The organism is Anabaena sp. 4-3 (assembly GCF_001597745.1).
Classification (GTDB): domain Bacteria; phylum Cyanobacteriota; class Cyanobacteriia; order Cyanobacteriales; family Nostocaceae; genus Trichormus.
The window spans coordinates 102,465-160,135 of the sequence record NZ_LUHJ01000072.1 but is presented as its reverse complement, the minus strand read 5'-3'; the positions used below and the strand labels follow the sequence as shown (position 1 = coordinate 160,135).

Annotated in this window: 43 protein-coding genes and 1 tRNA gene (1 of these 44 only partly in view); 9 read left to right on the top strand and 35 right to left on the bottom strand. The window is 42.0% G+C overall.

Features of this window, described 5'->3' with window-relative positions:
- From A3775_RS21115 to A3775_RS24480, 5 genes are all read left to right on the top strand, one after another.
- Nucleotides 1-349 carry the 3' portion of an AraC family transcriptional regulator gene (locus tag A3775_RS21115; protein ID WP_066382782.1) on the top strand. The gene continues 695 nt to the left of window position 1, outside the view, so 349 of the gene's 1,044 nt are visible here — the last part of the coding sequence; its start codon lies beyond the left edge, outside the window; its stop codon occupies nucleotides 347-349.
- A 292-nt stretch (nucleotides 350-641) separates the two neighbouring features.
- Nucleotides 642-3,248, top strand: a complete 2,607-nt coding sequence (locus A3775_RS21110; RefSeq protein WP_066426628.1) for a TonB-dependent siderophore receptor — start codon at nucleotides 642-644, stop codon at nucleotides 3,246-3,248.
- 38 nt (nucleotides 3,249-3,286) lie between these two features.
- A complete protein-coding gene (locus tag A3775_RS21105) occupies nucleotides 3,287-4,294 on the top strand; it encodes an iron-siderophore ABC transporter substrate-binding protein (protein ID WP_066426626.1) in 1,008 nt (335 codons plus the stop codon).
- A 216-nt stretch (nucleotides 4,295-4,510) separates the two neighbouring features.
- A complete protein-coding gene (locus A3775_RS21100; RefSeq protein ID WP_066382787.1) occupies nucleotides 4,511-5,500 on the top strand; it encodes a sucrase ferredoxin in 990 nt (329 codons plus the stop codon).
- 304 nt (nucleotides 5,501-5,804) lie between these two features.
- Nucleotides 5,805-5,996, top strand: coding sequence for a hypothetical protein (locus A3775_RS24480; protein WP_066426623.1), 192 nt, complete (start codon nucleotides 5,805-5,807; stop codon nucleotides 5,994-5,996).
- A 229-nt stretch (nucleotides 5,997-6,225) separates the two neighbouring features.
- On the opposite strand, the gene A3775_RS21090 is transcribed toward A3775_RS24480, so the two are convergent.
- The 19 genes from A3775_RS21090 to A3775_RS21005 form a co-directional block, all read right to left on the bottom strand.
- Nucleotides 6,226-8,538: a tail fiber domain-containing protein gene (locus A3775_RS21090; RefSeq protein WP_066426621.1), complete on the bottom strand. Its 2,313-nt coding sequence runs from the start codon at nucleotides 8,536-8,538 to the stop codon at nucleotides 6,226-6,228.
- Nucleotides 8,539-8,641: 103 nt separating this feature from the next.
- Nucleotides 8,642-10,456 carry a phage tail protein gene (locus A3775_RS21085; RefSeq protein WP_066382790.1) on the bottom strand — a complete coding sequence of 605 codons (1,815 nt, stop codon included), beginning with the start codon at nucleotides 10,454-10,456 and terminating at the stop codon, nucleotides 8,642-8,644.
- A 12-nt stretch (nucleotides 10,457-10,468) separates the two neighbouring features.
- Entirely contained in the window at nucleotides 10,469-12,589 is a 2,121-nt protein-coding gene (locus A3775_RS21080; RefSeq protein ID WP_066382791.1) for a baseplate J/gp47 family protein, read from the bottom strand.
- 14 nt (nucleotides 12,590-12,603) lie between these two features.
- Nucleotides 12,604-12,993: a GPW/gp25 family protein gene (locus tag A3775_RS21075; protein WP_066382793.1), complete on the bottom strand. Its 390-nt coding sequence runs from the start codon at nucleotides 12,991-12,993 to the stop codon at nucleotides 12,604-12,606.
- A 9-nt stretch (nucleotides 12,994-13,002) separates the two neighbouring features.
- Nucleotides 13,003-13,398, bottom strand: coding sequence for a hypothetical protein (locus A3775_RS21070; protein WP_066382795.1), 396 nt, complete (start codon nucleotides 13,396-13,398; stop codon nucleotides 13,003-13,005).
- A 9-nt stretch (nucleotides 13,399-13,407) separates the two neighbouring features.
- Entirely contained in the window at nucleotides 13,408-15,075 is a 1,668-nt protein-coding gene (locus A3775_RS21065; RefSeq protein ID WP_066382796.1) for a phage baseplate assembly protein V, read from the bottom strand.
- 54 nt (nucleotides 15,076-15,129) lie between these two features.
- The gene (locus A3775_RS21060) at nucleotides 15,130-15,876 is read right to left on the bottom strand and encodes a LysM peptidoglycan-binding domain-containing protein (protein ID WP_066382797.1); all 747 of its coding nucleotides are present in this window, start codon (nucleotides 15,874-15,876) and stop codon (nucleotides 15,130-15,132) included.
- Between the two features lie 5 nt (nucleotides 15,877-15,881).
- Nucleotides 15,882-16,847, bottom strand: coding sequence for a DUF4157 domain-containing protein (locus A3775_RS21055; RefSeq protein WP_231867046.1), 966 nt, complete (start codon nucleotides 16,845-16,847; stop codon nucleotides 15,882-15,884).
- Nucleotides 16,848-17,106: 259 nt separating this feature from the next.
- Nucleotides 17,107-17,295, bottom strand: coding sequence for a DUF6760 family protein (locus A3775_RS25435; protein ID WP_339373723.1), 189 nt, complete (start codon nucleotides 17,293-17,295; stop codon nucleotides 17,107-17,109).
- A 14-nt stretch (nucleotides 17,296-17,309) separates the two neighbouring features.
- Nucleotides 17,310-17,675 carry a hypothetical protein gene (locus tag A3775_RS21050; protein WP_066382802.1) on the bottom strand — a complete coding sequence of 122 codons (366 nt, stop codon included), beginning with the start codon at nucleotides 17,673-17,675 and terminating at the stop codon, nucleotides 17,310-17,312.
- Nucleotides 17,676-17,910: 235 nt separating this feature from the next.
- A complete protein-coding gene (locus A3775_RS21045) occupies nucleotides 17,911-18,339 on the bottom strand; it encodes a phage tail protein (protein WP_066382911.1) in 429 nt (142 codons plus the stop codon).
- Between the two features lie 50 nt (nucleotides 18,340-18,389).
- Nucleotides 18,390-19,565 (bottom strand): phage tail sheath subtilisin-like domain-containing protein, encoded by a 1,176-nt coding sequence (locus A3775_RS21040; protein ID WP_066382804.1) that lies wholly within the window; start codon nucleotides 19,563-19,565, stop codon nucleotides 18,390-18,392.
- Between the two features lie 166 nt (nucleotides 19,566-19,731).
- Entirely contained in the window at nucleotides 19,732-20,280 is a 549-nt protein-coding gene (locus A3775_RS21035; protein WP_066382806.1) for a carboxypeptidase regulatory-like domain-containing protein, read from the bottom strand.
- Between the two features lie 80 nt (nucleotides 20,281-20,360).
- Nucleotides 20,361-20,540: a hypothetical protein gene (locus tag A3775_RS24475; protein ID WP_066382808.1), complete on the bottom strand. Its 180-nt coding sequence runs from the start codon at nucleotides 20,538-20,540 to the stop codon at nucleotides 20,361-20,363.
- A 44-nt stretch (nucleotides 20,541-20,584) separates the two neighbouring features.
- On the bottom strand, nucleotides 20,585-22,387 hold the full coding sequence (locus A3775_RS23895) for a DUF4157 domain-containing protein (RefSeq protein ID WP_231867045.1): 1,803 nt from the start codon (nucleotides 22,385-22,387) through the stop codon (nucleotides 20,585-20,587).
- A 68-nt stretch (nucleotides 22,388-22,455) separates the two neighbouring features.
- Nucleotides 22,456-24,270: a TcdA/TcdB catalytic glycosyltransferase domain-containing protein gene (locus A3775_RS24790; RefSeq protein WP_084386940.1), complete on the bottom strand. Its 1,815-nt coding sequence runs from the start codon at nucleotides 24,268-24,270 to the stop codon at nucleotides 22,456-22,458.
- Between the two features lie 103 nt (nucleotides 24,271-24,373).
- Nucleotides 24,374-24,949 carry a DUF4255 domain-containing protein gene (locus A3775_RS21020; RefSeq protein ID WP_066382810.1) on the bottom strand — a complete coding sequence of 192 codons (576 nt, stop codon included), beginning with the start codon at nucleotides 24,947-24,949 and terminating at the stop codon, nucleotides 24,374-24,376.
- 154 nt (nucleotides 24,950-25,103) lie between these two features.
- Nucleotides 25,104-27,227 carry an AAA family ATPase gene (locus A3775_RS21015; RefSeq protein WP_066382812.1) on the bottom strand — a complete coding sequence of 708 codons (2,124 nt, stop codon included), beginning with the start codon at nucleotides 27,225-27,227 and terminating at the stop codon, nucleotides 25,104-25,106.
- Between the two features lie 574 nt (nucleotides 27,228-27,801).
- Nucleotides 27,802-27,874, bottom strand: a tRNA-Val gene (locus A3775_RS21005).
- A gap of 107 nt (nucleotides 27,875-27,981) precedes the next feature.
- Here A3775_RS21005 and A3775_RS21000 point away from each other — a divergent pair.
- Together A3775_RS21000 and mazG are read left to right on the top strand one after the other, a co-directional pair.
- Nucleotides 27,982-28,584, top strand: a complete 603-nt coding sequence (locus A3775_RS21000; protein ID WP_066382816.1) for a metal-binding protein — start codon at nucleotides 27,982-27,984, stop codon at nucleotides 28,582-28,584.
- A gap of 49 nt (nucleotides 28,585-28,633) precedes the next feature.
- The gene (gene mazG / locus A3775_RS20995; RefSeq protein ID WP_066382817.1) at nucleotides 28,634-29,455 is read left to right on the top strand and encodes a nucleoside triphosphate pyrophosphohydrolase; all 822 of its coding nucleotides are present in this window, start codon (nucleotides 28,634-28,636) and stop codon (nucleotides 29,453-29,455) included.
- Nucleotides 29,456-29,468: 13 nt separating this feature from the next.
- On the opposite strand, the gene A3775_RS20990 is transcribed toward mazG, so the two are convergent.
- The 8 genes from A3775_RS20990 to nrdJ form a co-directional block, all read right to left on the bottom strand.
- Nucleotides 29,469-30,938 carry an aldehyde dehydrogenase family protein gene (locus A3775_RS20990; protein WP_066382818.1) on the bottom strand — a complete coding sequence of 490 codons (1,470 nt, stop codon included), beginning with the start codon at nucleotides 30,936-30,938 and terminating at the stop codon, nucleotides 29,469-29,471.
- 351 nt (nucleotides 30,939-31,289) lie between these two features.
- Nucleotides 31,290-32,666, bottom strand: a complete 1,377-nt coding sequence (gene opcA, locus A3775_RS20985; RefSeq protein WP_066426617.1) for a glucose-6-phosphate dehydrogenase assembly protein OpcA — start codon at nucleotides 32,664-32,666, stop codon at nucleotides 31,290-31,292.
- Nucleotides 32,667-32,737: 71 nt separating this feature from the next.
- Entirely contained in the window at nucleotides 32,738-34,267 is a 1,530-nt protein-coding gene (zwf, locus tag A3775_RS20980; protein WP_066382820.1) for a glucose-6-phosphate dehydrogenase, read from the bottom strand.
- A 150-nt stretch (nucleotides 34,268-34,417) separates the two neighbouring features.
- A complete protein-coding gene (gene tal, locus A3775_RS20975; RefSeq protein WP_066382822.1) occupies nucleotides 34,418-35,563 on the bottom strand; it encodes a transaldolase in 1,146 nt (381 codons plus the stop codon).
- Between the two features lie 213 nt (nucleotides 35,564-35,776).
- Nucleotides 35,777-36,832 carry a class 1 fructose-bisphosphatase gene (gene fbp, locus A3775_RS20970; protein WP_066382823.1) on the bottom strand — a complete coding sequence of 352 codons (1,056 nt, stop codon included), beginning with the start codon at nucleotides 36,830-36,832 and terminating at the stop codon, nucleotides 35,777-35,779.
- Between the two features lie 507 nt (nucleotides 36,833-37,339).
- Nucleotides 37,340-37,624: an RNA-binding protein gene (locus tag A3775_RS20965; protein WP_066382825.1), complete on the bottom strand. Its 285-nt coding sequence runs from the start codon at nucleotides 37,622-37,624 to the stop codon at nucleotides 37,340-37,342.
- A gap of 415 nt (nucleotides 37,625-38,039) precedes the next feature.
- Nucleotides 38,040-38,258, bottom strand: coding sequence for a hypothetical protein (locus A3775_RS20960; RefSeq protein ID WP_066382828.1), 219 nt, complete (start codon nucleotides 38,256-38,258; stop codon nucleotides 38,040-38,042).
- Between the two features lie 172 nt (nucleotides 38,259-38,430).
- Nucleotides 38,431-43,056 (bottom strand): ribonucleoside-triphosphate reductase, adenosylcobalamin-dependent, encoded by a 4,626-nt coding sequence (gene nrdJ, locus A3775_RS20955; protein WP_066426616.1) that lies wholly within the window; start codon nucleotides 43,054-43,056, stop codon nucleotides 38,431-38,433.
- Nucleotides 43,057-43,404: 348 nt separating this feature from the next.
- Between nrdJ and A3775_RS20950 the strand changes: the two genes are divergently transcribed.
- The gene (locus A3775_RS20950; protein ID WP_066426613.1) at nucleotides 43,405-43,986 is read left to right on the top strand and encodes an Npun_F5749 family FMN-dependent PPOX-type flavoprotein; all 582 of its coding nucleotides are present in this window, start codon (nucleotides 43,405-43,407) and stop codon (nucleotides 43,984-43,986) included.
- 132 nt (nucleotides 43,987-44,118) lie between these two features.
- On the opposite strand, the gene cysE is transcribed toward A3775_RS20950, so the two are convergent.
- The 8 genes from cysE to A3775_RS20910 form a co-directional block, all read right to left on the bottom strand.
- Nucleotides 44,119-44,880 (bottom strand): serine O-acetyltransferase, encoded by a 762-nt coding sequence (cysE, locus tag A3775_RS20945; protein ID WP_066382845.1) that lies wholly within the window; start codon nucleotides 44,878-44,880, stop codon nucleotides 44,119-44,121.
- A 91-nt stretch (nucleotides 44,881-44,971) separates the two neighbouring features.
- Entirely contained in the window at nucleotides 44,972-45,463 is a 492-nt protein-coding gene (locus A3775_RS20940; RefSeq protein ID WP_066382846.1) for a hypothetical protein, read from the bottom strand.
- A 348-nt stretch (nucleotides 45,464-45,811) separates the two neighbouring features.
- Entirely contained in the window at nucleotides 45,812-47,467 is a 1,656-nt protein-coding gene (locus A3775_RS20935; protein ID WP_066382847.1) for a DUF3352 domain-containing protein, read from the bottom strand.
- Between the two features lie 67 nt (nucleotides 47,468-47,534).
- Nucleotides 47,535-47,918: a response regulator gene (locus tag A3775_RS20930; protein ID WP_066426610.1), complete on the bottom strand. Its 384-nt coding sequence runs from the start codon at nucleotides 47,916-47,918 to the stop codon at nucleotides 47,535-47,537.
- A gap of 494 nt (nucleotides 47,919-48,412) precedes the next feature.
- Nucleotides 48,413-48,829: a response regulator gene (locus A3775_RS20925; protein WP_066382850.1), complete on the bottom strand. Its 417-nt coding sequence runs from the start codon at nucleotides 48,827-48,829 to the stop codon at nucleotides 48,413-48,415.
- Between the two features lie 108 nt (nucleotides 48,830-48,937).
- Entirely contained in the window at nucleotides 48,938-49,318 is a 381-nt protein-coding gene (locus A3775_RS20920) for a response regulator (protein WP_066382852.1), read from the bottom strand.
- 43 nt (nucleotides 49,319-49,361) lie between these two features.
- Nucleotides 49,362-52,952, bottom strand: a complete 3,591-nt coding sequence (locus A3775_RS20915; RefSeq protein ID WP_066426608.1) for a PAS domain S-box protein — start codon at nucleotides 52,950-52,952, stop codon at nucleotides 49,362-49,364.
- Between the two features lie 20 nt (nucleotides 52,953-52,972).
- Nucleotides 52,973-54,838, bottom strand: coding sequence for a response regulator (locus A3775_RS20910; RefSeq protein WP_066426606.1), 1,866 nt, complete (start codon nucleotides 54,836-54,838; stop codon nucleotides 52,973-52,975).
- A 721-nt stretch (nucleotides 54,839-55,559) separates the two neighbouring features.
- Between A3775_RS20910 and A3775_RS20905 the strand changes: the two genes are divergently transcribed.
- A partial coding sequence (locus A3775_RS20905; RefSeq protein WP_197480207.1) for a PAS domain S-box protein occupies nucleotides 55,560-57,671 on the top strand: 2,112 nt, incomplete at its 3' end.

The following is a 57,671-nucleotide window of genomic DNA, read 5'->3' as shown; positions in this document are numbered from 1 at the left end:
GGAACGTATTCACTATGCCAAAGAAATTTTATTAAATAATTTAGACAATCCTCCTTCTTTAATGGAATTAGCAAGACAAGTAGGCTTAAATGACTGTACTCTCAAACGTGGTTTTCGTCTGGTGTTTGGGACGACTGTATTTGGCTATTTACATCATCATAGATTAGAACAGGCACGGAAACTGTTAGCAGCAGGAGAGATAAGTATTTCTAAAGCAGCCCGTAGCGTTGGTTTTTCTAGCCGCAGTTACTTTGCTACTGCTTTTAGAAAAAAATTTGGCATCAATCCCAAAGAATTTTTGACTGCTAATTCACAGTTAGGTATAACAGTTGATGAATTGATAGGATAAAAACATTAAGGATGGAAAATTGATGCTGTCATTCTAGGATTTAAAAGTAATAATAACCTGATGCAATAACTAGAACAAGGGAAAATTCCGCCTAGCGTTCAAAAAATTCCGTCTAGCGTTCAAATCACTCACCCATACCCAAGAGCTTTCCTGTAAGCTACTTGATAGGAATTCTTAATTAACAACATCCAGGGTACTTGGGTTGGAGAAATTGGATACTACTCAGTAAGTAATAGTGTTTCTCAATACGTAACTCCCAAACCCAATCCCTTATTTGCGTGTGAGTAGAGTGATGTCAAATCAATTACAGAAACTAGCTTGGATGACAGGATTGGCTTTGGTACTGGTTAACCCACCTGTATTAGCCAAAGATAGCCAAAAACCAATATCTAAAATTCCCCAACTAAGTGAAGTAGAAAAACCTGCTACCAGTATTCAGCAATGGCTTGCTCAATCTCTTGTTCAGATAACAGGTGTGAAATCGCAAGCTACAGACAAAGGTATAGAGATAATTTTAGAAACCAATCAATCAGATCAACTGCAATTGACAAATCAGAGTCAGGGAAATAGCTATATTGTTGACATTCCCAATGCTCAGTTACGTTTAGCTAGTGGTGATATATTCCGCCAGGAAAAACCGACTGCGGGAATTACTGAAGTTACAGTTAGAAATTTGGATGCAAACACAATTCGGGTAACGGTAACTGGTGAAAGTGGTGCGCCGCAAGTCGAATTGTTTGATGGTGACGAGGGTTTAGTTTTCGGGGTTGTACCAACTGTAACTATTACTCAAACACCACAGACACCAACAACCCCACCACAACCAGAACAGCAACCTAGTAGCGAAACCCAGCCAGAACAACCACCTGCACAAAATGAACCACCTATTGAACTGGTGGTAACAGGTGAGCAAGATAGATACCGTGTACCCAATGCTTCGACTGGAACGAGAACTGATACTCTGATCCGAGATATTCCTCAGACTATTCAAGTAGTTCCTGAAGAAGTGATCAAAGATCAAAAAGTTACTCGTTTAAGAGATGCGCTGCTGAATATTGGTGGTGTGGTTCAAGATGGTGGGTTTGGTGGTACAGTAGACCAAATTGGCATTCGGGGATTTTTTGGTGGTGGTACTTTTGGTGGAAGTATTTTAACTGATGGTTTCAAAGATGGACGAGGTGGTATCAGAGAAACCGCCAACGTTGAACGGATAGAAGTTCTCAAAGGTCCAGCTTCAATTTTATATGGTGGTGTTGAACCAGGAGGAGTAATTAATTTAATTACAAAGCAGCCTCTCAGAGATCCCTACTATAATGCTGAATTGTCAGTGGGTAGTTTCTCCACATTTCGCCCTAGTATTGATATCTCTGGTCCACTAAATTCTGATAAAACTCTGCTCTATAGGCTCAATTCTGTTTACGAAACTTCCGATGGTTTCCGTGATTTTGATCAAGATGTTCAAAGATTCTTTATTTCACCCTCTTTAAAATGGGAAATTGGCAAAGCAACTAACTTAACGTTTCAATTTGACTATCTCAACGATGAGCGTCCATTTGATCGGGGATTTTTAGCCTTTGGTGAGGGTATTATTGATACTCCTCTAGAGCGTTTTTTTGGTGAACCAGATGATGTTAGCAAAGTTGAAGAAATAGGTTTGAGCTATCGTTTAGAGCATAACTTTAACGATAATTGGAAAATCCGTAATGCTTTCCGATATCAAAGTTCAGATAGTTTTGATTATCGTGCTGAACCTGTGAGATTAAATGAAACAACAGGCATTCTCACACGGAACTTTAGATCCAATGATGACTATAGCGAAAGTTATACTTTACAAACTGATGTAGTTGGTAAGTTTGCTACAGGCTCGATTAATCATACTCTTTTGTTTGGTGTTGACTTAGCTAGATTCACATCAGGAGGAACTCAAAGCCGAGCGCCAGGAGGAATTACACCCAGTATTGATGTATTCAATCCAGTTTACAACGCCGTACCCAGACCTGGTTTAGACGCATTAACTAACGTTGTGCGTAATAACCAAGATACTAGCGATGGTCTAGGAATTTTCTTGCAAAACCAAATAGCGTTTGCAGATAATTTAAAATTGCTTATTGGTGGAAGGTTTGATACTGTTGATCAAAGCAGTATAAATTTACGGAATGGTTCTGAATCTGGTCGCTATGATTCCGCTTTCACTCCCAGATTGGGTATTGTTTATCAACCTATTGAACCTATTTCTCTTTATGCTAGTTACAGCAAATCATTTCAACCAAATTTTGGTAGAAGACCAGATGGTTCAATTTTAGAAGCTGAACGAGGAACTCAGTATGAGGTGGGAGTAAAAGGTGAATTTTTGGATGGCAGATTAGCAGCTACCTTGGCAGCTTATCACATTACAAAATCAAATATTGCCACAACTGATATTGATAACCCAGACTTTTTCAATGCTGTAGGTGAACAACGTAACCAAGGTATTGAACTCAATGTGGCTGGAGAAATTAGTCCTGGTTGGAATGTGATAGCATCTTATTCCCATATTGATGCCGAGATTACCAAAGATAATGACGGTTTGCAGGGAAATCGTCCAGCTAACGTCCCATCTAATACAGCTAGTTTGTGGACAACTTATGAATTACAACGTGGTAATTTGCAAGGTTTAGGTTTTGGTTTAGGGTTATTTTATGTAGGCGATCGCCAAGGTGACACAAGTAATACCTATATCATCCCTGGTTATCTGAGAACAGACGCAGCAATCTACTATAAACGTGATAATTGGCGTGCGGGGATTAATATCCAAAATCTCTTTAACGAAAAACATTATCTAGGAGCAAACTTTGGTAGAGTTGCTATAGAACCGGGCGCACCATTAACAATAATTGGTAGTTTTTCTGTGACATTTTAATTCTGACAAAAGTCATCTTCTGGGTATGAGATTCCATCATGAATGACAGTGATAAAAAAATCAAAAGTTTAACTCATTGGTGGCGATTTGTGTTCACACTATTGTGTACTCTATTCGTAACTGTTGCTTGTCATCATGGTGGTTCTTTACCTGAGAATTATCAAAGTCAAAACACAACCTGTCGTCAGGTAGAACACGGGGCGGGAATATCCTGTGTTCCCGAAAAGTTTGAGCGACTTGTGACTCTAGATGATGCTTCATTGGAAAATGCGATCGCACTAGGTGTTAAACCTGCTGGTGCTGTGATCTCAAATCTTCCATCATATTTGCAAGAGCGTTTGACAGGAGTAAAAAACATTGGTAGAACTGGCGAACCTAGTTTAGAAAGTATTCTGGCACTCAAACCAGATTTTATTTTGGGTTTTGTCTATCAACAGCAATTTTATTCTTTATACTCAAAAATCGCTCCGACAGTTTTGTTACAATTTGCACACAGTGGTACATGGAAAGAGGTATTTACAAACATTAGTTTGGCTTTAGGTAAGCAAGAAGTTGCTCAACAAGTAATGGAAAATTATTACCAACGTCTTGCAGAATTTAAGCAAAAAATGGGCAATAAATTATCCAAACTTAAAGTTTCTGTAGTGCGAGTATATCCAAATAATATTAACCTTTATCTACTTGATTCTTTCTGCGGAATAGTTTTGCAAGATGCCGGTTTATCTCGTCCAGAATCACAAAATTTTACTGCTCCAGAGGCAAAAAAAATATTTGGTAATCCCATTCAAGTTTCCATCGGTAATGAATTAATTAAAAAAGCAGATGGTGATGTTATTTTTATTTGGACTTATGAAAATAACGCCAAAGGTAATCGAACAGCAAATTATCAATTAGAGCAACTCAAATCAAGTCCCCTGTGGAGAAAATTAAAAGCTGTAAAAGAAAATAAGGTTTATGTAGTTCCAAGTTACTGGATTGGTAGTGGTATGTTAGCTGCCAATGCAATTATTGATGATTTATTTAAGTATTTAATTAACACACCTTGATAGAATTGCTCATGGTTAAATGGGTGCTCAGTAAAAGGTAGATAATTACGAAATTGGTGTTCGTGGTACTTGGAATAACGTCCAAGCAACTTTAGTAGGTATTCAAAACCTATTTTTCTATATAGTAAATCAAAGTGATGGGTTTTCTGGTAGCCCTTTGGGAGTTAATAAAATTATTGATGATTTGTTCAAATATTTAGTGAGGTAAGTTTGAATATGTCAATTAACAAAACTCAAAATAATTGCCGTTTTTGTTCAGAAATTTCTCAAGCTAACGGTGAAGACCCAATTGGAACTGCGATCGCTGTGGAACAATATTTAATTATTGAAGCTGCACAACCTTGGCCTGTGGAAATTTGGATTGAACCTGATCCTATGCCACAAGGAGTAATAGACGCTTTAAACTTTGTTTGGGAAGGTGGGGGGACAATTCGACAGCTAGCGATCGCACCAGATAAAGAGTATTCTATTCCTGGGTATAAACACGTATTTTACTATCGCCGCCCATCTGGCTTATTTGCTGAGTATGAAAAACAAGAATTTATCGTACCAGATGCGGAAATTGGTAATTTAGCACTTGCTTTAGTCAAAGAACCAGAAAAACTGCAAAATTTTGCACAATATCGCCAACATAGTCATCATATTAGAGAATTACTTGTCTGCACACATGGTAATGTTGATGCTGCCTGTAGCAGATTTGGTTATCCCATCTATAAAAAACTGCGTGCTGAATATGCGACAACTCATCCAAATCTACGTGTTTGGCGATGCAGTCATTTTGGCGGACATCAGTTTGCACCTACCCTAGTTGATTTACCACTAGGACAATACTGGGGTCATTTAAAGCCGGAAATTTTAGATGTATTGGTATGGCGTAAAGGTTCTGTGAAAGAACTTTATCCTTACTATCGGGGATGGGGTGGTTTATCTAAGTTTGAGCAAATTGTGGAACGAGAAATATTGATGCAAGAGGGTTGGAATTGGCTGCAATATCAAAAATCAGGGCAAATTTTAGCTGAAGATAAAATTAATCAAGAATGGGCGGATGTTCAGATTAATTTTACTGGGATTGATGGTAAAAAAAGTGGTACTTATCAAGCTAAAGTAGAAGCAAGCGGTCATCTGATGACTGCTTTTTCTTCAGGAGAAAATGAACCTTTGGAAGAAATTAAACAGTATAAAGTTAGGCATCTAGTGACAATGTGATATTATGTAGGCTACAGAAATTACGAGAGGCTGCGCCAACGGGGCGGGAACTCTTAACAGGGAACTCTTAACAGTGAAAGAATATGAGCAGCCGAATATTGGGTACAAGCCCCTTAATTTATTCATGAAAAAAATAAAAACATTTTGTACTCTCCGAGAAGCCTTGCAGCTACGAGGCACGTAGTGCAAGAAAAAAGACGTTCATTAACAAATCCCCTAATTTTAATTATGGGGATTTCCCTGTTAAGAGTTGCCCGTTCCCTGTTCCCTCTTAATGTGTTTTTGAGTCTGGCAAGCAATATCCGTGTCTATAGTATTAACTGATTTGCTAAAAAAGCTGTTTGAAACTGCATTTCAACTTCATGGTGCAGCTAAACGTAAATTTATGGCAAAAACAGTTGTGAAATTAAGTTTTGGAGGACAGAGGTTAGCAGAGAGAGATTGGCATGGATTTAATCAGTTTAAAACTTTAATCAAATCGTACAGTGAATTATAAATATTTACGGTCTGGTTGTTGGTAATTTTCCACAATAATTGTTTTGGATTGGATATTATTCCTATTGAAATTTATAAGTCACTGTTACTTTTAACGACTTGAAATCCTGCACGTTTTAAAGCACGAATAGTCCACATCGAAGCAATACCATCTCCTTCACTTCACTGTAGCGCGACAGATAGCTTGATTAACGTCGGGATATGAGTTTGAAGGTCAACAGTAAGACTAGCTACCTATTTTTCTTGTTACTCTTTACTTGATTAACTTGCTCTTTGAGATCAGCTACCTCTTCTCGTAGTTGTAAGATCAGTTCTTGTTGTTCTTTAATGGCGGCAATTGCAACTACAGAAAAATCATTGTAATTCATTCCTTTAAAGCCGCGCTTTTCACTGACAAAATCAGGGAAAATTTGCTCTACTTCCTGAGCAATAAAACCAAAGTACTTGCAGGAATTATTCCCTGAATTGAGCCAATGGTAAGATTTGGGCTGCAACTTAATAACTCGATCCAATACATTGGCCAAGGGTTCAATATCTTGTTTGAGTCGTTCATCACTGGGCTGTCTCCACCCACCTTCTGGTTCAAGCCAACCTCTTACCCAACCTTTGTTTTGGGTTTTGGCACTAAAGTCAAACATCAAATCTGGATCGCCCGCATCGTTCCATTCTGGATAGATTTGCCAATATTGAGACTGATTAGCGTTGTAAAATCGCAATCCATTGCCTCCTGATATAGATATCCATCCATTCACATCCAACTTCATCACTGGATTAGTCGTACCGATGCCAACATTATTTCCAATCGGGTTAATTGCTAATGGCTTATTTCCATGAGATTGAATCCAGCTATAGTTTTGATGATAGCCCAGTCTCAGATTTGACTGATTTGTTGGACCAATAATTAATGAATTTCCATTTGCATCCTGGTTTTGATGAATAATATTTAGTCTCGCCCCTGGATTAGTCGTACCGATGCCGAAATTGCCATTGGTATCAAGAGTTACATGATGTGTATAGTTAGTAGCCAATGTTAATGGATGGTTCGAGTCTGTGCCAATCACACCTCTGGCACCACTCCAGTTGTCATTACTAAAAACACTGGTAACAACTCCACCGCTAGATCTTACATTCAACCGAGCATGAGTTGTACCTAAAATATCCAAAACTTTGTTCCAACGCTGAGGATTATGGATAGATGTTGTACCAATGCCGACGTTACCATTGGTTTCAACTGTTAAAGCATTGTTTTGTAAGCTAACCCCACTTGCACCACCTAAGACTCCCCGCCCGGTTTCTGCGTAGATGCCATACATATTCCAGGCAGCACCTACCCTGAGTCCTGCTCCATCTGATTTTTCCACATCCTTGAAGTGGTTTCGACCACCTCTACCAACGATAGAGATATTGCCGTCAACAGTTAACCAACCAGTTGTGTGCAAAGCATCATCTACCTGCAACGTTCCAGAAGAATGCCCTGATCGCAACACGCCTGTTATTTTCACTTCATCATTATCGGCATCACCGAAGGATACATTACCAGAGACATGCTCGACATCTCGTGCTGTCACATCTCCCTCAACCTCTAGATTGCCGGAGATTTTCAGGTTCCCAGCAATGTTGGCATTGCTAGTGACAGCCAGTTCATTGGTATTTAAAGTCGCAGCTGTGATCGCACCTGTGACCTGCAAGTTTTGTGTGATACCACAGTTGCCAGTTACACTTAAACCACTAGAGGCGATCGCACCCGTAACTTGTAAATCTTGATTAACATTCAGCTTACCAGTGAAATTGCTGCTATCAGTACGTACCTCTAGCCGAGAAAAATTATTACCATTTTCCTGAGAGAGCAGGACTTCGTTTCCAGCATCGGGGACACTCAATTGCAAACCCTGATCTGTAGCCGCCAGTTTCCCTGCACTCACCTGTTTGACCTGTTCCCCGACTATTTGTGGACGACGCAACACCAGTTGTTGCACTGTTTTACTTACCAAACGCCGTCCCTGTGCTGTTAACTCCGTCAGTTCCCCATTACTTTTAACTACTACTCTTGCCAGCACAACAGAAGTACCATCGTCCGCAAAGCCATTCACAGGCTGCAAACGTATCCAAGGTGCATCTTCATATCTACCCAGAGGCCCTTCATCGAAACGCAGAATTTGGGAAAACTGAATCGTCAGGTAAAGGGGTTGATCAGGAGTTTGAGTGTAGCGCGTCAGATCCAGCACCACCGGGACTTGTACTTCTTCGTGGTCTTCGCTTGGGGGATTTTTACCAATATCACCCTTGCCTTCACTAGAAAGAGAAATCAGTTGTCCTCGGTGATCAATGGCAACTCCTGGTGCCACAGTAAGAGTTGTACCAGCAACACTACCACTTACTTCTAATCCTTGAGCAACGCCCCATTCCTGGAAGTTAGCCAGTTGCATCCGGTTTAAAGGTAGATGAAAATCAGCAAAATCTTCATCAAAGTTTCTGGCAGAAAAATTACCTTCATTTCTGGGAGGTTCAGAATAGCGATTGCGTTTAATTGGTTCGGACGACATAGTTGTTTCCTTGATTGAATTTAGTGAATAAGTAAGTCGGCACAAATGTAGAGATGACTAATGATTTCTTGAATGATCACTGGTCACTGATAACTGATAACTTTTAAAGCGATCGCATCCACCAAAAAGTATGTCCTGGTTTCTGTTGATCAATCACATTAGCAATTTCAAAGCGAATTTTGTTACGTTGCTCCCTGGAAGTCGGACGCTGCTGTGAAAACAGAACCACGACACCAAATTCATTAGGTTTAGCACGCCACTCTCTTTCTTGATCTTGAATGTTATAGGCTGAACCTCGATCAGTAACTAGCAAATATCCTTGACGATCAATTGCAATCTTTGTAGGATGAACTAGTTTTCTTTGGTTGGTGATTTGGGTAATTTTCGGTGGTGTTTGCGACAAATCCACACGATATATAGCTGCTGGTTCAGCACGGTGTCGATTGCTATTATCATCAACGATTCTTTTTCGTACTCCTGTATCGCAAATTAACAAAGATTGGGGACTTTCCCAAACTAAGCTTGTGGGAAAAATCAGTGGGTTTTGTGCAAGACTCAGGTTTCCCAACAGTGAAGTCACTGACCAATTATTATTAGGATCAACCCTGAGCAAATCCGCAGCACTGAACGGGGAATTATTTCTAGGTGGTTCTTTCGCATCGGCAATAATTAACTGTCCTGTTACCGGATCTCTAGCTAAAGCAGTGGGTTCGACTACTGTAGTTAAAATATGTTCCTCCACTGCTAAAGGATCTGTACTGACAACAATTATTTTGGTTGTTGAACTACCTCGATGACTGCCACGATCTAAAACTATAAATTGTTTGGATGTCTGCGTATCAGAGGCCAGTACCATATCCATAGGATTAATTGCTGGTAGAGTGGGTGTGGTGCTTTGGTTAATAACAGTATTAATACTTCCAGGGGAAGCACTAAATGAGTAAATTGCCGAACGAGGACGCGAAGTTCGATCACCGACACTCAAGAGGTAGTAACGGTTATCTTCAGAGACGACTACTGCCGTCGGGTTTTTGATTTCATCTCCGGAATAAATGGGTTGAGGAACTGGTAAAGGATTACTAGATTGATAAGTAATTTCTCCTGTACTGGACATTTTCCACAGTGACGCTTTCCATTGGTCTTGGTTTTTAACTTCGCCACCTAGATCAGCAATGATATAGTTGTTGTCCCTGTCAACTGCGATCGCCGTTGGATGCAATAGCACTGCTACATTACCAACCACGCGGCTATAAGCAACAGTTTTAAGTTGCACTGCGCCATCAGTCGTCAATTTTGCCCGCAACACTGCTTCCCCATCATCAATAACAATGCGCGGCTTTTCTCCTGTAGCAGCATAGATATCCAGGTAAGTCAGTACACCTGGTTTTAAGCCACGCTGCTGATAAATAGACAAAATCTCCGAGATAAATTGACGTTGTTGATATTCACTCCACTCTGGCTGAAACTCTAATGCTAACCAAGATGCTAACCAAGGTAAAAATTCTGGGGGAGTGCGCCAAGGATTAAACAGTTGCGGGATTTTCTCAATTGTTTTAGCTAACGAATTGTCCGCACTCAGGCGCAATTTTCCTTCGCTGTAGCTACTTTTGAGAGAATTTGTTAAGAAAATTTCTGTGTTACTAATACTTTTAACCCATACCTGTTCCTTAGTACCAACAATATTCAGCAAATCTCCAGGCTGAAACTGATTTGCCTCAATCACTTTACTCACTTCAATCCGATTTTGACCTGAACTAACGATAGTAGCTTCTGCTTGCATGGCTTCAGCATCAGCAGGAATACCAGTCAGAATATGTTCAAAGATACGCAATGTGCGTGCTAGAAATAAAGTTGGGTCAGTTTCCGCTAACCAAAGAACAGACGGAAGATATTTTGTGTAAGTGCTGATGTTGGTCATTTTGATTAGTGCTTACCTCAAGCGTTCAACGTTAATCTGATGATTGATACCAGCGCAAATAATTTCATAATCTGCGACTGGTACACGCACAAGGGGTTGATTAATGCTTTCAGGTCGGTCATTTGGTTGATAAAATGGTTCCCCAGCTGCCAATTTCAAATCAGCAATAAAACCAATCTCTGGATCTGGCTGAATGACTTCAAATAAGCTAGAAATATTGATTTCTTGTCCCACTTCCCAGCCATTGCCTTCCACACCACCCCAAATCGGATCGAGAAAGCGACTGATTTTGCTCACAATTTTATTCCTTACCTGTTGTTGATAGTCTGCCTGTTGTAATAAACCGTTGTCAAAAGCTTTTTGCCAAACCCTAATTTCTGTGATCACGTTAATTGGTAAATAACGAGGTGAGGTAACGTGTAACTGGGTGGTTACAGGACGACGTTCTTCGAGGTAGTCAGAAACTTCCCGCAGTAATTCTTCCGAGGGCATTGGTCTGGGGTTAGGATTGCTCAAGGGGGCTTGAGGAATAATGATCACGTTGACTGTGCCAATACTGCGATCAATCCCGCCATAAGTCCAAGCATCACCAATTTCTGCTCCAGTTGGTCGTCTGTCGTATTGCGTAAATTGTCTGGGTGCTAAACAGCGTACTTTTTTGACTTCGGTAGAAGCTTCCCTAGCTAAATACTCGTAATCCTCCACAGTAACGGCGCGATAGCGGTTACGCAGCACTTCTGGGGCGCGTCGTTTTGTATCTTCAATTGATTCCTCGTCTGCACCATCAATGGCTGCACCTAAGTTAGTAACTCCTGTAAGGTTACCAATTGGCATCCGAATCAATTGAATGCTATTAGCCGGGACATTCCCTTGCACGCCGCCAACAACATAACGATAAGTCAAAGCACGAATCTCACTTCCCTGTGGGGGAATTGTGCCGTGACCATCAGGTGAAATTGTTGGATGATAGTTACCAAAGGTAATTGTCCCTGTTACTGGGTTGAGGCGATAGTAATTTCCTGCACCTTTGGGTAAATCTGCTTGGTGAGTCCAAGTTGTCCATTCTGTGAACTCGCCATTATCTAAGGCTTCTCGTATCTGAATAATTAAATGTTCGTAAGGATCTTGCACTCTGGGTTGCTTAAACAGAGGTTGATATCGCAACTCAAAAAACTGGAAGGGTTCGCCACTGCTGATTCCCAGTAGTTCTGCTTGACTAATAGTCAGAGCATTGGTAGCGGGAACACTGTTGAAGAGGATATGGCGAATACCAATTTCTACTGCATGGGGAGTTCCACTTGCTGCTGTGGTATTCGTAATCCGAATACCTAACCAAAAGCGGGGCTGTTTAATATCTTCAGCAATTCCTCCTAAAGACCAGTTTTCTGGGTTTTGGGCTGTCCAGTCGGCAGGAACTTCCAGGGAGATGATGCCATTGCTTTGCATTCCTTCGGTACCATCATTTACAGAAGTAATTGCTGACCAATTTTCTGGTGTGTTATTACCAGCAGAATAGTACCAATTGATGTTAATTTGATTTTCTTGGACTGGTTCAGTAAAACGAAATAGTAACTCAATTCTTGTAGTAATAGCAGCATCAAAACCGAGTCCAAGCAGAATAGATTGATTTTCGACAATGGTAATTTTTTTTCCTGTCAAAGGTGAAGCGACTAAAGCAGAAGTGACCTCTTCAATTTGAGCTTGATTAATAGATAAAGCTGTCGTTAAATTAATTGGTAAAACTGTCAGTTCTCGATCCGTTTCAAAAACAATTCCTTCTTCTATTTCTGTTTGTGGTGTCGAAACTTGATGACCTTTAGGAATCATCACTGAACTACTACTTGTAGGAGCTATTTTATAGGTTAAAAAAGTAGAGGCGGGTGTAGCAGGATCGCGGGTGATTCCTAGTAAGTTCAAAAATTCGATGAAGTTTTTTTCTGGTACACGATTGAGGCGGTAGATCATACTTTCCACAATCCAGGCAAATAGCTCAATTAAAGCAATACCTAAATCGCTGGGATTATGGTCAGTCCACTCCGGTGCATAGCGAGGAATTAACGCCCTTGTTTGTTCAACTATTTCTCGCCAAGTACGGTCATCTAAATTTGGTGGATCTACTCTACCTCTTGCCATTTTGATTAATTCCTTTACTGTGACTCTAAATAGAAAGGATAAACTAAGTTTTGTAATTCGTAGGTTGATTTTATCCGATAAGAAACTTTAATTATCAAACAGTTATGCTCGTAGTCGTTATCAATTACTATTTCTTCAAGAATAATTCTTGGTTCCCAAATTTTTAAAGCTTCTTCAACATAGTAATGGGCAAGGTTTGCTGTCGCTCGATTATTAGGTGCAAATAACAGGCTATTTAAGTTACAACCAAAGTTTGGTCGCATCACCCGCTCGTTATATTGAGTTCCTAAAATAAAGCGAATCGAATCCTGAATTTTCTGCTGTTGTTGGGATTGAGCAATACCACCACGAGCATTAATTTTTAAGGGAAAAGCGAAACCTTTACCGAGAAAATCAGCATTCATAGTCCTTATTTAACTAGCAAAAATATTAGTTTGATTTGTATTACTTACTGTGACAGTTACAGAAGCTGTTCCTGAAGAAGTAGCCCCAGTGCTTGTTTCCGTAATTGTTCCGCTACAGGTGATTGTTACTTGGTCTCCCGCTAATAAAATTGGCTGATTCTCGCATTTTACAGTAGTGCTGCTTGCAACAATTACTGCACTTCCAGTACCACTAAAAGTGGTAGTTACTGAGTAACTTCCAAAGCATGTACAGTCTAATTTAATTTGTTGGATTAAAATCGGTTTTTTATTGCCTCGTGTTTTTGTTGCTTGAATATCAGTTTCTACAACTTGGTAATTCAAAGTGGGAGGTGATTGACCTGAAAGTAATAATGTCCGACCAGAAACTGTAATTAACTTACCCATATACTCTCCCTAATTAAGATTTATTTGAGTACCTTGAATTGTAACACCACTTGCATTGATTTCAATAGAATTACCAGCTACTGTCAAGTTAATCCTCGTGGGACTGTTAATAGTAATTCCCTGTGGAGAAACGTGAATTGAGTTATCAAGAAGGTCTTTAATTGTGATACCTTGAGTGTCTGATAAATTAACAGTTAAACCTGCAAGCGTCTCCAAACTCAAACTTTCTTGACCTGGTGTTTCATCAAACATCAGCTTCAAGCCTGTTTTAGTTTGAATCATTTTTCTAGCATTAAGTCCCGTGTTGAATTCTGGTGGTCTAGCTAGTCCGTTCCACAAACCACCGACAATTACAGGACTATTAATATCTCCTTTTTCAAAAGATACGAGAACTTCATCACCCATATCTGGTAAAAAGTAGCTACCTTCATTCGCACCCGCCATCATTGTGGCAATCCGCGCCCAAGGACTAATATTAAGATCGCTCAGATGTGGAAATGATACCTGTATTCTGCCAAGTTGCATTGGATCAAGGTTATTCACCACTTTACCCACGAAAACACCAGTCATTTTTTCTTGTTTATTGGGTGAGGGGCTTTCGGCAATTTTTTTGCGTAAGCTTTTGAGGATACTACTGGTAAATTGTTGAGATACTTCAAACTGAGTACGATAACCACTGCCATCAATGATATGTCTGACTTTGCTGAGGGTATATTGTCCACTAAAACGCTTACCAACGCCGCGAATTTCTACTGTATCTCTTGCCCGTAACTCTGGGATGCCAATACAATTACCAGAGGCTTCATACAACCCTTGTAGTAGCTGTAAGAGAATGGATTTTGCCAGTGCTGCTGCATTTAAGTAATTTGTGACCGGTTGATTGCGAATTACATGTCTGCCCAATTGCAAAAGTTGCTCAATAAATGTACTTCCCAATCGCTCAATAATATTGTCTAGGTCGGTGGGATCAAGAGCAATTAATGGCAAAATAGCAACGATATTTTGTGCTAGTTGATAGTCATAGCCACGAATGATTTGAATCCCATATTGTCCAGAGGTGGATAAGCGAGGATTAAAGCTACTGAGGTTTTTACCCCATTCTAAAACCACCTGTTCAGTTTGGGGTCGCGGGAAGCGGAAATAAAGTTTATCCCAAAAGACATACACCCAAAAAAAGTTGCGATCAGCCAGTTCTTTTAATAATGCCCAGTCACTACCTGTTTGTTGCACTGACTCCCAAATTGGAGGGGTAGGATCAACAACTGGAATCAGTAAATTTTCGGCAGCAATCTGACTAGCAATGAGAAAATCAGGGGTTTTTGTAAAGGTAAAGCGACTGGGCGAGTTGTGCCGCATCCGATGGGATAAATCGTAACCTGTAATAGTAATTGTAGGTGCTCCACTTTCAGGAAAAGAAGGACTAACAGCTACAATTTCCCCTAAAATCATGGGTTGCAAATTACCCACATAACCCATGTAAATTTCGACTCGTTTACCGACCTCAAATAATGCTGAATCTGTAAAGCGCAAGTCAGCATTGTTGAACTGTATGCTAAACATGTCTGCCATGTCAATGTGACTTTCTACAGTCAAGCTAATGACAGCATTTGTGATATCAGCCCCTAGTGTAATACCTGTTATTTTGACTAGGAAATCGGGGACGTAATATGGCTGCATGGGTAATTGGTACTAAGTTGTTTATTTATGAGTTATTTTTGCAATATTAGTTGATTACTGATCAATTCTCCTTGCTAACGGTAGACGACTCAGGTATGTCAGAGTGGGGACAAATAATTCAGTTCCTGGTTCTAAATTCATGGGATCTTCTATGTTGTTAGCTGCGGCAATTTCTCGCCAGGCTTCTGGATCACCTCTGACAGCACCAGCAATCAGACTTAGGGTTTCTCCTTCCACAACTTGGTGAATTGTACCTTCAACGAAATTACCTACTTCTGTGGTAATGCGATCGCGTGTATTTTGAGGAATCAAGTTAACTGCTGCTGAAACAGTATTACGAATAGTAGGAGGCCCAAAAAAGAAGCCTCTTTGAATCTCAATATTGACTGCTTCATATTCACGGAAACTAACTGATAAATTTGCCCTGACAGGTGTACCATCTTCGATGAACATGGTAAAACGTTGTCCCACACTTTCCAAAACACACCGAAAGTTAAATCCTCCCCAAGAAAAAATTAGAATAGGAGGTGCTTGAGTTGCTGGATTTTGATTCAATAAAGACGTAATTTGTTCAGTTAATTGCCTGACATCGCGCCTTAATTCAAAGGTGTCAAAAAACAAATCCATTTTCAGAATCCGACTGTTTCCACGTACATACTGAATAGGTGGAGTTTTTAGTCCCGGAATTCCGATTTCGGCAAAGGTATTTCCAACATCTAATGAGTACTCTTCCGGGTTAAACATTACCGGAATTCGTTTATTAGTTTCTATGACAACAATCGTTGCCTTTTCTAATGCCATTAATCCTAACCCCCTCGTTCAAAATCTTCTTGAATAAGCTTGGATATTTTTCTATACACTATAGGCTCAACTTGGTCTGCAATCCTATCAATCTGAATATCTGTTAGCTCGAATGTAGGTGAAGATGTCTCCGTTTGAGATTTATTAAATCTACCTTCTGCTGCTGTTTTAGGAGTTGAACTGGAAGCCTGATGAAAATTATTAGAAGAACCGATGTTACTGATAGGAATAGATGGTTGTGGAGAACTAATACTTGCTCCTGGTAAAGAAAAATAATTTAGTAATTTTTTTTCATTACTTAAAGCTGCTTGCTCCTCTACTGCGTTGCTATGAGGAAATTGGTAATTTTGTCTTTGGGGAGTTAAATTAGCAGCATGGGTAATTTCGTGGCCAATCAGAGCAATACTTTCTGGTTTTTGCAGATTATACTTTCCAGTTCTCAACAATACTTTATCTTCGTATGTTATTGCGTCAGCATTGAGTTTTTTGGCATAATTATCAGCCGCCTGATTATTATAAATTTTAACATGAGGAACTCGCAAATTCAAAATATTACCAAGGAAGCTACGGAGTTGGTGACTGATATTTGAATAGCTACTTTGTGCAATTTTATTTTTTAGTTCTTCTTGTGCAATTTGCTGATTTATAATATCTGAAGATTCAGCAGCTAAAACAACTGCTTTTCTGCCTTGAGTAAGATTATTTTCAGGCTGAGAGTTAACTCGACTATACTTCTGGGTAATATGATTAACTAATTGCGATGCTTTTTGGTTCAGAATGATTTGGCGGTCAATAGTAGTTAGAGAGGGTTGAGGCTGGCTAAAAATGCTTGGTTTGTTTAGATGCTTAATGGTTTGAGATTGTTGAGGGGAAGAATCAGATTGTTCGCCTTTTTTTCCTCGTTTTTCTCCTAATAAAGTTGATTGATTAAATTGTGGTAATGGCGATTCTAGCAGTTCAATATCTATCAACTTTTCTTGATTATTAGTTGTTTCCCCTAATGAATTTGACTGATGATGTTGCCGTTGAAATTTCTTCAAGTTAGTCAAATATTTTTGCTGGATCTGAGTAGCGAATTGAGATTGTAAAGGTGGCAAATCTATATTTGCATGAATTTGCCCTTGATGAAGCAAATTTGTGACCTTTTTGAGCAAAGTTTCTCTGAATAAGAATGATTGCTGCTGAGTTTGGTGCTGTTGTAATTTTGCAGTAGCAAAACTTTGCCACTTTTCACCTAAAGTAGTGTTCGCTTTGCGAGATTGTTTTGCTTGCACCATAACCCATTTGCCCATTATTAACTGCTAACTGATTAATAATTTCTTGCACCCATTCCTTTCGCTCTCGATGTTCCATATTCATAATTTGCTCGTAAGACCAATGAAAATGGAATGCAATACAGGCTACCTCCTGACGGAGCAAATCCAGAGGGTAGCCTAGAATTCCCCCAAGGCTTGGATCTCAACAGTAAACTCTTGGTTGCAGTGGGGACAAATTGCAGTTTGCGATCGCACCCCATTAGCATTAATCTCGTTGTATAACTCCTGCAAGTAGGTCAAATCCGCAGCAAACAAACCTTCGATTATTTTTGGATTAATCGCTTCCAAGGAACCCAATCTTACAATTACCCGTGACATCAAAATCACAACTAGATAAGCAGGATTTGACTGCACGCGAGGGTCTTTGAGGGGAATAATTTCATCAGATGTCGTCGCTAACCGCATTACTCCTTGGCGATGCAAATTTCCTTCTTTGTCTACATAGCCCTTTGGTAATGTAAATTCATACTCAGTTTGGAACATGTTTATGATTCATCATTGGTTGTTTACTAGATTGGGGATTGGGGATAAAGTTCAGTAGTAAACCCATCACCCAATCTATGTTTGTCTGCGTTTATCTGTATGCCTCTGTAATTGATGTTGCATGATCTCGTTGTGTGATTTCTCAGATGAGGTTTTAGCTTCAAACATAGATGCACCGGACTTAGATTTTTATCGCCTAATTCGTGAGATTTTCCCATGACTGATTTCTGAATACTTAAGCTGCTCTTTCTAATCTTTCACAACAAATTGTGATGCTATCAATGGCAACATCGTTTCCTTTAGCATCTAAGCTAGGTGCTTCGTACTGACTAGGCCAAGCATAGAAGAAATTCCAACGCACCTTTTCCTGTCCTGTATCGTCGAGAATAATGATTGAGCCATTCCGGCGTTGCACTTCGCCATCTACTGCTGCTTTATGCCAATCGTAGAGTTCGCGGGAATCGGTTAAGCCCCACTTGAGGGAGATTTCTGGGTAACTCACTAATCCCCGCAACTTGCGTACAGTGGTTAAGTCACCACCTTCACGATACTCTACTACTTCGACACTGGAACCAAAGCCACTACACTCATAAAACCCTGCTTGCACAATACCGTCAATTTCGACGAGAAAGCGAAAGTTGCGGTATGGATCAACTCTAGGCATAGCACTAAATCCTTTAATCTTTAACGTATAAACATTAATGCGACAGACCACTAGCTTCCAGTCATTTGCTGAATGCGGAAGATCACAAATTCGGCAGGTTTGACAATGGCGACACCAATTTCAGTGACAACTTGACCTAATTCCCTGACTTCTGGTGGATTGGTTTCCGCATCACACTTGACGAAAAAGGCTTGTGCTGGAGTCTCGCCAAACAACGCGCCATCACGCCACTGATTAAGTAGAAAATCACCTACTGACCGCTTTATACGTTGCCACAGTCCCGGATTGTTGGGTTCAAATAAAACGAATTGAGTACCTTCATCAATCGACTCTCGCAGAAAGTTTAAGTAGCGTCTAGTGCTAATGTAGCGGATCTCATTGTTATCTCCACCTAATGTACGCGCACCCCAAATCCTCATATTGCCATTGAAGGCGCGAATCACGTTGATACCAGCTTTGTTTAAATCTCCTTGATCTGCTCTACTCAATTGCCTTCCTAGACTCACTACACCACGAATTACTTCATTCGCAGGGGCTTTAAATACTCCCCGTTCGCCATCTACTCGTGCATAAACACCTGCAATATGTCCACTCGGTGGCTGAGAAATAATGTTTCCAGAAGCAGGGTCTGAGACATTAATCCAGGGAAAATAGAGGGCTGCATAATCGCTATCTTTGGTGGGTTGAGTGCCATTTTCACCGGAAGTAGCACCTTTAATAGCATCGACTGTCAAAGTACTGGGATTAGCTGTACCATCGAGGATTGCTACCCGATCTTTCATATCAGCACAGTGGTCAATGATGGCTTCTTGCTGAGTTTTGCTAGTGACTCCTGGTACTGCAACCATTGTAATTTCATCAATTGGTTTAAATTTATTTAAGGCATCTGCTAAATTAGTCAGATTACTACTAGCTGCAACCCGTATTACCCAACAACGTGTACCACCATTGTTGAAAAAGCCGTAAACCGCGTGAGCGAGGATAGAATTTGAGGCTTGGAAGTCACCAAAATTGTTTTTGAACTGTTCCCAACTAGTAATTAGTTGCGGTTCGTTAGCAGGGGCGACTTTCTGCTTTTCTGTTTCACTACCCGGTTTTAAGGGCATATCAACGTTATTCGGAACCACACCAATAAACCCTGCTGTTGAGGTTCCTACTCCAGCTATTGGTCTGGCTAATGGTTCAACTTCTTCAACGTAAACGCCTGGTGCTAGATAATTTGGCATACTGTTTGTCCTTGACCCGAATGCAGAATGAGAAAGTGATTAGTAATTTGTATGAATTTTTACTTTAGGTAATGATTAATTATTAATAGTATTAGTAGTATTAATCGTTGATGGTTAACTGATGATAAACTTCCCTATCATCATTGAACTGAGGCAGCAGTAGGCTTTAGGCTAGCTGGAAATTAATGGTTATTTGTTGTCCAGCAGTAAAGGTTGGTGTTTTTGTTGCAGTGGCAAAACCTCTGGCTGTAACCTCAAGTGTCTGAGTGCTAGCTGGCAACTCAGAAAAAAGATATTTACCTTCTTTATCAGTGACAGTTTGGATGCTACTACCACGCAACTTAATCATTGCTCCAGCTATGGCTTGATTATTATCTTGACGCGTAACTTTCCCCGTCAATTGAGTTGGTTGCAGCTTGATGTGTGCTTGAGGGTCAAAAATGGGTTGGCCATTTGTAGCATCAGCTACCCTGACTGCTATAGGCTCGCTAGTTCCGTAATATTTGCCCAACTGGGAACCAGAAATGACTAATTCATACTGCCCAACTGGTAAATCCAACAGATAGAAGGAACCGTCCTCACGAGTTTGAGTACGCAGATTTAGTTCTGTGACTGTTACCTGAATATCTGGAATTCCTTGTCTCGTAACAGCATTAGTTACAGACCCTGCGATCGCTACTCGGTGGCGAATCTCTTCTATTACTACGCTGGGCATAAAATCACCTAGAAATTACATAAATTTGCGCTTTTGTTGTTATAAATGATTAAACATAGAGATTGATTACATCCTACAGATTAAGTGAATCCTTGGATATGAGTTTGTCTTAAAACTACTGGATTTGTTACAAAACACAACAGTGTGGTAAAATTTGGTTCGTGTGCGATTGTTCTCATCAATTGCCACAAAATATTGTTGATAGGAAGCGATCGCAACCGATAATAAATTTTTTCCACTACTGGAAAAGCGATCACCATACAGGCTCATCGACCACTTTGAGCGCACAGATGCACTACTGCTGTCAGATGCTAGTAAAGCTAATATCTATACCTCCTCCCGATGTTGTTATGATTTTCTCAATGGTTTTCTCGATTTGGTCGAGGTGATCCATAAGGAAGTAGGGGCTGCTTCTCGCATTCGGTGTACCAAGGATGGCAAAAAATTCGTCCTGAGTCGGCCTCCACTCCTTGTCTGTGTCCCAGTCTTCGTTGTTGGGATAGGACATATACACAACCTCATTGGTCTCGTCGTTGATAACAGTGTCCCGCTTAATAGTGGAGATGGTCTTCAGAGCATCTATAACTTTGCTCTCCATACTTGGGTCTGTTTGGAAGTGCCACTTCGCTGCGAGTTGAAACTGCTGCCATAGGATCTCCGAGTTATTCAAACCCTTTTTTGCCTCCAAAGCCTTGTCATAGTAACTGGTGACTTTACCCGTATCCCGGTCTACATTCGCTGCGAAGTTCCATGCTGCTTTGATGGAGCCGCTAGAGATATCAAATTCATTGCTGTAGTTGCCTTCATAGATATCCGTTTTCACAGTTGGTTTAGATGATGTAAGGGGATCGTAGCCCTCTGTGTTCACCCTGTAGTTAGTAATACTGAGGGGTATTGGGTCTGTGTTGGAATAGTTTTCCCTGAACTTTTTGTCATAGTCACTGCGCTTGATTTTGTTTTTACTCTCCACATCCGCTTTCTTATAGATGTCCTTGTAGTCCGTAATAGTCTGCTGCAAGTTGTTCCAATAGCGCTGGCCTTTATCCTGATTGTCGTTGAAAGTATTATTTAGATGCTTCCAGATTGCATCACCCTTCTCGGAATCGGTTGTTTTGCCTAAGAGTACACTCGTGGGAAGCTTATTTGCTTTGAATTTGCCAATCAGAGTGCTATCGTCGGGCTTGGTAGTCTTCTTACTCTGTATCACAGAGGGAGGCGCAGACATCGTTGGCGTAATCAAGAGATTATTTGGCTGTCCACTACTTCCATGCTTCAACACCCCATCGGAATGCATTCTAAATGCGCCAATACCCTCGCCAAGGGTTTCCGATTTCCTCATAGCTGGGAACTGTAAACACTTCATATCGAAAGCTTTTGCCCCAATCACATCCGCTTCTCTTTCCAATACTCGATCATCATTAATCGCCACACCTTTTGCTTGCATCGTCGGCTTCACCCGCCCCTGTTTCTGCTGCACCACATGCCATGCTTCATGTGGCAAATGCTTTTCTTGTCCTTGTGCCATATAAATATCCGTACCCTGCGTATACGCCGATGCCTGCAACTGGGCGGGTTTATCGGAGTTATAGTGAACTTTCACGTCGTCCATCGATATACCAGAAAGATTTTCAATTCCCGCTTTCAGGTTATCCGGCAATCCTGTTTTATTTTGCTGCTGCAAACCGTGATCTGCTGGTTTTCCTTCAAAGCGTTGCCCACGACTTTCCCTCGCCATCTGCACCACTTGACTCACATGACTATTGCCAAATTGCTGTTGCATTTGCAGCATTAATTGTGGATTAGCCGCTATTTGGTTCGCAGGAATATGACTTAGCATCTGTGCATGAACACTAGCATTTGGTATATTTACCAAAGCTGAAACTTGCTGCACCAGTGAATCTTGCTGATCTAAAAGACTCTCTTGTGCTTCCCATTCCTCCCTTGTCTGCGAATTATTTTGAGACTGAGGATGAGTTTGGTTTTGCTGAGATTTGGGCATTTTTGCCTCCTGATTTGTGAATAGGAAAAAAAGGAAAGTAAAAGCAAGAAAGCTATTTACATCCTTAGCCGTGTAAAAAATTAACCAAAATTCTTGATTTTTAAACAAAAAATTAGCTGGCAATAACTAAACTACAAGATTGCGTTACTACAATGAGACAGCTTACTTATCAATTTTTAGCTTAACTGTATATCTTCTTCTTTTGGTACCCAGGCATTATCTGATGCCCGAATAAACATGTCTGTGTCATAGGCAAGTTCCAGAAAAATTCTGAGCATTTCGGGGGAAAATTCGTTCTTTGTAGTTATACTTTTATAGGTTTCTTTATTCTGTCCAAAAGTTCCTATATTAACATTTTCTATTTTTGGAAAGTAACCACTCATGATTTTCTCTTGTTCTTCTCTTAAGTCTTGAAGTTGCTGTGCAGAAAGGGGTAAGGAGACTTGTGCCATTGCATCTGGTCCTGTGGCATTCATCACAGCTTCTTTGACAGACTTCGGGTCACGACTGAGTATTTGCTGCCGTTTTTCCTCATTTTTTACCTTTTTGTAAACTAATTCCAAATATTGCTGTATGTACTCGTTGTTAGCCGCAGCAGATATAGCGTCGTTAGAGAATGCCTCCGACCAATTTAATTTACCCCAACCAAGGCGCACACCTAAAGGTGCAGTCATATCCTTAAACTTGGCAGCATTTTCTCCTGGTTTGTTGTCAGAATCCATATAGGTTCCGCCTTCTATTTTCAATATTTCCAGGCGGACAATATCTGATAAAGCCCCGGTTGCGCCTACATTGACACCTTCTTCGTCCACAGTCGGTAGTCCTTTCGCCACCTTTTGCAGGCGATCGCTTCTATTGTACAATTCAGAAACTAGTCGAATGGTTACGCCCTGCTGTTTGAGATTGTCAAGGTCTTCAGAAGTTGCCTGTTGAGAATTCTCATCAAGCCATAAATTGATCCTAACACCCGGAACAGCTTGCACCCATTGCTGAATGTTTTTCTGTCTTTCCTCTGGAACCCTACCACCTAACCAGACAAAGTGCATGTTGTTGGGGATTGCTGGGGATGTATTGCCGGTTTTATGTCCGATATAACCACCTATAGCAGCACCCAAAGTCGCCCCCACCGGAGTAGTGATAGCACCCAAAGGTCCCATTAAAAAACCTAAAGCACCAAGTCCGCCACCGATAATCGCCCCAAGTAAAGCTCCTAGACCAATTCGTCCCCAATTTCCATTCATTTGGACTACATTATTGACAGGCGCTTGTTTTGGGCTACATTGCTGAAATTCATTTGCGGGAGAAAGTTTTTGATGTTGTGAGTGTGATATTTTTGCCCCCATCACATCAGCTTCTCTCTCTAATGATGAATCATTGTTAATTGCCCAATTTTTAATTTGCATGGTAGGGTGAACTTGCCCCTGCTTCTGCTGCACTACATGCCAAGCTTCATGGGGCAAATGTCTTTCCTGTCCTGGTGCCACATGAATATCTGTTCCCTGAGTATATGCTAATGCTTGTAACTGAGAGGGTTTAGAAGAATTGTAGTGAACTTTCACATCATCCATAGACATGCCGGCAAGATTTTCAATCCCAGTTTTTAACTTATCTGGTAATCCGGTTTTGTTTTCTTGCTGGACACCGTGCGCTGCTGATTGCTCATTCAACTTCGCTTGTAACGTCGTCTGTGGTTGCTGTGAAGTTTCTTGACTATTTTCCCTCGCCATCTGCACTACTTGACTCACATGACTATTCCCAAACTGCTGTTGCATTTGCAGCATTAATTGCGGATTAGCCGCTATTTGGTTAGCAGGAATACCATTCAATATTTGGGCATGAACACCAGCATTAGGTATATTTCCCAAACCAGAAAATTGCTGCACCAGTGGATTTTGCTGATCTAAAAGACTCTCTTGTGCTTCCCATTCCTCCCTTGTCTGCGAATTATTTTGAGACTTAGTAGGATCTTGGTTTTGCTTAGACTGGTGCATATTTATCCTCTTTATCCTCTTTAATTTATTGCTGCTCCTAGAGCCAACAAACAATTAGTAACAGTACACAGAAAGTTAAAAGGTTGATTTCTGCCGTGCTACACTAGGATTCTTGCTGATTGAGCAATTCCATTTTGATAACTTTCTCCATTACCAAATCAACTTCTACTGGTGTTGGTTCTACCGCAACTGTAATCCGGTAACTAAAACCTGCCTTCAAACGCCATTCATTTGCCCCCCAGAAATCCCAAGTATTAGGCGTATCTTGAGGTAGGGCAAACCAAGCACGAAGGGGACGCGATTGATTTCGCATTTCTCCTGCAAGTACCTCTTGGGGCAATACGGGATAGTTCACCAAAGCTTTCATGACATTGCCCAAAAGACGATGCTCGATATCGACATCCTTTGCCCACACTGTGATTTGGTAGGTTAAATCCATCCGTACCGGATCTCTGGTTTGAGTACCATTTGTGCCGTTGCGAGTAATGTAACGTTCTGGATCTCGAAATTCTAAATTCTCGCGAATGTCGTAAAGAAAACAGTTAATTGCAGGTTTATTTCCCAGTTGGTTTTCCCAATCGGTGTTGGGTCGCTCAAACATAATGTCGAGCGCACTAGGATCAATCGGCACCTTTTGAATTAGCAATTGTTTGAGAGTTTCGTCAAGGTCGTGGATCATTGCATATTTAGTAATGAGAGTCAGGAATGAAATATTTAGAAATTAAGGATTTTTTTAGCTTTATATTCTGTATTCTCACTGAGAAGTGACTTCTTTTTCTTCTATTCATCATAGTCCTTGGCCAGAAAATTAAGTTAAATCACCGAGGCATTATTTACGTTTCTTGATACCAAAACTCTTCTTCACTCACTAAGCGTCCCATTTTTTGAAACTCTCGTTTAGTTGCCTTCAGCAAATGTAACATCCCCACCGATTGATCCTGTTGTGCGGCGAGAAAAGCAGCAGCAAGGGCGATGTTGCGAATATTGCCCCCTGCTAGTTTGAATTTGCGTGCCAGTAGTGATAAATCTACTTCCTGGGATAAAGGAATTTCTTGCGGGAAAATACGCTGCCAAATTTGCAGGCGATATTCTTCTTCAGGAAAGGGAAACTCAACAATGAAACGAATTCTGCGAGTAAAAGCATCGTCAAGATTCTGACGCAGATTAGTAGTGAGGATAGTAATGCCTTGGTACTCCTCCATTTTCTGCAACAAATAGGCAACTTCTAAATTGGCATAGCGATCATGAGCATCCCTAACTTCCGATCGCTTCCCAAAAATGGCATCGGCTTCGTCAAACAAAAGAATAGCGTTGGTATTTTCGGCGGCGGTAAAAATGCGCTCTAAATTTTTCTCAGTTTCTCCGATATACTTACTAACAACTTGCGAAAGGTCAATTTTGTAGAGATCAAGTTGTAAGTCATTGGCAATAATTTCTGCTGCCATGGTTTTACCTGTACCTGGTAAACCGGAAAACAGTAAATTTAATCCTTTACCAAGGGATAGTTTGTTGGCAAAGCCCCATTGTTCATAGACAAGATGTTGATATTTCGCTTGATTGCAGATATCTTGTAGCTGTTCAAGTTGATCTGGTAATAGCACAATGTCATCCCAAACGGACTTTGGCTCAATCTTCTTGGCTAATGCTGCCAAATGATGACCAGATTGACCACGAGCCGCCGCCAACAGATGATCAGTAGTAAGTTGCATAGAGTCCTCAGCAGGAAATTCCTGTAGACTTTGAGCCGTCATATCCCAGGAAGCCTGATTGCAAGCAGTTACTACTGCATCAGTAATTTGGTCTGTTGTCAGGCGAAAGCGTTCTGCTAAGGCATCTAAATCATATTCAGTCATCTCCATACCCACTGCTGCTAAATTTTGCTGCCAATGGCGACGACGCTGGGCAAAATCTGGCAGGGTAAAAGCAATATTAATTACTCCCAAAGGTTTATTTTCAGAAGGAAACCACGGCTGTACACCCGATAATATTGTGACTCCAGGATATTCTGCTAATTGCTCAAATAAGGACTCACAGGAGCTATATTGCTCTTGGGTGCGTAGAGTATCCACTCCCTCTAAGTACAGTAAGGCATCCTGAAATCGAGCTTCCCGAAACAGTAGTTTTAGGGTTGATTGCCAGTTCACCTTCTCTAATGAGGCAAGAACAATATCTGCAATCAGTAAAGGGACACCAGCTTTTGCAGCTAAGGCTTCAGCAGTGCGGCGTTTCAATGTTTTCTGAGAGCCAGAAAAGTAGAATTTCCAGGACTGATGTCTATTCCTAGCTAGACTGACTAATATAGCTAATGTCTGTTGAATGTCCTGACTGATATGTAAATTGGCAGGATTAGTTTTTGGAAGCAAGAATCGACAGAAAGATGTCAATCTTTCATCTAGTCCCTGTTGCCCAAGGAGAAAACGGATAATTTGCGAGTCAAGTTTGAGATAATGGGACAGCAAAGGTGCTTGCAGTTGGCGGGAATCCGATAATAGGTGAAGCAAACTATGCTGGATCAAGGGAGCATCAGCACTGAAATAATTATATTTTTCTAGTTTGGTTGTTGGTGAAGAACAAAGTAGATTCAATGCTAAATCCAGTGTTGGTCGTTTGCGAGTGACATCATCTTGTAAATAGGCGTACAAACGTTCATATTTCAAGTCAATTTCTGGTGCTAAGGCAATCAATATGATGTCCAATTCAAAAGCCGATAGTTCAAAAGCTTGCTGCAACCAGACAAACCGAGAATTATGACTGACAAATTTTAGTTCAAGTTCACTACTAAATAGAGGCATTCCTGGTGGACGATTTAGCAGTTGCTGTATATCTTTTTGATTTATGTACAAACCTCGATAGGGGTCAGTTGCAGCCTCGGTTCCGTAGATAAATTGGGCTTGGGTTATGGCATTTTCTAGGAGTTGATCAACACGTTGCAGTGCCAAGAGCAGATCGTCAAACATGGCATTTTTACCACAGCCGATTTTTCAATTGACAATACCATTTGACCCCATGAGATGTACAACGCTGTAAATAAAGATTAAGAAAGTAAAAAAAATGTCCTTAAATACTGGAGCTATCCCGGATTTCTCACAGAAGACGGTGATTCCTCCCATCCCTTTAAGGGGTGGGAGGAATCACCGCCCGCCGTCTTGGGCATGGGGGAGACAGCAGCGTGGGCGGGTTTCCCGACTTGAGCGGACTGCCGTCATGGGGAATGGGGGAGGCAGTGCGGTCTTGGGGTCTCCCCAAGTGGAGCAACTGCCGTCATGGGGAAGAAATCCAATGCCCAATGCCCTATTCCCAATGCCCGCGAAATCCCCCGTGCTTCAGCCAGGGAATGAGCTTAAAGTGTTTATTATTACAAAACAGTTCCGTACACCTTGCTAATGTATAAAATTTATCCAATAACTTTAGGGTTAATGAAAGAATTAAAGATAGAATTGCAAAAATTATCCCAGTCACCGATGACAAACAATTAGTCACTGTACACTTGGCTGTACAGTGTGCAGTATAATTAGCAGTGTTGACTTGATATGGGTAGTACTGGACTCGAACCAGTGACATCCTGCTTGTAAGGCAGGCGCTCTACCAACTGAGCTAACCACCCGTTTGCGCTTTCCGTTTTGCGCTCACAGTTATATACTATAGCAAAAGATTTGGGATTGCGCTAGTATTTTTGAGAAAATTTTTGAAAATATTTTTGAGAATCTGTAAATGCCCTCTGGTCGGACGCACGATCGCATTACTTTATGGGCGTTGCCAGTGGTGGCGGGTGTGTGTTTGTGGCTGACTCGCTCTGGCAATGTGACTTTGTTGGTGGCTGGTGGGTTTCTGTTTGGCGGTTTGATGTTCGGCCCTGATTTAGATATCTACTCCCGTCAATTCCAACGTTGGGGGGTTTTGCGTTGGATTTGGCTACCTTATCAAAAAAGTCTCCGTCATCGTTCTTTTTTATCTCATGGGCCGATTATTGGCACGATGCTCAGGGTGTTGTATCTCAGCAGTTTGCTGGCTATCTTGGCTGTGGTGATTTTGGCTGTGGTGCAGCAGTTGGGGAATGTGTCTGTGAGTTGGCAAGATGTGGAGGGCAGTTTGGGGCGATCGCTTGCTAGTTACGGTACAGAATTTCTTGCCCTATTTTTAGGCTTAGAACTGGGGGCGATGAGTCATTATCTCAGCGATTGGGGGGGTTCGGCTTATAAGCGGTTTCGTAAGCAGGGGGTGAAGGGATTACTTTCTCGTGGCAAAATTAAGAAACGTAAAGTGATTAATCGGGGTCGGGGTTCTGCAAGGGGGAGGAGAGGAAAAAGAAGGTAAAATTTTAAACGCAGAGGTACGCAAAGGAAACGCAGAGGGGCGCGGAGTTATGGAAGTAAATGACAATCAGGTTGAGGTTTTGGCGGCGTTGCAGGGGTTGATTGAGGTGGTGGCTAGGTTGCGATCGCCTGATGGGGGTTGTCCTTGGGATTTGGCTCAAACTCCTGAAACTTTGATTCCTTATGTGATTGAGGAGGCTTATGAGGTCGTAGATGCGATTAAGCATGGTTCTCAGGCGGAGGTTGTTGAGGAGTTGGGGGATTTGCTGTTACAGGTGGTGTTACAGGCGCAAATTGCTAGTGAGTCTGGGCAGTTTTCTCTACAAGATGTGGCTGAGGGTATTTCCCAAAAGTTGATTCGTCGTCATCCCCATGTGTTTGGTGAGGTGTCGGTACAGAATGTGGAGGAGGTGCGGCAAAATTGGGAACAAATTAAGGCGGCGGAAAAGGGTGAATCAGCCGCAGATAGTCAAAAACTCAGTACAAAACTGGCTCGTTATGGACGGACTTTACCGCCACTGACGGCCGCAATGAAGATTTCCCAAAAGGCGGCGGCGGTTGGGTTTGAGTGGGACAATATTGATGATGTCTGGGCGAAGTTTCATGAGGAGTTACAGGAGTTTCAACAGGCTGTGGCTGAGGAAACGCCAGAACGTCAACAAGCGGAATTAGGTGATTTACTATTTGCAGTTATTCAGTTAGCCCGGTGGTATAATCTTGACCCCAGTGCAGGGTTACAAGGCACAAGTCAGCGATTTGTGCAGCGTTTACAAAAAATGGAGGCAGTCATCAACCGCCCCCTCTCTGATTACAGTTTGGATGAGTTAGATGCTCTCTGGCAACAGGCTAAAGCCCAACTTGCTCAAGAGTAGGAGTATATCCAATTTACAATTTGATGGTAACAGTCTTAACTTCGGTGTACTGTTGCAAGCCATATTCACCTAGTTCTCGACCCATACCAGATTGCTTAAAGCCACCAAAGGGTGCGGCGGGGTCAAATACGTCGTAGCAATTTACCCATACAGTACCAGCCCGGACGTTATTAGCGATCGCATGAGCTTTGCTAATATCTTTTGTCCACACGGCGGCGGCTAGTCCGTACATGGTGTTATTTGCCCGTTGAATGACTTCTTCAATGTCTCTGAATTTGATGATACTCATCACCGGGCCAAAGATTTCCTCTTGGGCTATCTGCATATCATCATGTACATCGGCAAACACTGTAGGGGCTATAAAGAAGCCTTTGTCTCCCACACGATTACCACCACATAACCTCTGCGCCCCTTGTCGCATCCCCGACTCAATGTAACTCATCACTTTGTCAAATTGGTCTTTGTCAACTTGGGGGCCTTGTTGGGTATTGCCATCAAAGGGATCGCCCACAATCCGATTTTGGGCTTTTTCTACGCTCTTAGCCACAAAATCGTCGTAACATTTTTCTTCCACAAACAGCCGTGAACCTGCACAGCAACATTGACCTTGGTTAAAGAATATGGCATCGTGTGCGCCTGCAATGGCGGCATCGAAATCAGCATCAGCAAACACAATATTGGGACTCTTGCCGCCCAATTCTAACGTTACCCGTTTAAGGTTACTTTTGGCAGCTGCCTCCATAATCAGATGCCCTACCTCAGTGGAACCGGTAAACGCGACTTTATCAATATCTCTATGGTGAGCGATCGCTGCTCCGGCGGTGGGGCCATATCCTGATAAAATATTCACCACACCAGGGGGAAAACCAGCTTCCACAATCAACTCTCCTACCCGCAACGCTGACAATGGTGTTTGTTCAGCCGTTTTGAGAACCACGGTGTTACCTGTTGCTAAAGCTGGTGCTAACTTCCACGCTTGCATCAACAAGGGGAAATTCCACGGGATAATTTGACCAACTACACCCACAGGTTCATGGCGAGTGTAACAGAAGTATGGGCCGCTAATCGGAATGGTTTTACCTTGTACCTTATCCGCCCAACCTGCATAATAGCGATAGCAAGCGATAACTAACTGCAAGTCACCTAATGAATCTTGCAATGGCTTACCGTTGTCTAAGGTTTCTAGCCGCGCCAATTCATCAATATTTTGTGCAATTAAATCAGCTAACTTATAAAGCAAATCTCCCCGACGCGCAGCTGATAGTTTTGCCCATTCGCCACTGGTGAAGGCGGTACGGGCTGCTTTTACTGCCTTATCCACATCTGGCGCATCTGCTTCTGCTACTGTGCAGATCACCTCACCTGTGGCTGGGTTAATTGTTTCAAATCTGCGACCACTAACGCTTTCTATCCATTCATTGTTAATTAGCAGTCGAGTTGGGCCAATTTTTACCTGTTGTTGTGGTTCCTTCGCTGTTACCATCAGGCCCTCCTGAAGCTATCAAAAATTTATTTAAAGAAATGTCGGGAGAAGTCCCCACCTATCAATTCTAAATAAATCCCCACATTGTAGGTGGGGATGAATCCCGACCAATAAATAAAACCGTGTAGCGTCCACCCTTCGGCAAGCTCAGGATACGACTTTGTATAATCTTGTGTGATCATAGTTGTTGGTTGCGACCCACCTGACTGACTCAGAGGCCACCCTTTGGGTATAAAGTATGTACTCGGCAGAGAGCAGGAAAGCCCAAAGCCCGCTATCTCGGAATAGGAAGATATGTACGGGCGAACGGCCGTTCGCCCGTACACGGCCGTTCGCCGTACTTTGTCTGCTTTAACTCTTCGCGCCTAACTTCAATGCTTGATCTATAACTGCTAGGCTGTCTTCAAACAGCGACTCACGACCCCAGCGTTGTACCTGTTGACTCAGCAGTGCTTCGGCTTTTTGTTCTGACAGGGAACTCACCTGCTGGAATAAACCCGGTGTTTGCGCGCCGCCGTGGGTTTCCATCCGCATACAACCCCCAGTTTCGGAGCAGATGACAGTACCACAATTTGCTTTGGTATTGGTCGAACTGAGGCGCAGGGCAATCAAATCACCCACAACCTCACCCACATCCGCAACTGGAACTCCTGCCAGTTCAGCTTCTACTTGTGTTTGGTCTTGGGCCACAAAGCGAATGCGGGTGATATCATAATCTCCACTTTCCTGTTCATAGGCAACTGGCAACCATTGCAAGCGACTTGCCAACCAACCTAAAAATAACAATGCTTGTGTTGGATTGCCTTTTTCGTAATCAATATTTACGTGGTCAATGTCTTTGAGAGACTCACGACGATGAGGAGGGTCGAAGGCTTGAGCTGTTAACTCTTGCCATGCGGAGAGTCTACGCCAGTTCAAATCAGCTAGCGGTACACCTGAGTCTACTAACTCTTGTAGGCTAAGTAAATCTGTTTCTGGGTCGTTAAAGTTGCAAGAATCAACAATAACGTTATTGCAAATCGCCGCCAATCGTTTAAACAAGCCGTTATTGGGGTCTGGTGTCGCCTTCCACCAGAGAAACTTGGGCAAGCCACCAATCAACAAGGCGGGAATCATGCCGCCTATCCGTTCCAAGGCGGTGGCAGTACCGGTGAGAGTAATGTATTCACAACAGATCAGGGTGCTGGCAGATTGCTTCTGCATCGGGCAGTAAGCAGAAACTTGCGCTTTCACCCCTTCATCTTCACCCGCAATCGGAAACAAGGCAATGATGCGGCAAGGGTTACGAAGGGCAATTTCGTCAGCAATGGTGGGGCTGCTGGCGTTAAAACTATGGGCAGTGTGTCCGTTGGTAGTTTCCCCTGTGCCGTTACCTTGACGTTTGGCGAATTCTTCCCGTAATTTATTCAGGGTTTCGGGTGTAGCGGTTCCTGTGACTGACAAGCCATATTTAATCTGCACTTGTCGCAAAGCTGCATCTGTCTGCGGGCCTAAAATGCCGTCGATGGGGCCGTGGTAAAATCCCAAAGCCGCCAATAAATACTGAGTTTCTTCGGGTTCGTAAACTACGAGGGTAAAAGTAGTAGCTCGTGTTGCCGCAGGTAAAGCACCATCTTCACCAGCGATGCCGTAACTTTGCCAAATTTGATTAAGTTCCGCTTCAATTTCGTTGAGCGAAATATCTTTGGGTGCCTGAAGTGAGAAAACTGTGGAAGCTTGGGAAGTCATAGAAAATTTGCCATTGTGTCAGTTGTTATTTGTAATTAGTCTTGGCATCACTCATGCTGAGTAACTAATTTTTAGAGTCTGCGCCAGCGACGACCGTCTTGATTAATCAACAGTTCTGCTTCTGCTGGTTCCCAAGTCCCGGCTTCGTATTGGGGAACAATGGCGGGGTCTGCGGGCGCATCCCACACGGAAAGGGCGGGAGTCACTACCTGCCAGGCTGCTTCTACTTCGTCGGCACGGGTGAATAATGTTTGGTCGCCCATCATACAATCAAGGAATAGGCGATCGTAAGCATCGGAAGTAGCTGCAATCCCAAATGAACCATAGCTAAAGTCCATATCCACGGAACGGGTGCGGAATTCTGCCCCCGGCATTTTCACATCAAACCGCAGAGAAATTCCTTCATTTGGTTGAATTCGCATGGCTAAAATGTTGGCGTTTCTCTGTTGTGTGGTGGATGGAAACATCCGCGAAGGTACATCCCGGAAATGGATGGAAATCTCACTGACTTTTTTCGGCATCCGCTTACCAGTCCGCAGGTAGAAAGGAACGCCTTGCCAACGCCAGTTATCAACCATAAATTTCATGGCTACGTAGGTTGGGGTTGTGGAGTTGGGATTAACTCCTGGTTCTTCTCGATACCCCGGTACTGGTTGCCCTTTCATCCAACCTGCGCTGTATTGACCGCGTATAGCTGAACGTGACAGGTTATTAACATCAGCTAGGCGTGTAGCTTGTAGAACTTTTACTTTTTCCGTGCGGATACTGTCGGCATCCATTGAGTTGGGTGCTTCCATCGCTGTCAGACAGTAAAGCTGCATCAGGTGGTTTTGCAGCATATCCCGCAATGCGCCGGATTTCTCGTAGTAGCCAGCCCGATCTTCTACGCCTACGGTTTCAGCTACGGTAATTTGTACGTGGTCAACAAACTGACGATTCCACAAGGGTTCAAATATCGCATTGGCAAAGCGAAAGACTAACAAGTTTTGAACTGTTTCTTTACCCAAGTAGTGGTCAATGCGGTAGACTTGGTTTTCTTGGCAATATTTCCCTACTACTTTATTGAGACTTTGGGCTGATGCTAAGTCTCGACCAAATGGTTTTTCAATCACTAGACGATTTTTGTAGGGGTCGTCTAGCATTCCGGCTGTCCCCAGTTGTTTGATAGCTTCAGGGAAGAAGTTAGGCGCAACGGAGAGGTAAAACATTCTGTTCCCTCTTGTTCCCCGTTGTTCGTCTAATTCGCTTAAGAAATTTTTAAGTTTTTGGTAGCTTTCAGGATTGTCTATGTCTCCAGGGCAGTAGAACAAACCTTGAGAGAAATCTTGCCAGAGTTCTTCGGGATCGACACCACCATGAACCTCTTCCATACCTTTCCGCAATTGTTCGCGGAAGTATTCGTGAGTCCACTCCCGACGCGCTACGCCGACAATAGTAGTTTCTGGGGGAATGCGTCTCTCCCGGCGTAATTTGTACAGTGCTGGTACAAGTTTGCGCCAGGTTAAATCACCAGACGCACCAAAGATGATGATGATTTGCGGTTCGGGCATCCCTTGCTGTTGCAAACCCACGCGCAAAGGATTTTCTAGGAGACTAACCATAACAGTTTTCGATTCTAGGTGGGAGGTTGGAATTGGGGATTGGGTACTGGGTACTGGGGATTGGGTATTAGGGGTTGAGCATCGATGCACTAAGTTTTTCCCCTCTGCTCCTTTGTTTTTTCCCAGTCCCCAGTCCCTAGTCCCCAGTCCCTATACTGGTGACAATAGCTTGACTTTGTTCTCTAAAGAGTTCATTAGGGACTGGAAGGGCTGTACAAATTTGTGAATGCCTTCAATTAATAGTTCATCCATGACATGATCAAGATTGATATTGATGTCAGGGTCTTTGAGGCTTTCTATTAATTGATAAGCTGATTCTACTCCTGTTTCTATACGATTAGCTACATTACAGTGGTCGGCGCAAGCGTCAATTGTCCCTGGTGGTAGAGTGTTGACGGTATCTGGGCCAATTAACTCATCGACATACATGACATCGCTGTAGTGGGGATCTTTGGTGCTGGTGCTAGCCCACAGTAATCTTTGCACTTTGGCACCTTTGGCGGCTAGGGCTTGCCAGCGACTATCAGCAATAATTTTTTTGTACTCTTGATAAGCAATTTTGGCATTGGCGATCGCTACTTTACCTTTGACAGCAGTGAGTTTGGCTTCTACATTCATATCATCAATGCCTCGTTTCAATTTGGCATCGATTTTGCTGTCAACGTTGCTGTCAATGCGACTCAGGAAAAAACTGGCAACAGAAGCTATTTTGCTAATATCTTTACCCTCTGCTACCCGTTTTTCTAAACCCCGAATATAAGCCCAAGCTGTGTTGATATAGCTGTCTACAGAAAATAACAGGGTAATATTCACGTTAATTCCCTCAGATATTGCCTGTTCGACGGCTGGCAATCCTGCTGCTGTACCAGGAATCTTAATCATCACATTTTCCCGGCCAATTTCTTGGAAATAACGCCGGGCTTCAGCTATTGAGGCTTGGGTGTCATTGGCGATGGTTGGTGGAACTTCGATACTCACATAACCATCTTGTCTATTCGAGGCTTCATATACAGGACGCAAGATATCACAGGCATTACGGATATCTGCAAACACTAGGGATTCATAAATTTTGTAAGTTGGTAATCCCGCCCGAATGCCTGCTTCTATATCAGCATCATAAATTGCATTATCAGCAATGGCTTTCTCAAAGATAGTTGGATTGGAGGTAATGCCACAAATTCCTTTGTTTTCAACTAAGTTTTTGAGTTCCCCTGATTGAATAATGTCTCGGCTCAAATTATCCATCCAGATACTTTGACCGTATTGTTTGATTTCTAATAAATGATTGGTGGCCATAACTTTTATTCCACTCCAATGATGATGTTTCTAAGTGAATTTGGCAAAAACCATCAAATAAAAGCTTTGATGGTAACTTTTGCATTTTGGCGTTGCCTATCACTTATTGCATCGGCCAGCTGAGATAATCTCTCATAGACACCTAAAAATTGCTACAGGGAGTCCTGAGTCTGAATGTTGGGTAAAAATCACTAGCCTCTAGCTGCTCAAACCTCACTTCTGGTGAACATTTTGAATAAATGACTCGACTTTGGCGACATCCTCTTTGCTACCAATAATTAGTGGGGTGCGTTGATGCAGTTTTGTTGGCACTACGTCTAATATCTCTACTAATCCTGTAGTAGCACGACCACCGGCTTGCTCAATTAAAAAAGCTAGGGGAGCAGATTCATACAACAAGCGCAATTTCCCCTCTGGTTTTTGAATTGTCCCTGGATACAGAAACACACCACCTTGCACTAAAATTCTGTGGATATCGCTCACCATTGCACCACTATAACGCGCGCTATAGCCTTCGGTGCGATGAACGTAACGGATGTATTCCCGCAAGGATTCTTCCCATTGCCAAAAGTTACCTTCGTTAACGCTGTAAATAGCACCGTGGTTGGGAATGCGAATGTTTTCTTCGGTGAGGATGAATTCCCCTAAGCTGGGGTCGAGGGTAAAGGAATGAACACCCCTACCAATAGTATAGACTAGCATCGTGCTAGGCCCGTAAAGGATGTATCCGGCCGCAATTTGGTTGCGTCCGTTGCTCAGGAGGTCTTTAGCTTGACCATCGCTGTCATCTCCTTGCTGTTGACGGATGGAAAAGATGGAACCCAAACTTAAATTCGTGTCGGTATTCGATGAACCGTCAATTGGGTCATACAGAAGGGTATAACGACCTATGGGGCAGTTTTCAGGAATATAGTAGGGTTGATCCATTTCTTCGGATGCTAGGCGACACACTAAGCCGCTTTGCTTAAACACGGAGATAAATACGTCATTGGCATAAACATCCATTTTTTTCACAGATTCGCCTTGGACGTTGACTTCTCCGGTAAATCCCAGAACGCCTTCCATTAACCCCGCACGGCTGAGGCGACGAGCAATTAGTTTGCCAGCCAGAGCAATACGATTCATCAGCGCACTTAAATCTTGTGCATCTGAGGAAAAACTCTGAAGCTGCTGTAGTACGTGTCGTGATAAGGTTGTACAATCACGATCTAAACCTTTGTCTGTAGCGTCGTACATAGATAACTCTAAAGATTCTGACGCTTTAGTCATTTGCTGTACTCCCTAGCGACTGGCTGTGGTTGGGACAGTAAGTTGATTGGTGGCAACTTATAGCTGCTGCCTCTATCTTAGAAAGGTAATTTGATAACCTCGATGTGATTTTAGATAAACTAAAGAAATTGATTTTTTCTGGCTGCTATGTTTGGGGCGATCGCTGTTGTCAAACCCAGATTTTGAGTATTAATACTTACTTTTTTGTACGATATCTAAAATTAGCTCCTAGGTGCTACTCTCACATTTCTGCTCACATCAGTCAATTAACCAACATTGCACTACCCGATTTCTTTTGACTTCAAGCCAGCAAAAATCAATGCTTATGTCCAAAAATGAGCAGTTCTAGCAAATAAAATCCGACAAGTTAGGTTCATGACCTACTAGATACTACTCGTCGGATTCAGGTGGATATTTATACTGCTTTGTCAATTGCGGATAGCAAATTTAATTCATTCGGCTGTTGTTAAGTGCCGCGACATTTGCTACGCTAGGAATTCACTTGAGTTAATAGTCTTTTTTTCTCCCCCAACTACCTTGTTTGTCATCTTCTCGCGGTTTGGCTTTGTTAACTTTGAGTTGCCGACCCATCCATTCTGCGCCATCTAATTCGCTGATAGCCGCATCTTCTTGGGAGTCATCAATCATTTCAACAAAGGCAAAACCACGCATACGTCCGGTTTCTCGGTCGGTAGGCAATACAATTCTTTTGACTTCGCCGTAATCTGCAAATACGGCTTTCAAGTCTGCTTCAGTAGCGCGGTAGGAGAGATTTCCAACGTAGATAGTCATGTGGGATCAAGTAATTTTCAACTAAAAGCGATACGTTCAGCGTTAAAAACAGATTGCAAAGTTTGCATAGTCTCTTTTTTGGTCACAGATGGTCAATGTTGTCGGGCAGCATTGAGATTGCTAGCATTATCTTCAACTAAACCTTAAGTGGGGCTGAACTTACGCATACGCTCATATCATAACTGATTGTGACATTTTTCAAAGTGAGAGATTTTACAAACTCTTATCAAATAAAATTAGCAAGTCTTATATGTTTCTATAGTTATCAAAAATTTGTTTTCTAGATTACAAATTCTTCAGATTCATTACCAGTAAAGACGTAGCACTGCTACGTCTCTACTGATTCATCTACATCTTCACATTAATTTAATTTATCGAAAAAATCGCTTGAAAACCCCATGCTTCTCAGAAGGCTTTACTCAATGGTAATGGATTGAGGCCCGGAGGCTTTGCCATTACCGGCTGGAGTGGTTTGGGTAGAATAACCATTAACACCTACTTGTTTATCCAGCCAACTTTTGACAGGATCATCTGCCAGGTTGAGTTTCAACACGCCAGAGACAAATCCACCCAGAAAAGAAGCAGGGTGTTGAGTCAATTGTTTAAATAGGGGAGACAACTCATTAATAAACATTCCGACTCTCCTGAAAATGTTGCAAAAATTAGCACTGTTTAAATAATCGTAACGTGTAAGTTTGGGCAGAGGAATAGTCAAGATTTGCCAATATCATATCCCTCAAGGGGTGGGGCGGCTTTGCTTCGGCTTACGGGAAGCTATGCCAACCCCAGCCATTGCTGTGGCGGAATTAATTGGGACTTGGTTCAGGCATCATGCACTTATCAGAGTCACAACCGGCTGGGCCGACTTCCATTAACTCGCCGAAATCGTAGCGACTTAAGACTGCATAGAAATCATCGGTTTTGCGGCGTGATGCTACTGCTTGCATCATTTGATCATATTTTTCTTTGGAGATTGGCTCAAATGGCAAGCGCGGGAAGGTTTGATGATCATCAAATCTAGCTAGTAGTGCAGCACTCATGTAGCCTTCATCATTGTGAATGGCTTCCCAGATGCGAGTTCCCAAGGCTTCTACTTCATGTTCTCGCAACTCGATAGTCGCAGAGGTATTGTGAGTGACGTAGAATTTCTGTACTTGCATATAGAAATCCATTTGGGCGATCGCATTAAATTTACTGATATCAATCACATCAGCACCGGGTAAGTCAGCCCAAGATACAGCCACAGGTATTTCTACTAACCATTCTGTCACTCTCGGATCAAAAGGATCATTAAGCAAATTCCCCTGTTCATCCTTGTCTGACTGAGAAGGAATCACACTGTAACCGTAGTCTAGACAAGCTAAAGCCACGGGGTCATTTTTACGGAATGTAATCCGACGAATAAACCTTTGGGCTTTGGGGGGATGCCAACCAGGACTAGCACCTGTTAATAGAGATTTTGTGCCACTGGGTTGGACTGTGGTACAACGATTTGGGCGTTTGAGGTGGTGGCGATCGCAATAATCCCACACTACACGCTCTACAATTTCTTTCCAAAAAGTTAAGTATTTTTCTTCCTGGTGTTTAAATGCTAATCCTTGAGGCGTTTCCGGTCTACCAGCTTCCCACCAGCGCAACCAATCCACACCAAAAGCATGGACAAAGAAATCAAATAAACCAGTGAAAGAAACCCCTACAATTGGGTCTAATTCCCGACTGTATTGATAGCGTGGTTCTTGGAATTTGTGATTTAAAAGTGCGGCTACAGATAACGCCCCAGATGTGAAAGCCTCCTCTTGTTCTTTGTAGTTTAATGGGTCAATTTGATTGAGGTGAATTTCCGCGAGATTACAGTGGAAATCGCTACCAATGATTTCTCCACAGTTGTGAGCAACGATTCCATTAGCATCAAACTGAGAAGCCCCTGGTACAGTACAATCATAAACACCTTCAAAACCGTCAGGTACAATTTGCTTAACTTTAACGGCAAATCTCTCATTATTTAGCTTTCTTCTGTACCCAGACAATAATTCTTGTAAGCGTTTTGCTTTTTGTGGTTCTTGAAATCCTACAATTTTTTGAAAATAATAGAGATTATCATTGGAGATCACCAATTCATGTTGCGCTTTACAAGCGTACAATGCTAATTCACGATTACTATCAGGAAGATGACGATAGCTTTCAGGACGACGCTGTTGATAAATCGTGGAAATAATCCCCAATCTTGCCAGCATCCTTTGAACAATCTGCAAAGTTTCCAGATTACTTTGTGCCAGTCTAACGCTAACACCTTTTTGTTGATTGCCTTGTACACTGCCATCAGCATCAAACAAACCACGTAAGAAACCACGATAAAACTCATAGCTGGCTTGCTCAATTTTATCTGTTGGCATTTTATTTTCTAAAGTAACACCATAATCAGCCGCCAATTTAGCCAAGCCTGATGAGCTAATAACTCGGTGTTTTAGCTGTTGATGATAGCAACCAGAGGTTGTAGAACTGGAGAAATTTACAGCTTTTTTGAGTAATGCAACTGCATATTGTCCCATTTCTTCTTGGCTATCTTGCCAGTATCTGAGATAAGCTGTTCTGCCCCATTGTGTTGATGCGATACTGCCATCGCCAATCAGATTACCAATTAACCAACCCTCATCAAAAGTACCAAAACTATCCCAAGGTTGTAAGCCACGATGGTTATGAACTAAAATATAATCACCAGGGGATAAATTTTGAGTTTCCACCCATTGAGTGTATTGCTTTTTCTGAGTTTGGGCAGTGACTTTGAGTAGCTGATGATTTTCAGTCAAACGCAATTCATAGCCTTCTTGAGTGATAACTTTTAAGATGGGTTTGACTCCAGTAAACCAAAAGCCATCAGTTGTAGTGCTGAATAATTCTCCATTGACATAGACACTCAACTGTTTACCTATCAAGTCTTTAACTTGTCGCGCACCTTGTTCAGTATGAATCCAAGTGTCAGAAGTAATACACGGATTCAGCCCATAACGACCCAAACGATGCTCTAATTCATTAGCATCTATTTCTGGGTGACGTTCTTGTAACCATTGTTTGGCGTTACCTTGTTCGTAAGCTTGCAAAAACTCTTTTTTCAATGCGGGTGTAGTTAACAAATCACAGTTAGCTCTAGCAACAGCTTCACCAGCCCATTGAATTGCACCTTCACCACTGTAATATTGCTTACGTACTGCATTAATACATTCTTCTAGTGTGGGCTTGCGGTGAAAAACTCTGGTGTGGTTTGCCATCCGCAAAGCATCACGCTCAGGATCAATGCGCCAGTTGCCGTTTTCATCTTGTTGCCAGAGGTTATCTTTGGCAGTTGCGCCTGGCTCATCGTCAGATGTAAACTGGCGCATTCCGGCACTGTTATGCGTCAAATAGCCATCGCAGTAGAAACAATGAGCTTCTTCCACTTCAATATCATAAGTTTGGACATGATCGTAACTGCCCAATCCTTTAACAGTGACTGGAATATCTAAGGAAATATTACCCTCAGTAATGTAGCGTTCGTAATTGGCATCTACAGTCCGAGAACCTTGAAAACCCATCTCGCGCATTTCACTATAGGTGTAAGCTTCCCGCATAATTGCACCAGGAACGGTGAAGCCATACATCTTTAAACCTTGGCGTAGTTCACCTTTAGCTGAATGAGGCGCAATTAGGCTGTTGTAACGCTCCTTTAGGGCTGGAATTGTCAAGTTGTACTTAACTTGCCAACTGGAATTTTGCGGATAAGTTGTGGTTAGTCTACCTGCAATACCCAAGCTGGATAAAACTACACTTACTTGTCTGATAAATGACCGATAAACTGAGGTCACTAAATGAGGAGGTCGGTTATTCACACCGCCATTACTGTCCATTAAACCGGCAAGATAAGCAGCCCGGATATCTACAGAACCTTGCAAAATAAAACTAGGTACTACTAGAGGAACATTGGGCTGCTTGATGTGCTGATGAAAATACTCAGCTAGGCGAATTGAGGAACAGATGGATTTGGCTGTGTTTTCGCCTTTGGTGATGCTATGAACTGCACTCAAACCAAATAAAGCTAAAGCCGCATTAATTTTAGCTTGAATTCGACTGGTAAGTTCTGCATCCAAGCTGTTCATTGACCACTCAACACGTCCGTAGGGTTTACTGTATTGATTGTGACCAAGAGCTACATAGCCATCACCATGAGTGAACCCTATGAGCCAAGCTACTTCCGCAGTTAGCTCAGGAACAACAAAGGTTTTAGCTGTGCGAGTTTGGGAGGGTCGAGATTCGGTAAAATCAGGTGGTAGATGGGTAACTGTACCTGGTAAAACTTGTTTGTTGTGGAGTAGGCGATCGCCTTCTACTAAACTGTTAACGTATTTCCAAACAATGCCCCCTTTTGCATCTGCTAGCACTGCTTGCCGATGGTTCAATGTTGCTCTGGGGTAAGTTGCATTGGTTTCAATCTCGTAGACATCTTGCAAGCCTTGGTCAAATTTATCCACAACTCGGCGGAAGCCTAAAGGAGTTTGTACCAAGTCGCCCACTTGTACATCACAAATGGGAACTAGACCTTTAGAGGTATGAACCAAAGCATCCTCTGGGAGACAACGGCGGATATTCCCTGCCACTATGGTGACTGCTGCTTCGTCAATCAACAAACAGCACTCAACTGAATTTAATTGTCTACCTAAAGCTTTATTGAGAATGGTAGCACAACGCTGATATAGTCCAGGTAATTTTACCGGGTTAGCTACACCGCCAAAGCCTTGCAGGGTTTCCCCGGCTTGACGGACATCACTAATATCAACGATGACTTGTACTTCATCAGTAAACCTTTCATCTGTGGAGAGTTCTAAGAGTGTTTGGTAGGATTTTACCCAACCTTCTCGGCTATCTCCGACGTAGATAGTAACGCTGTTGCCTTCTATATTGGTTTGTGTATGTTCACGACGTAATTCTTTGGATGTATTACCAACTTCACCCCGTACAGTGACATGGAGACGATTACGGATGGGAGGCAGTTGATTAATATACTGCGGTTCGATAATTGCGCCTGTACCGCAACCCATCATGGCTAGATCCATCATTAACCCGAAGGCTTTCCAGTCTTTGAGGTTGGTGGATGTGCAGTTATACGCGCCAGAAAAGTTTTTCGCCTGGGATATCCAATCTGTACCGCCTACCCACAACCAACGCCCACTGGGTAAGGATTTTAAGTTACGCTGGGTTTTTGTTAAGGTGGCTGCTTCTTCTGGTGTGAGTTTACCTAACTCTACTAAACCTTGGATAGTGCGATCGCAAACTTCGTCCCAGGTTTCTCTTAACCCGGCTGGTGTGCGACGGCTATAAGTCCTAAAAAACACGGGATTAGCGGCTGGTGCAGTTTCGGGAAACCTTACACCCTGACGTTTTTTTTCCAGTTCCTGAACCATATAAAAAGTTTTGTTGCTTGTGAACAGATTACGACTATACGCCAAGTAGATTCAGTATTAAAGCTTGAAAATTTTTCCACTTTAGGCTATGTCATGCCTGTACTAATAGCAACATCTATTTTAGATTGTATAAATTAATTTAATACTGAGACAATCAATATACATAGTTATAATTATTACCAGCCTTGTCTGTAAATAATCATCGGTATGAAGAAAATCTAGCCTGTACTCTATGGCGATTCAAACAACCCTTTGGGACGATCAGCCTATGAGATTTAACTCAAAGATTGCCAATTGTCCGACTTTGCGCTAAATCTGGGTCTGGATAAATTGCAACAAAAGTTCATCATGTCCCTAGCTCCTTGGCGAAGTGCGATCGCTCATGCTCTCCACCGTAACCGCAGTCTTGTGTATGCCCGTTACCTACAACTGGCAACAGTCCGCGCAGATGGTCGTCCTGCCAATCGTACTGTTGTCTTTCGTGGCTTCTTGGAAGACAGCAACCAGCTAAAATTTATCACCGATAGCCGCAGCGATAAAATTGAGCAGATACAGCAGCAACCTGGGGCGGAAGCTTGTTGGTATTTCCCCAACACTAGAGAACAATTTCGCTTTACTGGTGAGTTAACTGTGGTAGGTGCTGACGAAACCTTCCCACATCTTCAGCTAGCCAGAATTGCAATGTGGCAACAATTGAGTGATGCGGCACGCTTACAATTTGCTTGGCCCCACCCCGGTAAAGCAAGAGCCGATAAAACCGCCTTTGAGCCACCAGCACCACATCCTGAGCAACCAGTAGCCAATTTTTGCCTACTTTTACTTAACCCCCTACAAGTAGACCATTTAGAATTACGTGGCGAACCACAAAATCGGCGTTTTTACTACCGTGATGAACACCAAACATGGTCTACTCAAGAGGTGAATCCTTAGAGGGGTGTGGGGGAGCGGAGGAAGCGGAGGAAGCAAGAGAGGCGGAGCAGGGAGCAAGGGCGAGTAATTTCCCCTTTTACCCGTGCAAAAAGCCCCAATTCCTCTTTTTTCCCAGTCCCCAGTCCCCAATTGTTAAATCCCTGCTCCGTCTAAAAACTGCTGTATTACTTTATCTCTGAGGTTACATATAGGAGCAGTTTCTACAGTTTCACCGTCTTTGATGACATAACTGACTAAAACTGGAGTTTTAGCTGTAGATTGTTGATGCTGTAGAGTTTGTATTTGCTCTTCTAATGCCTCAATTCTATTGACTAAAGCGCGAATAACTTCCGCTTCTGAATCTGGCAAGTTATTATGTTCTAGAGGCTCAACACGCACTCCTGAACGATAGACAATTCGACCGGGTACGCCGACAACTGTGCAATTTGAAGGGACATCACGCAGTACAACTGACCCTGCACCTATGCGGACATTGTTACCAATTTGAATGTTTCCTAGTACCTTAGCACCAGCACCGACAACCACATTCTCACCCAAGGTAGGGTGGCGTTTGCCGCTTTCTTTACCTGTTCCGCCTAGGGTGACACCTTGATAAATTAAGGTATAATCACCGATAATTGCTGTTTCGCCAATTACCACGCCCATACCGTGGTCAATAAACACGCCTTCGCCGATGGTTGCGCCTGGGTGAATTTCAATGCCCGTTAAAAACCGAGCAATGTGAGAAATCAAGCGGGGGATAAAAGGAATACCAATATTATGTAGCCAGTGAGCCAGCCGATGGCAAATTAGGGCTTGTAAACCAGGGTAACAAAACAAGACCTCCAACAGATTACGAGCAGCTGGGTCACGTTCAAATATGATACGAAAATCAGCACGTATTGTAGATAGCACGAGATAGCATCCTCGGAAAGCACAACAAGCTACTATCCAATCATATCGTTGATAGGGATTGAGGATGGGGAAAAAGTTTGGAATGACGAGTTTAAAGTTCCTGTACTGTCAAAGTGTAATTATGCTTGACTCCGGCTTTAAACGTACCTACCCACACACGATAGATTCCTTTTTTCCAGTTTTGATCAACAATGCTAGCGTCTTTATTTTTATCAGTGTCATCACCACAACGAATGGTATTATTATCTGGCCCTTGAATTAATAAAGTTGTATCGTTGCCGCCACTGTTGACGCTGATTCTCAAGTTGGCAAAGTTTTTTTCTAAAATCATGATGTGGTCTGGATTAGGATCGGCAAAACCGATACAGGCTTGTTTATTGCGATCGCGGTTACTAATGGCAGACAATGAGTAATAACCGCTTGTAAATCCGGCAAATTTACCCGTTTCTGCGGTAAACCCTGGTAATAAGTTGAACCGACCAAAATTGGGTGTTTCTGCTATTACAGGTGTAGCAATTACAGCCGCTAATAAACCTAAAAGCCAACCGCCTCGAAAATCCAGTCGGGGGAGACAGTTTTTCATTTTGACCTACCAAATTTTTTTATATCATTGATGATATATACATATTTTAATGAGAATTTTTCAGATAAATTGTCTGAAATTGTGACACATTTTATTGTGCCACAGGACTTATTTCTCAACTAATTGGCAAATTGACTGATGATATCATGTCCGGCTAATTACTTATGATAAGTTTTCGATGCTGAACTTTTCCCTTTTCCCTTTTCTCTTTTCTTGTTCCCTGTTCCCTGTTAAGAGTTCCCTACCCCAACAGATATGATAACTATTCAAACGGACATGATATGATTTACAGCTAATATTTTCTCAATGGGAATTTTGCGGTTTTTTTCTTCCTATCGGTTGTGGTTACTAGGGACGTAATTCTATGAAAAATCCGCCTTTGAGTGTGCTGGGTTCGCTACCATAGCTACTGAAAGTAATTGAACGCAGTTTGTCAAAAAATGGTTTACCCACTACTTCTACAAGCTTCAAAATTGGTAACTGACGCTCGAATAAATTCTGAGTTTTGTGCCAGTCAATATATACATATCCTTGGTTGGGTTCGGGTATGGCAGCAATACTGTTTTGGAAGTTACGGTTTTTCAGGAAAGAATTATCTTGATTCGTAAAAATTTGATGAATGGTGTCTAGGTTAGAGGTAAAAATCTCATACTTTCCTAAAGTTGTATGTATGGCTTTGACTTTGGCTTCGATGGTGAAAGATGGCGGCTGTTGAGTGTCAGGTTGTTGAGTAGTTGCAATTAAATCCGCCCAAGCGGCAACTTTTTGTTGATCTAAACTTAAAGTATTGCTATTCAGTCCTTGAGATGAGGCGATCGCATCTAAACGCGCAATTCCTTCTGGCACACTTTCCAGTTTTTCCGCGATAAAAATCCAGTCTGGTGTGGTTTGTGCTGTACGGGGGATGAGTGCTAAGGCGTATTCTCCTTGTACCCAGCTAAATATATCTTGTTCTAAATTGATACCCCAGTTTTTTTCGACATCTTGTATTGGTTGTACCAATCTGGAAATTATATCTGTTCCTGAACCAGATATGGCTGTTTTTGCTTGTATCCAGAGTTTGCCTAAATCACTATTACCTAAATTGCTTAAATGAGAACCAGAAATGACGAACCCGGCTGAGGCGGGAATATATTGTAATGCGCCTACAGGTTGAGATAATGGCGGCGATGTGGGTACAATCTCTGATGCTGCCAAGAATGTAGTTTCTGCTAACAGTCCTTTAGGGTTGAATGTCAGAGCTAAAATTTGACTGTCGTAGGTTGGTTGTGGTAATTCTAACCCTTGCCATTCTGCTAATCTGGGGAGATTTAGGAAGGCTACGGCTACAGAACCTTTAGGTAGTTGTTGGGTGGCTTTTTGGTATTGGGAAGAACTTGTCAAATTCAAGTCAGGGGCTTGAACGTTATTAATGGCATCACGCAACACTCTAGAATCGTTAGCAAACAAGACGAAGCTATCAACTACTGCACCTGCTAAGGGTTCTAGGTTTGGTTGTGCGTCATCGTAAAGTAGCTTTGCACCTTTGTATTCTTCTGTTGCTAGGTTTGCTCCTGCTAACACCCGCTTGGAGAATAACAACTCGACAAACTCGCGGCTTTTTTCGGGTTTATCTGTGGCTAACACCATGAGATATCCTGGCTGTTTACCATTTTCGGCATCGCGATCAATATCTGGGGTGGTAACAGCTAGTGTGATTTCTTCTCCTAACCAGGGTTGAATGTCTTGGCGATAATCTAAACCACTGTTAGCTAATAAGCTGGTTTTGAGTTTAGATAGTTCTCTAGCATTTGACAAAGCTTCTAAGCGGTCTGGATTCGCTAACAATGAAACTGTCACGGGTGCTAGTTTGGAGACGAATATAGCAGCACCTGACTGGGAGGTAGAAGCAATCAGGTTAACCGGACTTTTCACAAATAACCAGTAAAATCCAGCGATCGCTATCATCACTAAGGCGATCGCACCTGCTACCAGAAAACCGGAGAGTGAGCGTTGTGTATTCACAGTAGACTTATCTAAAACACAGCTTTACAGCTATTTAAGCAGAAAATTAGGGACTGATACCGTTTCTTTAAGTTAAAAAATTTTTGTAAGCACAGTTAATCATGTTAATCAAGTCTGGAATATCAAATGGTTTATTCAAAAAATAAAAAATACCCAAGGATGATGCTATCTCTTCTATTTTTACGCAGGAACTAACCATGATAACTGCTAATTTTATGCCTTTTTCTTGCAGGTGCTGATATACTTCTACGCCTGTTAATTCTGGCATGTGATTGTCTAAAATCAATACTTCTGGTTGCTCTTTCAAAATTTTTTCTAGTGCTTCTTTGCCATTTTTGGCTTCTCTGACATCCCATCCTTCTTCTTCAAGTATTAAAGTTAATAAAGTCCGATGTGATTCTTCATCGTCTGCAATTAAAATTCTGGGTTTTACTAAATTATCAGATTGCATTATTTCTTATTCCCTATTGCTATGTTAAAAATTGATTTGATGCGGAATTAGGCGAATTTTGGCGAATTTATATTTAATTTGTGAAAATTGCTAAATTAGTATTCTTTAAAACCCTGATAATCGTAGTTTATCTTACCAAATTTACATCATTGTCGATGGTTCATGGTGTATGTTATGCCGTCAAACGAAAATGTATCCTGAGAATTTACCTGTGTTATTTCTCCAAGGATGATGACTACCAGTAAATTGCATATCCTAGTTAATTAAAATTCTCGTTTCAATAGTTAACTAGGTTATAGTAAATTTCAGCGAGCCAAATTTGAACATTCTTGATTTTATGTTGTTTTCAACAATAAGTGTACTTATTCATGCAATTCTGAATTTATTGAATAAACTCGATAAAAAGGGGATAGGATTTCAACTACCAATGGGTTGAAGCTATAAACAGAAACTTGATAACTCAATCCAAGAAAAATGTCAACACTTTCTTCTGTTTAATCTATTGCTGTAAAATCCCAGTGCAGTATTTTAGCAATTTGAACAGGGAGAGTAACTGGATCAAAGGGTTTGAGGATTACACCTGCAATGTTATACTGTCGCAACATTTGGGAATCTAGCCACCGCGCTTTAGCACTCAGCAGCAATACGGGAATAGCTTGAGTTTTTGGGTTATGTCTGAGTTGTTCTAAAAATCCAAAGCTATCTATACCAAGGGTTGAGATATCCAGTAAAATCGCATCGGGATGATCAACTGCTGCCGTCTGCAATCCTTGTAATGGAGAATCGGCTGTCATGACATTCCATCCGCCTAAGTCTTTTAGGCAGAGTTCTACAATCTCACGCACATTAATTTCATGATCAATAATTAATATTTTTTTGATAGCTATACCCATCTCCTCAAAAATGTTCATGTTACGGACTTGTGCTATAAAAGGTTTTTATCTATAGTCCTGTCATAAACAAAAAGATAAAATATAAAAATAAAGAACTAATAAAGATGGGAATTTTGTTAGAAAGTTTTAAGAATTACCCCAGCCGAGAATGTCGGCAACTTCGTCAGAAATGGTAGTGGGTTCAAATGGTTTGCTAATGACTCCAGCAATTCCCATCTGAGCAAAACGGGCGCGATCGCTTGGTAGAACTTTCGCGGTTAATAAAATTACTGGGATAGTTTGGGTTGTAGGATGCGCTTGTAGTTGCTCATACACTGCAAAGCCATCCATATCAGGCATAGATACATCCAACAAAATGGCATCAATGGCTTGTGTTTGGGCGATTTTTAAGGCTTCTTTTCCAGATGCAGCCGTGAGGGTGTTCCATCCTCCCAAGTCTTCTAAACAAGCCTGTACCAATTCCCGGAGGCGTTCTTCGTCATCTACTATTAATATTTGTTTAGTCATTAGTCATTAGTTATTAGTGTTTCTCTCCTGCTTCCTCCGCTTCTTACTCCCTATTTCTCAGTGGCAGAGTAAAGAAAAATGTGCTACCTTCACCAAGTTTACTTTTAGCCCAAATTTTACCGCCATGTTGATCGATAATACTGCGGCAGATTGCCAATCCTAAACCAGTTCCGCCTTTAGAGCGTGAGTCTGAGGCATCTACTTGTTGAAATCTGCCAAAGATTAGTTCTAGTTTATCTGCGGGAATGCCCCGCCCTTGATCACTAATTTGGAACAGTACGCAATCTTGTTGGCTTTTGACACTCAGCGTAATGGTGGAATGGGCAGGAGAGAATTTAATGGCATTACTTAACAGATTGGTAAGTGTTTGAATTATGGCATCAGCAGCTGCCCAAACTTGGGCATCGGTGGGATTGATATTAAAGGTGATATGTTGCTGATTCGCGATCGCCTGCACTCCCTCGACTGCTTGTTGAATTAAATCAGCTACATTACAGGTGGTTTTTTCTAAGACGGCTCGACCTGATTCTAACCGTTCTAAATCTAAAATATCATTGACTAAACGCACTAAGCGATCGCTGTCGATTAATGCAATCTCAATCATGCGTTGGAATTTCTCCGGTTTTTGATCGTAAATCCCACTGTTAAGTAAACCTAGTGCTGCCCGAATGGCGGTTAAAGGAGTGCGGAGTTCATGACTAACAATGCCAATAAACTCACTTTTCATCTGCTCAATCTGCTGTAATTCCGTAATATCTTCGGCAATACCAGCAATTCTCACCATTTCCCCAAGTTCATTTTTAATCGGGAAGGCGCGATCGCGAATCCAACGCATTGAACCATCAGGACGGATGATACGATATTTGATGTCATATTTTCCTGTTTTCACCTGTTCGCTGTATGCTATCTCGACGTTTTGACGCTCATCTGGGTGAATGGCATCTAACCAATCTGAGTAGTTTTGGTAGAGACTTTCACAACTCCTTTTCCAGATGGTTTCATAGGCTTTGCTCACATATAAAATTCGCTGGCTTTGATGATCTGTTATCCAAAATACTGCATGGATGTTTTCTGCTAGCTGACGAAATTTTTCTTCGCTCTGGCGCAAAGCATTTTCTGCTTGTTTGCGCTCAGTAATATCATTGTTAATCTCTAAGATTTTCATCGGTTTACCAGTGTTGTCTGTTTGTAAAACCCAACGACTGGCTACAGTCACAGGTTGAGCATCCCGGCAGAAATGGATCAGTTCTCCTTCCCAATAGCCTTTTTCTAAAAGTTCCGCCTCTATCTCTGGTAAGGGTTTGGGAAATTGAGTCTTGAGGAGAGTATGGGTGTTCTGTCCTAAAGCTGCGGCTGTGTTCCAGCCATACATAGACTCGGCTCCCTTGTTCCAGAAGCATATCACCCCGTTTAACTCAGTGGTGATGATAGTATCATGTGCTAAATCTAATAGTTGTGCCTGTTCCGCTAGCTGTTGACTAGCTTGGTGTTGTTCCATGAGCGTGGCTATGAGGCGATCATTTACTTCTGTCAGTTGTGCTGTGCGCTCTACTACCCGTTGCTCAAGTTCGTTGTTCAATTGCTGTAAAGCTATTTGGGCTTGTTTGCGATCGCTAATATCTCGACAAACGCAAAATCGCAAAATTTCCCCTTCCCATTCCACAACGCTAGAGCTGATTTCTACATCGTAGATTGAGCCATCTTTTCGGCGGTGGCGAGTTTCCAAGACTCCGCTTTTGAAGTGGATGTAGTCACACATTAATTGCTGAAGTTCTTCAGTAGTAAACTCAGCATCCCAGTCATAAATACTCAGTCGAGTAATTTCTTCTGGTGTGTAACCAAGCATTTGAGCAAATCGGGGATTGGCATCTAGGACATTTCCTTGCTCACCTAAAATTACGATGCCATCAAAGGATGTATTGAACAATGTCTGGATACGAACTAGCTCTTTTGCTAAACTTTGTTCTGCTTGCTTACGCTGGGTAATATCCTCAGAAAAAATGATAATCCCACCAATTTCACCTGTAGCAGTATGCCAAGGGTGAATTTCCCAACGTATCCATTGCTGCATCCCATTTGGGCGGATAAAGGAATCTTCCTCACATTTATCAACCGCCCCAGCCAAACACCGTTGATGAATCTGCCGCCATCTTTCAGGAAGTTCGGGAAAAATTTCGTAGTGCGATCGCCCAATTATTGATCCGGCTGAATTTAGCTGGTAGTCATCTACCCATCGCTGGCTCACCATGACATAGTGCATATTTTTGTCAAACATGGCAATACTAGCAGGTGCGTATTGAGCAAATAACCGTAGGGTAATTTCCTGTTGTTGTAAAGCTGCTTCAGCTTGTTTACGTTCTGTTAATTCAGTTTGTAATTGGGCAAATAAAGCAGCTTGTTGGATGACAATACTTACCTGCGCCCCTAACTGACGCAGCAGATCGATTTCTGAGGATTGCCACTCACGAGGGGCGGCACAGTGATGAGCCGCTAGCAATCCCCACAATTCATTACCTTGGAAAATGGGAACAACCAGGTTGGCTCTGACTTGCAAACTGGCTAAAAAATCCACGTGACAGGGGCTAATTCCAGCCGTATAAATATCAGCTTTTGCAGTAACTAAGCCTTGTTTAAACGGTTCAACATACTCTTCACCAATGCAGGGGTCATAAATCTGAAGTGGTAAAATAGGCATCCATTCAGGTGCCACAGATTCCACAATAATAGTTCCACCCCAAGTGGGAGAAAATTGGAAAATAGTGACGCGATCGCACCCCAAAAACCGCCGCACTTCATCTACAGTAGTTTGTAGAATATCTTGTAAGTTGAGCGATCGCCGGATGTGTTGCGTCATCTCCATCACTAAGCGTTGTTGCTCAACTTGCTGTTGTAGTAAACCTTGGGCTTGCTTGCGCTCATCAATAGCCATGACAGTCCCAGTCATACGCACTGGTTGCCCTTCTGTGCTATAAAATGCCTGTCCCCGTCCCTCAATCCAGTGGATGCTACCATCTGCCCAGATGACACGAAACTCACACTGATAGATGCTGTGAGTCAAGAGTGCTTGTTGTACTGCCTGATTAAGTATCTCGCGGTCATCAGGATGCAAGCAAGTGTCAAAGGTTTCATATCTACCATCAAAACTACCAGCAGTCAAGCCAAATAACTGTTCGTGTTCTGGTGACCATTTAATGTGTCCTGTCACCAGATTCCAGTCCCAAATCCCCATCTTGGCAGCCGATAGAGCCATCCGCAGTTGTTCAGCATTTTCCTGAATCAATTTCTCAGTCAATTGTTGAATCTTGCGTTTGCTGTTCAGCAGATTGCTAGTAATTAGGTTAATTGTCAAGGCAACTGATAGAAACAGCCCTAACCGCAATATATCCGGTATTTGAGTCAGCCAAAGTTGATTTTTAGGGGGAATCAGGAAATAATTGATTGCCAATGTCGAAAGCACGATTGTAACTATCCCCGGCCGCAAACCACCATACCAGGTACTTATAATGATGGCTATGTAAAAAACAGCACCAATTCCTTGATGTAAGATAGATTCTAACCACAGTGATAGTAGCAGGGCGATCGCAGTGGCCACAACAGCAATAAGATATGGTAATGCTCGCTGATAAGTTCGCATGATTGTTAACCTCTCCCTGGTTATCGACGCGATCGCTTTCTTTCAATCCGGCTAATTACCCTTGACACCAGTTCAGGCCCTAGCACTGGCTTAGTAATAAAATCATCGGCTCCGGCGGCAAAGGCTTGCTGAAGCGATTCGGCATCTGTGTGTGCTGTGACGACCAAAATAAATAAATCTCCCCACTGAGCATCCTGCCGCACGACTTGACACAACTCTAATCCACTAACTTTTGGCATTTCTAAATCTAGTAACACTAAGTCTGGTGCAGTTGCGGTTAATACTTCCCAAAATCGCTGCGGTTCACTCAGCGTTGTTACTTCTAATCCCCAAGGAGTCAGCAATGCGGATAATCCAGTCAGAATTACAGGATCATCGTCTACGATTAACACTTTGGCTTCTGAGGTTTGAGGTTGAGGTAAGACACGGGATAAAGTTTGAAAAATCTGCTCGGTTGTAGCTCCTTTATGTAAAAATTGTTTCGCTCCTAACCGTGATACTGCTAGGCGATCAGCAAGGCTATCTCTGGCGGTAAATACAACTATGGGGAGATTAGGCGATCGCTGTGCTAGTTCTTGCAAAAATGTCAATCCATTTTCTTCTATACCGGAAAAGCTCAAATCTAGTAAAACTGCATCAGGAGTTCTGAACGATAACAGCGAGCGAGCCGTGGCTAAATCAGGAGCAATTTTGATTCCCATTCCCCAAGCGGCTGCTTCTGCCTTTAACTGTTCCGTCAAGGTAACATCATCATCAATCACCAAGATTCGATGTATTTCTGGTGCGGGGCTAGGTTGAGTAGTGGCACTGACAGGTGACTTGGTTAACTCTTGTTGTAATGCCGTCACCAACTGGGAAAATTCGGCAATCTGATCATCTTGCCATCTGCGAGTTTCTCCGGTGGGCGGAATGCCATTATGATTGAGTAAATGCTCTAATACCCGTGCGATTCTAGAACCTTCTGGATACCCAAACGCACCCATTGAGCCGGCTAGTTTGTGTGCTTCTTGCTTGGCTGTTTGCTGTAACTCGGTGTGCAAATTTCCTGCCAAAAGGGCTGTTTTCGCCGCCTCCAATATTGCCACCTGTTGACTAAAAGAATGGCGAAATCTTTCTAAGACTCGATTAATGTTGGTTATATCGGGAGTGGGTTTTGTTTTGTGCTGATTATTTGCTTCTAAACTGGCTGTATCAGATGCGATCGCTTGCTCTGGCGGAGGCTTTAAACGATAGCCCATACCATACACTGTTTCTATAATATCTTCTGTCAGTCCTACGGCTTTCAGTTTCTTGCGTAAGTCTTTAATGTGCGTTGTCACCGCATTTTCCATCGGTGCATCATCAAATCCCCACAGCTGATCTAAGATAATTTGACGGCTAAAGATGCGATTGGGGTTTTGTAAAAACAATTCTAGAAGTTTGTATTCTGTAGCTGTGAGTGAAATTAGCTGCTGATTAAATATTACTTTCCCAGAGGCTTGCTCTAAACATAGATTGTCCCAAATTAAAGTCGATGATGCCATTACCCCACTGCGGCGTAATAAAGACCGAATTTTTGCTAGTAATGCTGCCGCTTCATAAGGCTTAACTATATAGTCATCTGCACCAGCATCTAATGCTGCCACAATATCTGCATTAGCATCTTGAGATGTAATTAATAAAATTGGTTTGAGATCACCTCGCGATCGCAGTTGCCGACACAAGCTAAGTACATCCAATTTTGGTATTAGCCAGTCCAGCAAAATTAAATCATATTCCGCCGCCATTGCTAAATCTAACCCGGCTTCACCATCGTTCGCTAAATCAATACTGTAATGATTTGTCTGAAGTAATTCTATTAATGCCGCACTCAGTAATACATCATCTGCTACCAATAAAATTTTCATAAGCAGCACCCTAGAAGATATTTGTCATACCTGCAACACTTGTACTCAAATTGTCAAATACTTAAAGTAGTTGTGAAATCCAATCACATACATCAAACATAACTTTCTTAGACATTTCACTTCATATAACTTTTGTAAATTGCAGAATTGATACTTCATCAACTCCGACTTAATTGAAGAAAAGTAAACAAATATTTAATTTTGTATCAATAATTAAATTTTTCACAAGTTCTTTATATTTAACCAATATTGTGATGAAACTCAATTCTGCTGGAAAAATTAGCGCAAAATCCAGCTAATCCTCTTTTGAAAATATAAATTTAAAATTTTATGCACCAGTGTCTTTGTTGTTCTCACGAGTTACCTTGTTTGGTTCTGTCGTCATTGCTGGCAAGAAATGCCTGAGATGGCTTTAGGAATCAGACATTCTCATTATGTTGTGGATTATTGCGAATTGGCTAGTCGTCAATTGGTAAAAAGTGCGTCTTGGCAGCAATAAACACTGATTGGCTGCTGTTTCACATTCTGTCTTGTTTTAAAACTGTGTATTCTTTAGCGAAATTAGCTGCAATTACTACTGAGTTAATGATTAGGTATCAATTGGCGTATTTATACTCTGGCAAAACCTCATTATAAAAACAACAATCTATACTTAGTTGTGCTGGAGTAAAATGACACCAATATTGTTATATTTAATTTGGCTTAAGCTGAATGAACAGCAATGAATTATCCAAAACACAAATTTAGTTTATTACATCATATTTACCGTGTCATTTCTCAACAAGTCAACAAGCAAGATATCAAAATTCAACAACAGGCTCGACAAAACCAACTCCTGACTAATGTTGCTTTGAAAATTCGAGCTTCTTTAAGCTTAGAAACGATTCTTAACACAACTGTGACAGAAGTACAACAACTATTACAAGCTGATCGGGTACTTATTTATCGATTTGAATCAGATGGGAGTGGCACAGTTGTTGTTGAATCAGTGGCACAACCTGAATGGTCAATTTTAAACAGAGTAGTCAAAGATGAGTGCTTTGAACAAAAGTTGATACATTACTATGATAACTACCATACTAAAGCAATTACAGATATTAATAAAGCCGGATTAAGTGACTGTTATATCAAGTTTTTGCAGAAATTTCAGGTCAAGGCTGCGTTAATTGTCCCTCTGTTGCTAGATGATATGCTTTGGGGGTTACTAATTGCACACCAATGTAGTGATATCCGGGAATGGCAACCGGAAGAAAAGGACTTGCTGGAGAATTTATCAATTCAGGTAGCGATCGCCATTCAACAGGCTACACTGCTGGAACAAGTCCAAAAAGCCAACGTAGAACTAGAAGCCAAAGTTGCTCAAAGAACTGCCGAGTTACGGCAGCTTAACCAAGCTTTGCACATCGAACTAACACGGACGCAACAAGCAGAAGCAGCATTAAGGGAAGGGAAAGCAGTGCTGCGAAGTTTTTATGACACCTCACCGATGATGATGGGTGTAGTGGAATTATTAGATGATGACATCCTGCATTTATCAGATAACGCCAGTGCCGCCAAATTTTTTGGCGCGACTACACAAACCATGCACAATCAATTGGCTAGCCAAATGGGTGCAGGTGAAGACAATATCCGTACCTGGATCAACCACTATCGAGAAAGCCAACGCACAGGGCAACCCGTGCGCTTTGAGTATTCCCACCAACAAGGAGAAACAATCAAATGGTTATCCGCAACAGTTTCCTACATTGGTGAATCAGTTAATTATCGCCCGCAATTTTCGTATATTGTCGAAGATGTGAGCGATCGCAAACACTCAGAAGAAGCCCTACGGCAAAGTGAAGAACGCTGGCAACTGGCTTTGCGAGGTAGTAATGATGGTGTTTGGGACTGGAACCTCAAAACTAATGAAGTCTTCTTTTCAGCGCGATGGAAAGAAATGTTAGGGTATGAGGATCATGAAATTTCCCACAATTTAGACGAGTGGACTAACAGAGTACATCCTGATGATTTAAATTTGGTTTTAGAAACTGTCCAAAATCATTTTGCTCAAAAGATACCTTTTTATATTACTGAACATCGAGTTCAGTGCAAAGATGGCAGTTATAAATGGATTTTAGATCGTGGACAAGCTTTGTGGGACGAGAACAATCATGTCGTGCGGATGACAGGTTCTCACACAGACATCACTGAGCGCAAACAAGCAGAAGAGCAATTACGGGCAACCAGTTCACGATTAGCAGCTTTAATTGAAAATCTGCAAGCGGGTGTATTAGTAGAAGATGAAACCCGGAAAATAGCTTTAATTAATCAACAATTTTGTCACCTGTTTGGTATTATTGTATCCTCTGAGGCTTTATTGGGCGCAGACTGTAATCAATTAGTTCAACAGTCAAAACAGATATTTATCAATCCAGATGCCACATTAAAACGTATTGAGCAAATACTTCAGGAAAAACGAGTAGTCACAGCAGAAGAAATCAATTTAATAGATGGTCGCACTTTAGAGCGAGACTATATTCCTGTTTTCGTAGATCAGCAGTATCAAGGACACCTGTGGCAGTATCGTGACATCACACAACGCAAACTCTCAGAGATGGCTCTCAGGGAAAGTCAAGCGCGGTTAGGTTTAATTAATAGCATCCTCACAGGTATTACCACGGGCATGACAGTAGAACAAATAATTTCCTTTACTGTTTACCAGTTAAGTGAATACTTCAGCCACTACCGTGTAGCCTACTCGATTATTAATGAAGAAGGAATACTGACGGTAATTCATGCTTTAGAACCTTCGGGTATGCCGTCACAGCAAGAATTAGAAGTAGATTTGTCGATA

Bases quoted from the DNA above. Each gene is read 5' to 3' on its own strand.
- A3775_RS21110 (WP_066426628.1), top strand. From the start codon at position 642: ATGTCAAATCAATTACAGAAACTAGCTTGGATGACAGGATTGGCTTTG.
- A3775_RS21105 (WP_066426626.1), top strand. From the start codon at position 3,287: ATGAATGACAGTGATAAAAAAATCAAAAGTTTAACTCATTGGTGGCGA.
- A3775_RS21100 (WP_066382787.1), top strand. From the start codon at position 4,511: ATGTCAATTAACAAAACTCAAAATAATTGCCGTTTTTGTTCAGAAATT.
- A3775_RS21090 (WP_066426621.1), bottom strand. From the start codon at position 8,538: ATGTCGTCCGAACCAATTAAACGCAATCGCTATTCTGAACCTCCCAGA.
- A3775_RS21085 (WP_066382790.1), bottom strand. From the start codon at position 10,456: ATGACCAACATCAGCACTTACACAAAATATCTTCCGTCTGTTCTTTGG.
- A3775_RS21080 (WP_066382791.1), bottom strand. From the start codon at position 12,589: ATGGCAAGAGGTAGAGTAGATCCACCAAATTTAGATGACCGTACTTGG.
- A3775_RS21075 (WP_066382793.1), bottom strand. From the start codon at position 12,993: ATGAATGCTGATTTTCTCGGTAAAGGTTTCGCTTTTCCCTTAAAAATT.
- A3775_RS21070 (WP_066382795.1), bottom strand. From the start codon at position 13,398: ATGGGTAAGTTAATTACAGTTTCTGGTCGGACATTATTACTTTCAGGT.
- A3775_RS21065 (WP_066382796.1), bottom strand. From the start codon at position 15,075: ATGCAGCCATATTACGTCCCCGATTTCCTAGTCAAAATAACAGGTATT.
- A3775_RS21060 (WP_066382797.1), bottom strand. From the start codon at position 15,876: ATGGCATTAGAAAAGGCAACGATTGTTGTCATAGAAACTAATAAACGA.
- A3775_RS21050 (WP_066382802.1), bottom strand. From the start codon at position 17,675: ATGTTCCAAACTGAGTATGAATTTACATTACCAAAGGGCTATGTAGAC.
- A3775_RS21045 (WP_066382911.1), bottom strand. From the start codon at position 18,339: ATGCCTAGAGTTGATCCATACCGCAACTTTCGCTTTCTCGTCGAAATT.
- A3775_RS21040 (WP_066382804.1), bottom strand. From the start codon at position 19,565: ATGCCAAATTATCTAGCACCAGGCGTTTACGTTGAAGAAGTTGAACCA.
- A3775_RS21035 (WP_066382806.1), bottom strand. From the start codon at position 20,280: ATGCCCAGCGTAGTAATAGAAGAGATTCGCCACCGAGTAGCGATCGCA.
- A3775_RS24475 (WP_066382808.1), bottom strand. From the start codon at position 20,540: ATGGTGATCGCTTTTCCAGTAGTGGAAAAAATTTATTATCGGTTGCGA.
- A3775_RS24790 (WP_084386940.1), bottom strand. From the start codon at position 24,270: ATGCACCAGTCTAAGCAAAACCAAGATCCTACTAAGTCTCAAAATAAT.
- A3775_RS21020 (WP_066382810.1), bottom strand. From the start codon at position 24,949: ATGATCCACGACCTTGACGAAACTCTCAAACAATTGCTAATTCAAAAG.
- A3775_RS21015 (WP_066382812.1), bottom strand. From the start codon at position 27,227: ATGTTTGACGATCTGCTCTTGGCACTGCAACGTGTTGATCAACTCCTA.
- A3775_RS21000 (WP_066382816.1), top strand. From the start codon at position 27,982: ATGCCCTCTGGTCGGACGCACGATCGCATTACTTTATGGGCGTTGCCA.
- mazG (WP_066382817.1), top strand. From the start codon at position 28,634: ATGGAAGTAAATGACAATCAGGTTGAGGTTTTGGCGGCGTTGCAGGGG.
- A3775_RS20990 (WP_066382818.1), bottom strand. From the start codon at position 30,938: ATGGTAACAGCGAAGGAACCACAACAACAGGTAAAAATTGGCCCAACT.
- opcA (WP_066426617.1), bottom strand. From the start codon at position 32,666: ATGACTTCCCAAGCTTCCACAGTTTTCTCACTTCAGGCACCCAAAGAT.
- zwf (WP_066382820.1), bottom strand. From the start codon at position 34,267: ATGGTTAGTCTCCTAGAAAATCCTTTGCGCGTGGGTTTGCAACAGCAA.
- tal (WP_066382822.1), bottom strand. From the start codon at position 35,563: ATGGCCACCAATCATTTATTAGAAATCAAACAATACGGTCAAAGTATC.
- fbp (WP_066382823.1), bottom strand. From the start codon at position 36,832: ATGACTAAAGCGTCAGAATCTTTAGAGTTATCTATGTACGACGCTACA.
- A3775_RS20965 (WP_066382825.1), bottom strand. From the start codon at position 37,624: ATGACTATCTACGTTGGAAATCTCTCCTACCGCGCTACTGAAGCAGAC.
- A3775_RS20960 (WP_066382828.1), bottom strand. From the start codon at position 38,258: ATGTTTATTAATGAGTTGTCTCCCCTATTTAAACAATTGACTCAACAC.
- nrdJ (WP_066426616.1), bottom strand. From the start codon at position 43,056: ATGGTTCAGGAACTGGAAAAAAAACGTCAGGGTGTAAGGTTTCCCGAA.
- A3775_RS20950 (WP_066426613.1), top strand. From the start codon at position 43,405: ATGTCCCTAGCTCCTTGGCGAAGTGCGATCGCTCATGCTCTCCACCGT.
- A3775_RS20940 (WP_066382846.1), bottom strand. From the start codon at position 45,463: ATGAAAAACTGTCTCCCCCGACTGGATTTTCGAGGCGGTTGGCTTTTA.
- A3775_RS20930 (WP_066426610.1), bottom strand. From the start codon at position 47,918: ATGCAATCTGATAATTTAGTAAAACCCAGAATTTTAATTGCAGACGAT.
- A3775_RS20925 (WP_066382850.1), bottom strand. From the start codon at position 48,829: ATGAACATTTTTGAGGAGATGGGTATAGCTATCAAAAAAATATTAATT.
- A3775_RS20920 (WP_066382852.1), bottom strand. From the start codon at position 49,318: ATGACTAAACAAATATTAATAGTAGATGACGAAGAACGCCTCCGGGAA.
- A3775_RS20915 (WP_066426608.1), bottom strand. From the start codon at position 52,952: ATGCGAACTTATCAGCGAGCATTACCATATCTTATTGCTGTTGTGGCC.
- A3775_RS20910 (WP_066426606.1), bottom strand. From the start codon at position 54,838: ATGAAAATTTTATTGGTAGCAGATGATGTATTACTGAGTGCGGCATTA.